The 57,671-nt window shown below is 63.8% G+C and carries 52 protein-coding genes and 2 pseudogenes (1 of these 54 running past the window's edge); 18 read left to right on the top strand and 36 right to left on the bottom strand.

What is annotated here, in order from left to right; all coding sequences use genetic code 11:
* A protein-coding gene (locus IBJ82_RS32690) for a cyclase family protein (protein ID WP_194829840.1) crosses the window boundary here: on the bottom strand, positions 1-406 show its 5' end (the start). Its footprint begins 632 nt before the window's first position; 406 of the gene's 1,038 nt are visible here — the first part of the coding sequence; the start codon lies at positions 404-406; its stop codon lies off the left edge, out of view.
* A gap of 269 nt (positions 407-675) precedes the next feature.
* On the opposite strand from IBJ82_RS32690, the gene IBJ82_RS32685 reads away from it, so the two are divergent.
* Entirely contained in the window at positions 676-1,074 is a 399-nt protein-coding gene (locus IBJ82_RS32685) for a nuclear transport factor 2 family protein (RefSeq protein WP_194829839.1), read from the top strand.
* A 16-nt stretch (positions 1,075-1,090) separates the two neighbouring features.
* Positions 1,091-1,489 (top strand): nuclear transport factor 2 family protein, encoded by a 399-nt coding sequence (locus IBJ82_RS32680; RefSeq protein WP_194829838.1) that lies wholly within the window; start codon positions 1,091-1,093, stop codon positions 1,487-1,489.
* A gap of 124 nt (positions 1,490-1,613) precedes the next feature.
* Here IBJ82_RS32680 and IBJ82_RS32675 read toward each other — a convergent pair whose 3' ends face one another.
* Positions 1,614-3,260, bottom strand: coding sequence for an NAD(P)/FAD-dependent oxidoreductase (locus IBJ82_RS32675; RefSeq protein ID WP_194829837.1), 1,647 nt, complete (start codon positions 3,258-3,260; stop codon positions 1,614-1,616).
* 223 nt (positions 3,261-3,483) lie between these two features.
* Here IBJ82_RS32675 and IBJ82_RS34965 point away from each other — a divergent pair, with 223 nt between their 5' ends.
* Genes IBJ82_RS34965 through pntB form a run of 4 tightly spaced genes read left to right on the top strand, consistent with a single transcriptional unit; the run spans position 3,484 to position 7,631 of the window.
* Positions 3,484-3,861, top strand: a complete 378-nt coding sequence (locus tag IBJ82_RS34965; protein ID WP_228538026.1) for a carboxymuconolactone decarboxylase family protein — start codon at positions 3,484-3,486, stop codon at positions 3,859-3,861.
* A 42-nt stretch (positions 3,862-3,903) separates the two neighbouring features.
* On the top strand, positions 3,904-4,641 hold the full coding sequence (locus tag IBJ82_RS32670; protein WP_228538025.1) for an SDR family NAD(P)-dependent oxidoreductase: 738 nt from the start codon (positions 3,904-3,906) through the stop codon (positions 4,639-4,641).
* Between the two features lie 47 nt (positions 4,642-4,688).
* Entirely contained in the window at positions 4,689-6,224 is a 1,536-nt protein-coding gene (locus IBJ82_RS32665; protein ID WP_194829836.1) for a Re/Si-specific NAD(P)(+) transhydrogenase subunit alpha, read from the top strand.
* Between the two features lie 6 nt (positions 6,225-6,230).
* Entirely contained in the window at positions 6,231-7,631 is a 1,401-nt protein-coding gene (pntB, locus tag IBJ82_RS32660) for a Re/Si-specific NAD(P)(+) transhydrogenase subunit beta (RefSeq protein WP_194829835.1), read from the top strand.
* A 140-nt stretch (positions 7,632-7,771) separates the two neighbouring features.
* Here pntB and IBJ82_RS32655 read toward each other — a convergent pair whose 3' ends face one another.
* The 11 genes from IBJ82_RS32655 to IBJ82_RS32605 all read right to left on the bottom strand — a co-directional run bounded on the left by IBJ82_RS32655 (position 7,772) and on the right by IBJ82_RS32605 (position 19,045).
* Positions 7,772-8,578, bottom strand: a complete 807-nt coding sequence (locus IBJ82_RS32655) for a tyrosine-protein phosphatase (RefSeq protein ID WP_194829834.1) — start codon at positions 8,576-8,578, stop codon at positions 7,772-7,774.
* 105 nt (positions 8,579-8,683) lie between these two features.
* The gene (sucB, locus tag IBJ82_RS32650) at positions 8,684-10,018 is read right to left on the bottom strand and encodes a 2-oxoglutarate dehydrogenase, E2 component, dihydrolipoamide succinyltransferase (protein WP_194829833.1); all 1,335 of its coding nucleotides are present in this window, start codon (positions 10,016-10,018) and stop codon (positions 8,684-8,686) included.
* Positions 10,019-10,093: 75 nt separating this feature from the next.
* On the bottom strand, positions 10,094-11,329 hold the full coding sequence (locus tag IBJ82_RS32645; protein ID WP_194829832.1) for a cytochrome P450: 1,236 nt from the start codon (positions 11,327-11,329) through the stop codon (positions 10,094-10,096).
* Positions 11,330-11,377: 48 nt separating this feature from the next.
* Positions 11,378-11,572: a ferredoxin gene (locus tag IBJ82_RS32640; RefSeq protein ID WP_194829831.1), complete on the bottom strand. Its 195-nt coding sequence runs from the start codon at positions 11,570-11,572 to the stop codon at positions 11,378-11,380.
* 14 nt (positions 11,573-11,586) lie between these two features.
* Entirely contained in the window at positions 11,587-12,774 is a 1,188-nt protein-coding gene (locus IBJ82_RS32635) for an NAD(P)/FAD-dependent oxidoreductase (RefSeq protein ID WP_194829830.1), read from the bottom strand.
* A gap of 197 nt (positions 12,775-12,971) precedes the next feature.
* Entirely contained in the window at positions 12,972-14,135 is a 1,164-nt protein-coding gene (gene hsaA, locus IBJ82_RS32630) for a 3-hydroxy-9,10-secoandrosta-1,3,5(10)-triene-9,17-dione monooxygenase oxygenase subunit (protein ID WP_194829829.1), read from the bottom strand.
* A 49-nt stretch (positions 14,136-14,184) separates the two neighbouring features.
* Positions 14,185-14,775 carry a flavin reductase family protein gene (locus IBJ82_RS32625; RefSeq protein ID WP_194829828.1) on the bottom strand — a complete coding sequence of 197 codons (591 nt, stop codon included), beginning with the start codon at positions 14,773-14,775 and terminating at the stop codon, positions 14,185-14,187.
* Positions 14,776-14,812: 37 nt separating this feature from the next.
* On the bottom strand, positions 14,813-15,994 hold the full coding sequence (locus IBJ82_RS32620) for a hydroxylase (protein WP_194829827.1): 1,182 nt from the start codon (positions 15,992-15,994) through the stop codon (positions 14,813-14,815).
* Between the two features lie 117 nt (positions 15,995-16,111).
* Complete coding sequence (locus tag IBJ82_RS32615; RefSeq protein ID WP_194829826.1) at positions 16,112-16,999, bottom strand: alpha/beta fold hydrolase; 888 nt, start codon at positions 16,997-16,999, stop codon at positions 16,112-16,114.
* A complete protein-coding gene (locus IBJ82_RS32610) occupies positions 16,996-17,997 on the bottom strand; it encodes a VOC family protein (RefSeq protein ID WP_194829825.1) in 1,002 nt (333 codons plus the stop codon). The genes IBJ82_RS32615 and IBJ82_RS32610 overlap by 4 nt, the downstream gene beginning before the upstream one ends.
* A gap of 124 nt (positions 17,998-18,121) precedes the next feature.
* Positions 18,122-19,045 carry an IclR family transcriptional regulator gene (locus IBJ82_RS32605; protein WP_194829824.1) on the bottom strand — a complete coding sequence of 308 codons (924 nt, stop codon included), beginning with the start codon at positions 19,043-19,045 and terminating at the stop codon, positions 18,122-18,124.
* A 311-nt stretch (positions 19,046-19,356) separates the two neighbouring features.
* Between IBJ82_RS32605 and IBJ82_RS32600 the strand changes: the two genes are divergently transcribed.
* Genes IBJ82_RS32600 through IBJ82_RS32590 form a run of 3 tightly spaced genes read left to right on the top strand, consistent with a single transcriptional unit; the run spans position 19,357 to position 21,843 of the window.
* Positions 19,357-19,941 (top strand): cytochrome c oxidase subunit 3, encoded by a 585-nt coding sequence (locus tag IBJ82_RS32600; protein ID WP_194829823.1) that lies wholly within the window; start codon positions 19,357-19,359, stop codon positions 19,939-19,941.
* 3 nt (positions 19,942-19,944) lie between these two features.
* On the top strand, positions 19,945-20,211 hold the full coding sequence (locus IBJ82_RS32595) for a cytochrome C oxidase subunit IV family protein (protein WP_194829822.1): 267 nt from the start codon (positions 19,945-19,947) through the stop codon (positions 20,209-20,211).
* Positions 20,212-20,238: 27 nt separating this feature from the next.
* Positions 20,239-21,843, top strand: coding sequence for an FAD-binding protein (locus IBJ82_RS32590; RefSeq protein ID WP_194829821.1), 1,605 nt, complete (start codon positions 20,239-20,241; stop codon positions 21,841-21,843).
* 115 nt (positions 21,844-21,958) lie between these two features.
* Here IBJ82_RS32590 and IBJ82_RS32585 read toward each other — a convergent pair whose 3' ends face one another.
* From IBJ82_RS32585 to IBJ82_RS32560, 6 genes are all read right to left on the bottom strand, one after another.
* A complete protein-coding gene (locus tag IBJ82_RS32585; protein WP_194829820.1) occupies positions 21,959-22,849 on the bottom strand; it encodes an IclR family transcriptional regulator in 891 nt (296 codons plus the stop codon).
* A gap of 152 nt (positions 22,850-23,001) precedes the next feature.
* Positions 23,002-23,730 (bottom strand): hypothetical protein, encoded by a 729-nt coding sequence (locus IBJ82_RS32580; protein ID WP_194829819.1) that lies wholly within the window; start codon positions 23,728-23,730, stop codon positions 23,002-23,004.
* 252 nt (positions 23,731-23,982) lie between these two features.
* Positions 23,983-25,506 carry a long-chain fatty acid--CoA ligase gene (locus IBJ82_RS32575; protein ID WP_194829818.1) on the bottom strand — a complete coding sequence of 508 codons (1,524 nt, stop codon included), beginning with the start codon at positions 25,504-25,506 and terminating at the stop codon, positions 23,983-23,985.
* A 117-nt stretch (positions 25,507-25,623) separates the two neighbouring features.
* The gene (locus tag IBJ82_RS32570; RefSeq protein WP_194829817.1) at positions 25,624-26,376 is read right to left on the bottom strand and encodes an SDR family NAD(P)-dependent oxidoreductase; all 753 of its coding nucleotides are present in this window, start codon (positions 26,374-26,376) and stop codon (positions 25,624-25,626) included.
* A gap of 151 nt (positions 26,377-26,527) precedes the next feature.
* Entirely contained in the window at positions 26,528-27,187 is a 660-nt protein-coding gene (locus tag IBJ82_RS32565) for a TetR/AcrR family transcriptional regulator (RefSeq protein ID WP_194829816.1), read from the bottom strand.
* A gap of 63 nt (positions 27,188-27,250) precedes the next feature.
* Positions 27,251-29,257 (bottom strand): pyruvate dehydrogenase complex E1 component subunit beta, encoded by a 2,007-nt coding sequence (locus IBJ82_RS32560; RefSeq protein WP_194829815.1) that lies wholly within the window; start codon positions 29,255-29,257, stop codon positions 27,251-27,253.
* 41 nt (positions 29,258-29,298) lie between these two features.
* Between IBJ82_RS32560 and IBJ82_RS32555 the strand changes: the two genes are divergently transcribed.
* Together IBJ82_RS32555 and IBJ82_RS32550 are read left to right on the top strand one after the other, a co-directional pair.
* Complete coding sequence (locus IBJ82_RS32555) at positions 29,299-30,552, top strand: acyl-CoA dehydrogenase family protein (protein WP_370585583.1); 1,254 nt, start codon at positions 29,299-29,301, stop codon at positions 30,550-30,552.
* Positions 30,553-30,693: 141 nt separating this feature from the next.
* Positions 30,694-31,065 (top strand): DoxX family protein, encoded by a 372-nt coding sequence (locus tag IBJ82_RS32550; RefSeq protein WP_194829814.1) that lies wholly within the window; start codon positions 30,694-30,696, stop codon positions 31,063-31,065.
* A gap of 6 nt (positions 31,066-31,071) precedes the next feature.
* Here IBJ82_RS32550 and IBJ82_RS32545 read toward each other — a convergent pair whose 3' ends face one another.
* On the bottom strand, positions 31,072-31,683 hold the full coding sequence (locus IBJ82_RS32545) for a cysteine hydrolase family protein (RefSeq protein WP_228538024.1): 612 nt from the start codon (positions 31,681-31,683) through the stop codon (positions 31,072-31,074).
* Between the two features lie 158 nt (positions 31,684-31,841).
* On the opposite strand from IBJ82_RS32545, the gene IBJ82_RS32540 reads away from it, so the two are divergent.
* Positions 31,842-32,489 (top strand): TetR/AcrR family transcriptional regulator, encoded by a 648-nt coding sequence (locus tag IBJ82_RS32540; protein ID WP_194829813.1) that lies wholly within the window; start codon positions 31,842-31,844, stop codon positions 32,487-32,489.
* A 786-nt stretch (positions 32,490-33,275) separates the two neighbouring features.
* Here the strand turns inward: IBJ82_RS32540 and IBJ82_RS32535 are convergent.
* Both IBJ82_RS32535 and IBJ82_RS32530 read right to left on the bottom strand, forming a co-directional pair.
* Positions 33,276-34,937 (bottom strand): CocE/NonD family hydrolase, encoded by a 1,662-nt coding sequence (locus IBJ82_RS32535; protein WP_194829812.1) that lies wholly within the window; start codon positions 34,935-34,937, stop codon positions 33,276-33,278.
* Positions 34,938-35,013: 76 nt separating this feature from the next.
* Positions 35,014-35,865, bottom strand: a complete 852-nt coding sequence (locus IBJ82_RS32530; RefSeq protein ID WP_194829811.1) for a sugar phosphate isomerase/epimerase — start codon at positions 35,863-35,865, stop codon at positions 35,014-35,016.
* 384 nt (positions 35,866-36,249) lie between these two features.
* On the opposite strand from IBJ82_RS32530, the gene IBJ82_RS34960 reads away from it, so the two are divergent.
* Positions 36,250-37,038, top strand: coding sequence for a Zn-ribbon domain-containing OB-fold protein (locus IBJ82_RS34960; protein ID WP_228538023.1), 789 nt, complete (start codon positions 36,250-36,252; stop codon positions 37,036-37,038).
* A gap of 118 nt (positions 37,039-37,156) precedes the next feature.
* A complete protein-coding gene (locus tag IBJ82_RS32515; RefSeq protein ID WP_194829810.1) occupies positions 37,157-40,429 on the top strand; it encodes a protein kinase in 3,273 nt (1,090 codons plus the stop codon).
* A 118-nt stretch (positions 40,430-40,547) separates the two neighbouring features.
* Here the strand turns inward: IBJ82_RS32515 and IBJ82_RS32510 are convergent, their stop codons facing one another.
* The 12 genes and pseudogenes from IBJ82_RS32510 to IBJ82_RS32460 all read right to left on the bottom strand — a co-directional run bounded on the left by IBJ82_RS32510 (position 40,548) and on the right by IBJ82_RS32460 (position 51,020).
* Positions 40,548-41,078 (bottom strand): nuclear transport factor 2 family protein, encoded by a 531-nt coding sequence (locus IBJ82_RS32510; protein WP_194829809.1) that lies wholly within the window; start codon positions 41,076-41,078, stop codon positions 40,548-40,550.
* A 131-nt stretch (positions 41,079-41,209) separates the two neighbouring features.
* Positions 41,210-42,178, bottom strand: coding sequence for a zinc-binding dehydrogenase (locus tag IBJ82_RS32505; RefSeq protein WP_194829808.1), 969 nt, complete (start codon positions 42,176-42,178; stop codon positions 41,210-41,212).
* Positions 42,172-42,525, bottom strand: a complete 354-nt coding sequence (locus IBJ82_RS32500) for an EthD domain-containing protein (RefSeq protein WP_228538022.1) — start codon at positions 42,523-42,525, stop codon at positions 42,172-42,174. The genes IBJ82_RS32505 and IBJ82_RS32500 overlap by 7 nt, the downstream gene beginning before the upstream one ends.
* A gap of 34 nt (positions 42,526-42,559) precedes the next feature.
* A pseudogene (locus IBJ82_RS34955) lies at positions 42,560-42,658 on the bottom strand (cytochrome P450); the annotation flags it as partial.
* Positions 42,659-42,717: 59 nt separating this feature from the next.
* Positions 42,718-43,185, bottom strand: coding sequence for a nuclear transport factor 2 family protein (locus IBJ82_RS32495; RefSeq protein WP_194829806.1), 468 nt, complete (start codon positions 43,183-43,185; stop codon positions 42,718-42,720).
* Positions 43,186-43,198: 13 nt separating this feature from the next.
* Positions 43,199-43,720 carry a hypothetical protein gene (locus IBJ82_RS32490; RefSeq protein ID WP_194829805.1) on the bottom strand — a complete coding sequence of 174 codons (522 nt, stop codon included), beginning with the start codon at positions 43,718-43,720 and terminating at the stop codon, positions 43,199-43,201.
* A gap of 315 nt (positions 43,721-44,035) precedes the next feature.
* Positions 44,036-45,106 carry an IS630 family transposase gene (locus tag IBJ82_RS32485; RefSeq protein ID WP_194829804.1) on the bottom strand — a complete coding sequence of 357 codons (1,071 nt, stop codon included), beginning with the start codon at positions 45,104-45,106 and terminating at the stop codon, positions 44,036-44,038.
* A gap of 169 nt (positions 45,107-45,275) precedes the next feature.
* Positions 45,276-46,301, bottom strand: coding sequence for an ABC transporter permease (locus IBJ82_RS32480; RefSeq protein ID WP_194829803.1), 1,026 nt, complete (start codon positions 46,299-46,301; stop codon positions 45,276-45,278).
* A gap of 32 nt (positions 46,302-46,333) precedes the next feature.
* Positions 46,334-47,278: an ABC transporter permease gene (locus tag IBJ82_RS32475; RefSeq protein ID WP_194829802.1), complete on the bottom strand. Its 945-nt coding sequence runs from the start codon at positions 47,276-47,278 to the stop codon at positions 46,334-46,336.
* 3 nt (positions 47,279-47,281) lie between these two features.
* Complete coding sequence (locus IBJ82_RS32470) at positions 47,282-48,235, bottom strand: ATP-binding cassette domain-containing protein (RefSeq protein ID WP_194829801.1); 954 nt, start codon at positions 48,233-48,235, stop codon at positions 47,282-47,284.
* Positions 48,232-49,224, bottom strand: a complete 993-nt coding sequence (locus IBJ82_RS32465) for an ABC transporter ATP-binding protein (RefSeq protein WP_370585582.1) — start codon at positions 49,222-49,224, stop codon at positions 48,232-48,234. Before IBJ82_RS32465 ends, IBJ82_RS32470 begins: the two co-directional genes overlap by 4 nt.
* A gap of 227 nt (positions 49,225-49,451) precedes the next feature.
* A complete protein-coding gene (locus tag IBJ82_RS32460; RefSeq protein WP_194829799.1) occupies positions 49,452-51,020 on the bottom strand; it encodes an ABC transporter substrate-binding protein in 1,569 nt (522 codons plus the stop codon).
* Positions 51,021-51,302: 282 nt separating this feature from the next.
* Here IBJ82_RS32460 and IBJ82_RS34950 point away from each other — a divergent pair.
* A pseudogene (locus IBJ82_RS34950) lies at positions 51,303-51,563 on the top strand (thiolase family protein); the annotation flags it as partial.
* 6 nt (positions 51,564-51,569) lie between these two features.
* Here IBJ82_RS34950 and IBJ82_RS32455 read toward each other — a convergent pair.
* Both IBJ82_RS32455 and IBJ82_RS32450 read right to left on the bottom strand, forming a co-directional pair.
* Positions 51,570-52,052, bottom strand: a complete 483-nt coding sequence (locus IBJ82_RS32455) for a MarR family winged helix-turn-helix transcriptional regulator (RefSeq protein WP_194829798.1) — start codon at positions 52,050-52,052, stop codon at positions 51,570-51,572.
* 16 nt (positions 52,053-52,068) lie between these two features.
* On the bottom strand, positions 52,069-53,670 hold the full coding sequence (locus IBJ82_RS32450; protein ID WP_228538021.1) for an MDR family MFS transporter: 1,602 nt from the start codon (positions 53,668-53,670) through the stop codon (positions 52,069-52,071).
* A gap of 776 nt (positions 53,671-54,446) precedes the next feature.
* Here IBJ82_RS32450 and IBJ82_RS32445 point away from each other — a divergent pair.
* The 3 genes from IBJ82_RS32445 to IBJ82_RS32435 form a co-directional block, all read left to right on the top strand.
* Positions 54,447-54,710: a helix-turn-helix domain-containing protein gene (locus IBJ82_RS32445; RefSeq protein WP_194829797.1), complete on the top strand. Its 264-nt coding sequence runs from the start codon at positions 54,447-54,449 to the stop codon at positions 54,708-54,710.
* Between the two features lie 668 nt (positions 54,711-55,378).
* A complete protein-coding gene (gene xerC, locus IBJ82_RS32440) occupies positions 55,379-56,674 on the top strand; it encodes a tyrosine recombinase XerC (RefSeq protein ID WP_194829796.1) in 1,296 nt (431 codons plus the stop codon).
* A gap of 147 nt (positions 56,675-56,821) precedes the next feature.
* On the top strand, positions 56,822-57,671 hold an 850-nt coding region (locus IBJ82_RS32435; protein ID WP_194829795.1), incomplete at its 3' end, for a hypothetical protein.

Below are 57,671 nucleotides of genomic sequence, written 5' to 3'. Positions count from 1 at the left end.
CCGGCTCGGCCTCGCCGTCGCCGTCGGCATCGAACAGCGCGCCCTGGTGCGCCAGAGAGTCCCACTGCGTCGAGTACTGCAGCCACAGCGTCACCGCGTCGTCGCTCCACACATCGATGAACGCGGGCGAGATCTGGTCGCGAGCAACGACGTTGTAGAACACGTCCTGGTTGTGCGCGAGATCCTCGGTCGGCCGCAGAATGGGCGGGTACCGGCGCTGGTTCAGCGCGGAACCGCCGGGATAGTCCAGCGGCAGGCTCAGACTGAAAGCGATGCCGTGCTCGACTTCCCGGACACCCTGCAGGACCTTTTCGGGAGTCAGCAGGTTGACCCGCCCGAGTTCGTCGTCCTCACCGAAATCGCCCCACGTCGAGCCTTCCGGGCGCTGCTTCCACCGCTTCGTCACGGTTCCTCCTGTCATCGGCAGTCTGCGTCGACTGATCAATCCCATGCTATGTAAGTTGTACTGATCGGTCAACGAAATATGGGATTTACGCCACATCTGGTTTCTCGCGAAATTCGAGCGCGAGCACGACACCCGACCACCATCCGGCAACAGGTCGGGAACGTATGTGAAAACGACCACGCATCGCAGCCCATTCATTAGACTGATCGGTCGGACTATCATATGAGAAATGCCCGCCAACAGGCGGTTCACCCGAAACTGGAGACACCATGAACGAATCGACACAGGCCCAGGTCGCCACCGCGGTGCGCGGCGTGCTCGGCGCCATCACCCAAGCTCAGGACGCGGGGCGCACCGACGATGTCGTGGCGCTGTATGCCAAGGACGCCGTGCTCGAGGTCCCCGGGATGGGCAGTTTCGAAGGGCACGATGCTCTGCGCGAGGCCTTCAAGGGCTGGGAGCCGACAGCACCGCAGAAGCACGTCGTCGCCAACACCGTCATCGTGGCGATCAGCGCGACGGAAGCCACCGCGACCAGCGACGTCACCTTCTTCCAGCGTGGCGAGGCCGGCTGGGCACCACAGGTGGTCGGCCGTTACGAGGACACGCTGCGCTTGCAGGACGGTTCCTGGCTCGTCCAGCGCCGCGTCACGACCTACAGCGCCTGATCGCCGAGGAGACACGATGACCAACTCCATCGACGCCGTGGTCGCCGAAGGCGTCGCGGCCACCATCGCGACGTACGCCCACGCACTCGACGACGGGCGCACCGACGACATCGTCGCTCTGTTCTGCGCCGACGGAACCGCCGAGATTCTCGGCGCGGGCGCCTTCGAAGGCCACGATGCCATCCGCGCGCTCTATACGGGCTTGGTTCCCACCCAGCCACAGCGGCACCTGGTCGCCAACACCGTGATCACCACGGTGTCCGCCGACGAAGCGACAGCCATCAGCGACTTCGTCTTCGTCCAGCGCGGGGAGGCCGGCTGGATCGTGCCGGTGACCGGACAGTACGAGGACACCCTGCGCAAGCAGGATGGAAAGTGGCTGTTCCACCACCGCCGGACGACATTCGTCCCCTGAGCACTGATGCGGTGAGAAAGAGGCCCGCCTCTCTCTCACCGCATTACCGGGCACCCTGCGCTCGCCGGAAACACTTGTGGCGCTGCACCTCCCAGAGGTGCAGCGCCACAAGCTCTTTCCACGACTACCCGGACGCCTGATCCTTGTTGGTCATGGTGAACGCTGAGAAATCGTCAGCGGCATTCTCGGCGATGAGCCGCTGCAGGTTCGGTCGACCTGTCGGGTTGAGCAGCTGCTTGACCGCCTTGCCCGGAATGTTCGAGCCGAAGAAGTAGCTGCTCTCCAAGAACAGAGAACCGCTGTTGTTCACGGTCTCGGTCCACTCGGTCTGTGCCGACTCCGTCACCTCGACCACGTCGACATTCTTCTGCCGCGCGTAGGTCAGCACATCCATGACACAGTCGACCTGGTCACCGGCGTAGCGCGGATTGTTGCCGAGCGCGCCGTGCGGGCCACCGGGGAAGAAGAAGTTCGGGAACCCTGCCGCGGCGACGCCCAGGTAGGTGCTCGGACCGTCCGCCCACGCTTCCTTCAACCCCAGTCCGCCACGACCGACGACGCCGAGCTGGTTCAGCGCGCCGGTACCGAAGTCCCAGCCCGTGCCCCAGATGATGATGTCGAATTCCCGCAGACCGTCCGTTGTTTCGATCCCGGTCTCGGTGATGCGCTCGATCGGCGTCTCCTGCAGCGAGACCAGCGAGACCGACGGCTTGTTGTATGCCTCGTAGTACCCGGTGACGAAGGGCGGGCGCCGACCGGCGTAGACGTGGTTGTCCGGGATCAGCTTCGCCGCGGTCGCAGGGTCGGTGACAATACCGCGAATCTTGTCGGCGAGGAACTCACAGAATTCCTTGTTCACCTCGGGACTGGTGGTGAAATCGATGTAGTTCTGCGTCAGCTTCGAGAACCCCGGGCTGCACCACATCTTTTCGTAGAACGCCAGACGCTCTTCCTTGGAGTCGTCGGTGGAGTACTTGCTGGGGAAGGCGTGCAGGAACCCGCTGGGCGAGGTGTTCAGGGTGTCGCGGATCCGCTCGAAATCAGCTTTCAGCTCCGCCTGCTCCTCAGCGCTGATCGGCGCGTTGTTGAGCGGGGTGCACCAGTCCGGGGTGCGCTGGAAAACGGTGAGCGTGGCGGCCTCGTCGGCGATCGCGGGCACGAGCTGCACACCGCTGGACCCGGTGCCGATGACCGCGACTCGCTTGCCGGTGAAGTCGGCCGCAGTTTTGGGCCAACGACCGGTATGGAACTGCTGGCCCTGGAAGTCGGCGCGCCCCTCGACCTCGGGGATGTAGGGAACCGACAGCACACCGGTCGCGGCGACGAGGAAGCGTGCGCGGTATTCACCGGCTCCAGTACGTACGACCCAGATGCCCTCGGCCTCGTCGAAGACCGCGGAGTTCACCCCGGAGCCGAAGTGGATGTGGCGGCGCAGTTCGAACTTGTCGACGACGTGGTTGAAGTAGCGCTCGATCTCCGGCTGTCCGGCGAACAGCTCGGTCCACTCCCACTCATTCCACAGTTCCTTCGAGAACAGGTAGCCGTAGGTGTAGCTCTCGGAGTCGAAACGCGCCTCGGGGTACCGGTTCCAGTACCACGTGCCGCCGACACCGGTGCCTGCCTCGAGCAGCGTCGCGGTGAAGCCTTCCTCGAGTGCACGGTAGAGCTGATAGATCCCGGTGACACCGGCACCGACGATCAGGACGTCGATCACCTCGGTGTTCTGCGCGCTCTGCGACTGCGCAACCGGCGGGTTCGCTGAACCACTCATGTGTTCTCCAATCTCGAATGGGTCGGCCGATCCGCACGACACCTAACATTGTTTTGACCGGTCGGTCTATGATTCCAGTCACAAGACTAGAGGCGGACGGCGTGCAAGGCAACCACGGATTTCACAGCACAACCGAGCTACTTCACGGAACCATTGTATTGTACCGACCGATTGTTCTAAAATATTGACCGGTGACAGCGACCACAACCAGATGGGACCAACCATGACATCCAAAGACCTGCGCGAGGACGGACTGCGGGCGATGCGCGCAGCGCTGCCCGGAGTCTTCCCGGACGGCGACGACATCGACCTGCGCGACGGCAAGCTCGGCGAGGACCTCGTCGAGATCGGCCTGACCAGCGTCTGGGGCGCGTTGTGGGCCCGGGAAGGACTGACTCCCCGCGATCGCAGCCTGGTCACCTTGGGCATCCTGATCGCGCTCGGCGCCGAAACCGAACTCCGGACCCACGTCCGGATCGGCATGACCAACGGCCTCACGCGCGACGAGATCGCCGAGGTCATCTATCACGCGGCCGGCTACACCGGATTCCCCGCCGCGGTCGCGGCACGCACCGCCGCCCGCGAGGCACTGGGCGAGTAGTTACGCAGGGCAACGCAGCCCGCGTAGAGCAGAGGAGAGAACATGTCATTGGCAGGCAAGAATGCCGTCGTCACCGGCGGTGGCCGCGGAATCGGCGAAGGCATCGCACGAGTGCTCGCCGCACAGGGCGCTGCGGTTGCGGTATGGGACCTCAACGCCGACAGCGCCGAGCAGACGGTGGCCGCCATCCGCGCGGATGGCGGTTCGGCTGTCGCGGTTGTCGGCGATGCCGCGGATCCGGCAGCTGTCGCGGCGTCCGCCGCACAAACCCGTGCCGAACTCGGCCCCGTGACGATCCTGGTCAACAATGCCGGCATCACCACCCATGTGCCGTTCACCAGTCTGGACGAGGAAACCTGGGACCGCTTCATGCGGATCAACCTCAAGGGCCCGTTCCTGGTCACCCAGGCATTCATCGAGGACATGCTGGCCGCCGAGTGGGGCCGGATCATCAACATCTCCTCCTCCTCGGCGCAAACGGGAGCACCCGCGATGGCCCATTACGCCGCGTCGAAGGGCGGGGTCATCGGCCTGACGAAGGCACTGGCGGTCGAATACATCGACAAAGGCATCACCGTCAATCACGTGCCGCCGGGCTTCATCGATACGCCGTTGAGCAGGCAGACAGTCGATGTGGACGCCGTCGCCGCGATGATGCCGATGAAGCGCGCCGGGCAGCCGGCAGATATCGGACACGCCGTGGCGTACCTCGCCTCCGAGGAAGCCGGCTACGTCACCGGCCAGACCCTGAGCGTCAACGGGGGGCGCTACCTGTTCTGACAGGTAGCGCCCGCACTATTGGAACGAGCTCGAGGACGACTGACACGATGAGAATTGGCATTGTCGCCGAATCGGCAGCAACAGAGACACGCGTCGCGGCGACTCCCGCGACAGTCGACCGCCTGGTAAAGCTGGGTTACCAGGTGGCCGTCGAAAGCGGCGCCGGTGATGACGCGCAGTACAGTAACGCAGCGTTCGCTGACGCTGGTGCGACGGTGGTCGACGGTGATGAAGCCTGGTCGTGTGACATCGTCCTCAAGGTGACCGCGCCCACCGGCGCGGAGGTCGGCAGACTGCGCGAGGGCAGCGCGCTCGTCGGTCTGCTGAGCCCAGCACTGGATCCCGACCTTCTCGACGCGCTCACCGCCCGCCGGGTGACCGGTCTGTCGATGGACGCGGTCCCGCGGATCTCGCGGGCACAGTCCATGGATGTGCTGAGCTCGATGGCCAACATCGCGGGCTATCGGGCGGTGGTGGAGGCCGTGCACGAGTTCGGACGATTCTTGCCAGGGCAGGTCACCGCCGCAGGCAAGGTTCCCGCGGCGAAGATCCTCGTGGCGGGCGCGGGCGTGGCAGGCCTGGCCGCGATCGGCGCCGCGAGCCGGCTCGGTGCGATCGTCCGTGCCACCGACCCTCGACCCGAGGTCGCCGATCAAGTCGCCTCCGTCGGTGGCCAGTACCTGCCTGTCGAGGTCGATGAGCAGATGCAGTCCACGGACGGCTACGCGAAGGCCACCAGCACGGACTACGACCGTCTGGCGGCCGCGCTCTACTCCGAGCAGGCGCGTGACGTCGACATCATCATCACCACCGCGCTGATCCCGGGCCGTCCGGCTCCCCGGCTGATCACTGCTGCCGATGTCGCGGCCATGCGCGCGGGCAGCGTCATCGTCGACATGGCGGCCGGCCAGGGCGGCAACGTCGAAGGCTCGGTTCCCGGCGGCCGCGTCGTCACCGACAACGGTGTCACCATCCTCGGGTACACCGATCTGGCAGGCCGATTGCCCGCGCAGGCGTCCCAGCTCTACGGCACCAATGTGGTCAATCTGCTGAAGCTGCTCACACCGGAGCATGATGGGCAGCTCGACATCGACCTCGACGATGTGGTGCAGCGCGCGATCACCGTCACCCACCAGGGCGAGTTGCTGTGGCCGCCGCCGCCGACACAGGTATCGGTCGCTCCTGCTGCCGCGATCGCGCCGGTAGCACCCCAGCGGTCCGAAGAGGCACCCATCCGCCGGCGTTGGACAGCTCCTGTCTTGCTCAGTGCCGGTCTGGCAGCGCTGTTCTGGGTCATCGCGGCCGCACCGCCGCCGCTACCTCAGCATTTCACCGTGCTGCTGCTGGCCATCGTCATCGGGTACTACGTGATCGGCAAGGTTCATCACGCCTTGCATACGCCGCTCATGTCGGTGACCAACGCGATCAGCGGCATCATCGTGGTCGGAGCCATGTTGCAGCTCGGGGTCGATCAGCCGGCGGTACGAGTGCTCGCGTTTGTGGCCGTGCTCGCGGCCGGTGTCAATGTCTTCGGCGGATTCGCCGTCACCCGCCGCATGCTCGGCATGTTCTCGAAGGGCTGATTTCCGATGACTCTGTGGAGTGCCGCCAGCGCGGCCTATGTCGTCGCGGTGCTGTTGTTCATCGCGAGCCTGGCCGGCCTGTCCACCCATGAAACCGCTCGGCGCGGACTGCGATTCGGCATCGCGGGCATGGTCGTCGCGCTCGGCGCGACGGTTGTGCTCGTCGCCAGGTCGGCCGATGCGCTCGGTATCGTTCTCCTCATCGCCGCTGTGGCCGTGGCTGCGGTGATCGGCTTGTCCCGCGCGGCGCGAGTCGAGATGACCGGCATGCCCGAGTTGATTGCGCTGCTGCACAGCTGCGTGGGTCTGGGCGCGGTGTGCGTGGGCTGGAACGGCTACCTCGACCACACCGAGGTACCTGCCCGCCTGGCCGATATCCATAGTGCCGAGGTCTTCATCGGTGTTTTCATCGGCGCTGTCACCGTCAGCGGCTCGCTGGTGGCCTATCTCAAGCTCTCCGGGCGCATCAGCTCCGCGCCGCTGACGCTCCCCGGCAAGAATCTGCTCAATCTGGGCGCGCTGGCACTGTTCGTGGTGTTGACCGCATACTTCGTCGCGCGACCTGGGATCTGGCTGCTCGCCGCCGTCACCGTGCTGGCACTCGCGCTCGGCGCGCATCTGGTCGCTTCCATCGGTGGTGGTGACATGCCGGTCGTCGTCTCGATGCTGAACAGCTACTCCGGCTGGGCCGCTGCGGCATCCGGTTTCCTGCTGAACAATGATCTGCTGATCGTCACCGGCGCGCTCGTCGGATCTTCGGGCGCATACCTGTCCTACATCATGTGCAAAGCGATGAACCGGTCTTTCCTTTCGGTGATCGCCGGCGGATTCGGCATCCAGGCCACCACCGGTGGCGACACCGAGACAGGCGAGTACCGCGAGACCTCCGCCGACGAGGTCGCGGAGACCCTCGCCAACGCCTCCTCCGTGATCATCACCCCCGGCTACGGCATGGCCGTCGCCCATGCCCAGTACCCGGTAGCTCAGTTGGTCGCCAAGCTGCTGGAACGTGGCGTCCGGGTCCGCTTCGGCATCCACCCGGTGGCGGGGCGCCTCCCTGGGCACATGAATGTCCTGCTGGCGGAGGCCAAGGTGCCCTACGACATCGTGCTCGAACTCGACGAGATCAACGACGACTTCGCCGAAACCTCGGTGGTGCTGGTGATCGGTGCCAACGACACCGTCAATCCGGCCGCGGAGGACCCCGGCAGCCCGATCGCCGGAATGCCTGTCCTGCGCGTGTGGGACGCCGAGGAGGTCGTCGTGTTCAAGCGGTCGACCTCCACCGGCTATGCCGGTGTGGCGAACCCGCTGTTCTTCCGTGACAACACCCGGATGCTCTTCGGCGACGCCAAGGATCGGGTGACCGACATCGTGACCGTGCTCGAACGAGTTCGGGTGCACTGACCGCGCCGCCATCCGGCGGCATCGAAATGTCCTGCATAAGCAGGCATCCACGGCCCTCGCCAACCGAGCATCGGGCCGTACACAGAACGGCCCTGATCCGCACCACCGTGCCGATCAGGGCCGTTCTGTGTCGGCAGCGCCTATTCGACGAGCTTGCGCCGCAGTCGCATCATCGTCGTTGCGTCCACGCCGAGCCCACTGGTGAGATACTCGGTCACCGACCCGTACACGGACTGGATTTCATCTATACCCGCCTGCAGATAGGCTCGGTCGACGCGCATCAATACGCCGACCACCGAAGCCGCGGTGGTCCCCCGCTCGGCTTCGATCTTCCGCAGCGCCCGCGCGTTCGATTCGGCGGTGTAATCGTTGGTCAGCAGATAGTCCGCCAAAATTGTCGCCGACTCGACACCGGCCAGGCTGAGCAACAGATACGACACCCACCCGGTCCGGTCCTTGCCCGCCGTACAGTGAAAGACCACGGGCCCTTGCGCAGCCGATAGTTCCGCCAGCAGTCTGCCGAACCCCGCGGCTTCCGCCTGCCCGGTGACGAATCGACGGTTCAGCCGACACATGAAGTCCGCGGCCTCGGCAGCGGACCCGAGGTCTTGCGGCGAACCGGTCAAGTCACCGCCCAGGATGGGGATATGCCGGTATTCGGCGTCTGCAGGCAACTGAACCGGACGACGAGCTACTTCTCCCCCGCCCCGCAGGTCGAACACTGTGCGCAGCGCGAGCCTGTTCAGGACTGCCAGGTCGGAGTCATCCGGCGCGAGCACGCTCGACCGATACACGACACCGGTACGCAGTTTGCCTCCGTCCTGCGTCGGATAGCCGACGCCGGGGCCCGCAACATCGCGAAAGTTGTCTACCCGGCCCAGCCGCGGCACACCGGTCTCCCGGGCTGCTACGCCGCCGTGCCCGCCTGTGAAATCGGATTCACTCATTGTCGAATTCCTGTTCTGCGCAACCGCTTCGAAGAACGCACGACCCCGGGCAGCCCATCGGCTACCCGGGGTCGTATTTTGGCCGGCTGTCACCGGCGTGAGATCTCAGCCGAGTTCGGACTCGAACGCGGCGCCTTCCAACCGATGTTTCAGCGCGGTGAGGAACCGCGCCGCATCGGCACCGTCGACGATCCGGTGATCGTAGGTCAGCGCCAGATACACCATCGAACGCACCGCGATAGCGTCTCGTCCCAGCGAATCTGTGATCACCACCGCACGTTTGACGACCGAGCCGGTGCCCAGAATCGCGACCTGCGGCTGGTTGATGATCGGTGTATCGAACAGCGCACCGCGGCTGCCGGTATTGGTGATCGTGAACGTGCCGCCGGACAGTTCGTCCACACCGATCGTGCCCGCTCGGGTCCGCGCGGCGACATCGGCGATGCCCTTGGCCAGTCCGGCAATGGACAGATCCCCCGCGTCGCGTAGGACCGGCACCATCAATCCTCGCTCGTTGTCCACCGCGACGCCCAGGTGCTCGCCCGCATGGTAGGTGACTGTGTCGGCGTCCGGGCTGAGCGATGAATTGAGCTGCGGGTACGTCTTCAGCGATTCGATCGCTGCCTTGGCGAAGAACGGCAGGAACGACAGCTTCACTCCCTCCCGCTCGAAGAAGGCGTCCTTGTGTCGTGACCGCAGCCGCGCGATGCCGGTGACATCGACCTCGACCACGGTGGTCAATTGTGCGGAGACCTGCAACGACTCGACCATACGGGCCGCGATGGTCCGCCGGAGCCGTGACAGTTTCTCGGTGCGGCCGCCGAAACCGAGCAGCTTCTCCACTTTGCCGAGCAGCCCGTCGCCCTTCGGCGCCGCAGCTGCTGCAACCGGTACCGCCGGGACCCGGACCAGCGCGGCCACCGCGTCGAGAACGTGCCGCTTACGCACTGGTGCACCGCCGACAGCGCCGCTGACCACGTGGACATCGACGTCGTGTTCGGCGGCGAGCCGACGCGCTAGTGGCGTTGCCCGCACCCGCTCGTCGACCGGAACCGCATCGGATTCGATCCGCTCGGTCCGAGAGACCGCGGGCACGATGATCGGTACCGGCTCCGGCACGTGCGGTGTGGAGTCCGGCGCTGGGACTGATTGCGCGGCAATATCACCGATCGTCGCAATGACCGCACCGACATCGACGGTGTCGTCGACAGCCGCCAATATCTCGAGCAGCACACCACCCGCCGGGGAGGGCACTTCGGTATCGACCTTGTCTGTCGAGATCTCGAGCAGCGGGTCGTCGATCTCGACGGCATCGCCGACTTCTTTGAGCCAACGCAAGATCACACCCTCGGTGACGCTCTCGCCGAGGGCTGGAAGAGTTACTTCGGTTGCCATGCTGTGCACATCCAATTCTGATGGTGCGCGGTCTTCCCACACCATCGGCTCCGGCTCGGCCGGACGCCGGAGACAGGGTCGTGGCACCGTCGGCTGACAGCGCCACGACCGGGAGAAGGTCTACCAGGTGACCGGCAGTTCGTAGATGCCATAGGCGAGCGAGTCGCCCTTGAAACGCAGGTTCTCGAACTCCGTGGCCAGCCGGAGCGTCGGGATTCGCTTGTACAGCGTGCCGTAAACGACCTCGAGCTCGATGCGCGCGAGTTGCTGCCCGATGCACTGATGCGGGCCCCAGCCGAACGCGTGGTGGTGCCGCGCGTCTCTGGTCAGGTCGAGCTTCTCCGGGTCGGGGAAGGCGGCCGGGTCGAAATTCGCCGCAGGCAGCGACGAGATGATGCCCTCACCGGCGCAGACCGTCTGTCCAGCGATCTCGATGTCCTCCAGCGCGATACGCCGCTGCAGCAGATGCGGAATGGTCAGGTAACGCAGCATCTCCTCCACGGCTCGGGAGATCACCTTGCGATCGTCGGTTTCGCGCAGGATGGCGAGCTGATCGGGGTTCTGCAGCAGCAGTGCGGTACCGAGCGAAATCATGTTCGCGCTGGTCTCGTGACCGGCGATGAGCAGGATCATGCCCATCATCACCGCACCACGCATGTCGATCTCACCAGCCTTGACCTTGCCGGCCAGGTCGGAGAGGACATCCTCTTGCGGGTCGGCCATCTTGGCCTCTAGCAGCTTGCCCACGTACGCGCCGAGTGCGGCGTTGGAGGCGGCATTATCCTCGGGCGACGCCTCTCGCGAGTTGGCGACTTTGGAATGCACCTCGAAGAAATCGTGATCCTCGTAAGGCACACCGAGCAGCTCACAGATCATGAGTGACGGCAGCGGCAGCGCGAGGGCTTCGATGAGATCGGTCGGATTCGGTCCGGCCAGCATCTTGTCGATCAGCTCGTCGGTCGCCTGCTGGATCGCTGGGCGAACCTTCTCCATGCGACCACGAGTGAACGAGTTCGTCAGCAGGCGGCGAAGCCCTGCGTGCTCGGCGCCGTCAGTGTCGAACAGGGTTTTGGGGCGTTCATGGATAGTGTCCGCGATCGACTTGGTCATGTACGGAAATCCGGGCAGATGATCGTTGGCGCTCATCCGCGGGTCTGGCATGACCTGCCGCTGGGCGGCGTGACTGGTGATCAGCCACGGAGTGAGGCCGTCCCAGGTACGCACGCGCGATATTTCGACGCCTTCGGCGTGCAGCTCACGCAGCTCCGGCGAAGGCAAGAAGGGGCATTTGCTGTCTCGCGGGGTGGGATAGTCGGGAACTTCGGGGTCGGTGTTGGTCGCCACCGTTTCGGTCATGGTCGTTCTCCTGTCTGATCTCGCGCGCGGTGGTCACCGGTCGCGAAGTCACTCCTCGATGCGGATGGCAAGGGCGGGACATACCGCTGCCGCTTGCCGGACGTCGTCGGCCAGTTCCGCCGACGGAAATTCGTCGAGCAGCACCACGATGCCGTCCTCGTCACGCTGGTCGAATACCTCGAACGCGGCGGCGACACAGTTTCCGGCAGCGACGCACTTTTCTTCGTCGATGACAACTCGCATGGCAAATCTCCTGGTCAGTGGGTGATTGCGGGCTGCGCGAGCCCGTCGACGATGTCCTGCCTGCGCAGGCGGGTCTGCTTGGGCATGTTCCAGCCCAGAACACCGGTGACGATCCCGTTGTTGCGGAATCGCGCAACGAACCGCCTGGCGGTCAGGTCGCCCTCGATGATGTCGACCTCGGCGTCGGCCCGCAGGATGCCGTGGACCTGGAGCTTGGCGTCGAATTGATCGGTCCAGAAATAGGGCACCGGCACATACGGTGTGTCGTCGCCCAGGATCGCCCCCGCGACCGCCGCGGCCTGTTCGGTCGCGTTGGTGCGGTTCTCCAGCCGCACGAGGGCGCCGAAGTGCTCATGCTGCCAGCGAGCGACGTCGCCGACCGCGAACACACCGTCGGCGGCCCGGCACGTGGAATCACACACGATCCCGTTGTCGAGGGTGAGCCCGCTACCGATCAGCCAGTCTGTCGCAGGAACCGCGCCGATCGCGACAACAACGACGTCGGCGTCCAGCACTTCGCCGGTAGCCAGTCGAACACCGGCGACCTGACCCGATTCGCCGATCAGCGACTCGACCGCGGCACCCATCCGCAGCCGCACGCCCTGCTCGGCGTGCAACTGTGCCAGCACGCCGGAGACCAGCGACCCGACTTGCACAGCCATCGGCCCTGCCTGCGGACCCGTGATGGTGACCTCGATGCCCATCGCACGGGCAGTGGCCGCGATCTCACACCCGAGGACGCCTTCCCCGACGACCACGAGCCGACGACACGACCCGAGCGCCGAGCGCAGGGCGAGCGAGTCCGCGAGAGTGCGCAACACATGAACACCGCCGAGCTCCGGCTGACCGGGCAACGAGCGGGCGCGAACACCGGTGGCGAGCACGACCGCCGCCGCCGTCAGAGTGCGGCCGGACGCCGTCCGCACCGTCCGCGACGCGGCGTCGAAACCAACCGCGGCGTCGCCGAGTACGAATTCCGCATCCAGCTTGTCGAGCAACTCCGGGGGGCGCAGAGTGGCCCGATCGCGTTCCCACGCCCCTGCGAGCACCTGCTTGGACAGCGGCGGCCGGTCGTAGGGAGCCTCGGCTTCGTCGCCCAGCACGGTGATCGGGCCGACGTATCCCTTACGCCGCAAGGATTCGACTGTGGACAATCCGGCTGCGGAGGCTCCGACCACCAGCACGTTCGCGGGGGTGGTCATCGCGCTACTCCAACTTTTCTCATTCACGGGCCTCCCGGTCCAATGCTGTGCGGCATGTCACATGCGTAGATTAGAACAATCGGTCGGTACAACACAAGCCCCAACCGAAAGTACATTGCTTCGCCGAACGTCACTACGCATTGGTGGACTCGGCCCAACGCTCCGCCGTCAGGGCAAAGACCTGGATGTATCTCGGATCAGACCAGCGTGTCGTCGACCGGGAGGCCGAACGCACCACGGCCGTACAATGCCAGCGCCGCCTCGACATCATTGGCGGCATGGACGGTCCCGGTATGCGCGTCTCGCCATGCCCGCTCGATCGGATTGCCGCGCGGCAACGACATTCCGCCTGCGGCAGCGAAGACGAGATCGATGGCGCGGACCGCGCGTTCGGTGCCAAGCGCCTGGTCACGACGGGCACGTAGCCGGAGCGCAATCGGGATTTCCTCCCGACGGCGAGCGAGCGTGTAGATGTCGCCCAGATTGCGATTCAGTTGTAGTGTCGCAGCATCGATTTCGGAGGCTGCCCGGGCCAGGGACACCTGTGCGTGCTGGTCGGCCGGTTGAGCGCTGCCACCGAAGGTCAATCGGTTGTCTTCGCGCATCCGAGCCAGGAACAACTCCAGACAGCCTTCGGCGATCCCGATCACCGGCGCGGTCACGGCATTACTGAACATGGTGCCGAACGGCATCCGGTACAGGGGACCAGAATTCAGGTCTTGCCCCGGACCACGACGCAACGCGACATCGTAATTGCGCAGAATGCGGTAATTCGGCACGAAAACCCGCTCGGCATACAGATCGTCACTGGCCGTACCGCGGAGGCCGACGGCATCCCATACCCGGTCCACCCGCAAGTCCTGACATGGAACGAGCGCGACCACGATGTCCACTGTCTTGCCATCCGCCACGACAGCGCCGCCGAGCAGAGCCCACCCCGCATGCCCCGAACCGGAGGCGAAACGCCATCGGCCACTGAGCTCGAAACCACCACGCACCGGATGCAGTTGCCCCACCGGCGCGTAGGCCGAGCACACCAGGGCGCGAGGATCTTTCGACCACACGTCGCGCTGCGCGCGCTCGTCGAACAGCGCCAAGTGCCATTGGCACACTCCGAGCACAGCGGCGAGCCATCCAGTCGAACCGCACGGCCCGGCGATTTCACGCGCGAGGTCGTAGTACTGCTGAGGCTCGGCCTCGAGTCCGCCGCACCAGGCAGGTTGCAGCAGGCGGAAGAAACCGGTTTCGGTCAGTTCGGTCAGCGTCAGGTCGGATACCGCTCCCGTGGTGTCCACCACGGGAGCGCGCTCCGCCAACGTGGGTAGCAGTGCTCTGACAGCCTCGGCAACATCAATATCCATACGGATATGTTGCGCCCATCGCGGGTGCACCACGTAGGCGGACACACCGCTACCAGCCGGTCAGCCGGTCCAGCAACAGCGCGGCCGAGGCGAGGTAGTCGCCGTAGTTGCCACGAAAGAAGAGCAGCGGCGACTTCGGTGACTCCACTCGCAGCTCACGTACCCGGCCGATGACCAGATCGTGGTCACCGATCTCGATGACCTGCTCGAGTCCACAATCCACCCAGGCGACCACGCCGCTCAAAACTGGGTTGCCCGACGGGGCGGCGGACCAGTCCAGATCGGCGAATCGGTCGACTCCGCGGGTGGCGAAGCGGCGTGACACCGGCTCCTGATCACCGGCCAGCGCATTCGCGCAGAACGTCCCGCTGGACCGGATCGTGGGCAATGTCGACGACGACCGGTCCACCAGGAACGACACCAGCGGTGGTTCCATCGATACCGAGGCGAAGGTGCCGACCACCATTCCTCGCGGTTGTCCTCCCTCGGCAAGCGTGGTGATAGCAACCACGCTTGTGGGAAAGTGCCCGAGCACCGTACGGAACTGGCGGCTATGGATGCCGACCTCGGACGGAGCGGAGGAGGGAACCGGCGTACCGGCCGCCTTACCTCCGGCGCTCAACTGTGCTGCGTTGCTCATCGGTCCCTCCTCCGTCATTTCTTACACCGTCGGTCGGTCAGATCAGGGTCTGCATCGCGGGCGGCAGATCCAGACCCATCGACGCCAGCGCGTTGGCGTGGTAGGCCACACCCGGCACATGGATCATGTGCCCCAGACCGGCGTGCGCATCGCGCCAGTATCGCTGCAACGGATTGTCGCGGCGGGTGGCATTGCCACCGGACCTGGCGAAGATCTCATCCAATGCAGCGACGGCACGCCACGCACAACGAACCTGGTTGCGACGCACGCTGGAGCGATCTTCGAGCGTCACCTCGCCACCGGCGTCGACCTTGTCGTAGAGGCGGCTGATGCCCTCGATCAGCTGCACCCGGGAGGCATTGATCTCCGAGGCCGCCTCACCCGCAGCGAACAGCACGTAGGGATCGTCCTTGACCTGGACGCCGGTCACGGCGACCCGCTCACGCTGCTGGCTCAGATGCAGTGCCAGCGCACCCTCGCAGATGCCGATGACGGCCGAGGTGATACCCAGCGGGAACATCGAGGTGAACGGCAGCTTGTACAACGTTTCGGTACGACCGTTGTGCGCGGCCGCGGTGCCGAGCTGCACGTCGGTCTGATTCACGGTCCGGTAGTCAGGGAGGAACGCTTTGTCGACGACGACATCCTTGCTACCCGTGCCGGACAGACCGACTACGTCCCAGGTGTCCTGCAGGATCGGCGCGTCCGTACGCGGCACCAGCACGTGCATCACCGAGGGCGGCATCGCCATGTTGCCCTTGCCATCACCGGTGAATGCACCCAGGAAGTTCCAGTCGCAGTGATCCGAGCCTGACGAGAACGGCCACCGGCCGCTGAGGGTGAAGCCACCATCGGTCGGGTCGGCGATACCGTTGGGCATGTACGGCGAGGCGATCCAGGTATCCGGGTCGTCGCCCCAGACCTCCTCCGACACGCGACGATCCATCTGGGCCAGCTCCCACGGGTGCACGCCCACCACGCCACATACCCAGCCCGCGGCACCGTCGTATTTCGCCACGGCCATCACGGCTTCGGCGAAGTCACGCGGATGTGCGCCGTAGCCGCCGAAATCGGTCGGCTGCAAGAGCCTGATAACCCCGGCGGTACGCAGCAGCTCGGCGGTCTTGTCGCTGAGTTTTCCGAGTGACTCGTTCTCTTCGGCGAGGCCGGCGAGGTCGGCGCCGAGCTCCTCGATGCGGTTGACTACTTCGTGTGCCACGACGCACACCTCCTACATTCAGATGAGTTGAGACCGCCGCTGTCACGGCGGATTTCATGATTTGTCACAGCTCGGTTCCCGAGATCGGCGCATCGCGGAGTTCCGCTCGGCGAGACATCAGGCCTTCTCCGGCAAGGTTTCCCTGGTCAGGAATTCGGTGGCGATGCGCTCGAATTCGACCTTGCGCTCGACCTGGACCCAGTGCCCGCAGCGCGCGAAGGTGTGCAGTTCGATCTCGGGCACCATGCGGTTGGCGACATGGGCCTGGTCGTACGGAAGCATCCGGTCGTCGCGTCCCCACAACATCAGCGTGGGAGTGATGAACGAGCCAGCTCTGGTCCACAGCGGCGTATACGACTGCTGCAGTGCGGGATTGACCAGAGAACCGAACACGGCCCTGGCACGGTCGAGCGCACCGTCGGCGAGGGTGTTGTGCAGCCGCTCTTCGATCAGCTCCTCGGTCAGCAAGCTCTGGTCGTAGACCATCACCTTCAACCATTCGACCAGGCGTTCCCTGGTCGGATCGCCGAGGAATTCGAACAGCCGCTTGAACCCCTCGCTGGGATCGGCACCGAAGACCGGCACAGACAGTCCACCCGAGCCGAGGGTGATCAGCCGCCGGACACGGCCGGGTTCAAGCGCTGCCAGTTCAGCGGCGACCGCACCGCCCATCGAGTTGCCAACGAATCCCGCCGACTCGATGCCGAGCTGATCCATCAGTCCGGCGATCCGGCGGGCCGCATCGACGAAATACATCTCGGTCAGCTGGGGCAGTGCCGTACCACCGAATCCCGGCAGGTCGGGCATCACCGTGCGGAAGCGCTCCGCGAAGACCGGCAGATTGGCACCGAAGTTCGCCCAGGCACTCACACCGAGGCCTGATCCGTGCAGCAGAATCAACGGTTCCCCGGTACCCGCTTCGTGGTAGGCGAAGGAAAGCCCGTCGACATCGGCGGTGCGCCGGGTCGATTCGAAGTCGATGCCGGCGGGCGCCACCGCGGTCATGCCTTCAGCCCTGCCGACGGCATGGTCTCGAGGAACTTCGCGCCGGGCCCGACGTCGAGCAGGTTGCCGTACCAGGTCTGGCCGTATTCCAGCTCGGGGAGCTTCCACTCGATCTCTTTGAAGTCCGGGTCCATGATGTCGTAACCACCGGAGTACAACTCGACGCGGTGACCGGAGCCCGGGTCGTGAATGTAGAGGTACATCGCCTGGCCGATGCCGTGTTTGCCGGGGCCGGCACCGAACTCGATGTCGATGTCCTTGATCTCGTCGGCGATCCGGAGAATGTCGGCGTAGTTCTCGATGTTGAACGCGACGTGGTGGAATCGGCCGTTGTCGTCGGTCGGACTCACGCCGATCGCGATGTCGTGCGACTGATGGGTCACCGACAGCCACGACGCCATCAGCGTCTCCGGCGCCTGCGGGATCATCGCGAATTCGCGGCGCTTGAAGCCCAGCGCCTCACGCAGCCACTGCTCGGCCTGGTTGACCGTACTCCCGCTGGTCTGCACATTCAGGTGATCCAGGCGGCGCACGCCCCAGCCACGGCGGCGGGAGCTGTTGGTCGGCAGCTTAGAGCGCAGCTCGTCGGGCGCGGTCGGGTGATCGATGTCGTAGTACAGCTCGATCGGGTGTTCGCTGCCGGGAACCAGGAATCGAATGGCGGTGCCACGGCCGGTTTCGTGACCGGAGGGCAGCTCGAGGGTCTCGACCTCGGAGGCGGTCAGCTGCTGATGGAACAGCTCGACGTCCTCGGGCCGCTTGACCCGGAAACTGTAGGTGTTGACCCGGGCTTCGTCCTGCTGAGTGAGCACCAGTGAGTGATGCACGAGCTCTTGGTAGCCACGCAGGTAGGCGACGCCGTCGGATTGTGCAACGACCTCCATACCCAGCAGATCACGGTAGAACCAGAGCGAGCGCTCGAGGTTCGGGGTACCGAGATTGATGCCCGCGGCGTGGGCGATCTGCGGCCCTGGGTTGTAGTCGTGAGAACGGGTCATTCGGGGCTCTCCTTCGAATTGTTCTTGCTACGTCGAACGCTAGATTTGTGTGTGCGGCCACAGGTCAGGCTTCCCACACACCGGGACAGTGATCTGGACACCACCACCGGCCGCCCGTCGCGGATCATGCGCCCATGGGCTGCCGGAGCGACGGTGCGGGCACGGGACCTGCAAGAGCGGCGCGGCGGGGACTACCCGGCGCCTCGTCATCGCCGTGCGCCATATCTCCTTCACCGGCGGCCACCGACGGGACGGTTGGCAGGTCGGCCACAAACATCGCACTCAGATTTCCCATAGCTCCCGGACGCGGAGCGACCGCGGACCTGCGCGAGATCTCCGCTGCCGCCCACATCACCCGGTGCTTCATCTCCTCCGCACGCGGCACCTGTCGATTGCCACTCACCGAGACCGCCGCCACGACACTGCCGAATTCGAAGATGGGCGCGGCGATACAACCGACACCGGGCACTGCTTCGTCCGATTCCATCGCGTACCCGCAATTCCGGATCTCCTGCAGCGCCGTCTCCAGCGCCCGCTCTGTGGCGATGCTGGCCGTGGTGCGGCCGCGGAGCCCATTGGCCAAGTACCTCTCGATGACCGATCGAGGAGAGTAGGCGAGCAACACTTTTCCCACCGCGGTGCAGTGCGCGGGCAGGCGCCCGCCGACCCGAGACGGCAGCGCATTCGCGGACGCGCCACCGAGTTTGTCGAGGTAGACCACATCCCCGCCATCCAGCATCGCCAGATGAACGACATTGCCGGTACGGGAATACAGCTCGTGGATAAAGGGGCGGGCGACATCACCGATACGTGCGCGTTGCGGGACGAGACTCCCCAGCTCGAACATCCGCAAGCCGAGCGTGTACTCGTTGTCGACCCGCTCCAGCCAGCGGACGTTCACCAACTGCTGCAGGATCCGGTGGGCCGACGAGCGCGGCAGCCCGCTGCGCACGCTCACTTGACCGAGCGTGAGCGACCCCGATGCGCGCTCGAAGATTCCCAGGATCACGACCACGCGATCGAACATGCTCGCTGGTGCCTCAGCCATGTGCGTCCTCCTTGTGCACTACTGCCGTATCGGGCGACACCTCTTTGTGCTGCGAAGACGTTCAGCGGCCGTATTAAGTGCACCCTTTCACGAGAGTCTACGGGAGCTACCCAGGCGATATCCGCAGATCCATCCCACTGAGCGGAAGGAGTTCGGATATTAAGGATCCGCAACCGTCAACATGAGGTGGCCACCCGCCGTGACCCAGGTCACTGGGGGGTACAAGCAACAACCGAAGGAGATCGGTGATGTCACATCAGGCAGGCGTCGAGTCGCCGCCGGATCCGTCTGCCGGTGCACCAAGCCACCGAATGTCAAGCGAGAGCTCATCAACCCAGACCTACCGGATTCCGGGTGAGCCCGGAATCTGGGTTTTCCTGCTGGGCGACATGGTGATCTTCACCGTGTGTTTCGGTGCCTTTCTGGTCGCGCGAGCGGAGGACCGGGAGCTGTTCTCGAGTTCACGGCACACGCTGGGCTTGACCATCGGCCTCACGAACACGGTGGTACTGCTGGTCAGTTCGATGCTGGTTGTCCTCGGCCTCGGTGCGATCCGCGTGGATGCTCGCCGAGTGGCCGCTCGGATGTTCGCTGCCGCGGCCGCCTGCGGTTTGCTGTTCGCCGTTCTGAAGATCGTGGAATACAGCCATCTGATCGGTGCCGGACACGGTCCCGAGGCGAACAGCTACTACAACTACTTCTTCATCCTCACGGGGATGCATCTGTTCCACCTACTGGTCGGCGTCGCGGTACTCGCAGCGCTGACCGCGCACGCACGTCGCGAGGTCGAGTTCACCGGTACCCGCAGGGTGGTGTTCGAAGCCGGCGCCTGTTTCTGGCACCTGGTCGACCTGCTGTGGATGATGTTGTTCCCTTTGCTCTACCTGGTGGGCTGATCGATGACCGTACGAGAACTTCTGTTCACCCGCGCCACGGTCACCTGGCTGATCCTGCTGACGCTGACCCTCGCGGCGCCCATTTTCTCGATCGAAAGCGGCGGCACTGCGGCGGCGGCGGTTGTCCTCGGCCTCGCGACGATCAAGATCCGCCTCGTCGCGCTCGATTTCATGGAGCTTCGGCATGCCCCACCGCCCATGCGGGCCGGGGTCGAAGTCTTCTGCGTCGTGCTGTGGGCCGCGCTCACCGGAATCTACATCTGGCTCTGAATATCAATGAAGGACAAGGAGATACGAATGCCAACGTCTGAGGACACTTATGACGTCATCGTGGTGGGATCCGGGGCAGGCGCCTTGGTCGGCGCATATGCGGCCGCATCACGGGGCCTGCGCACGCTGGTCGTAGAGAAGACCCCGCTGTTCGGTGGTACCACCGCCTACTCCGGCGGCGGAGCGTGGTTCCCGGGTTCCGCGCCGCTGCAGCGCGCCGGGATCGGCGACAACACCGAAGACGCGCGTACCTACCTGCGCGACATCGTCGCCGACGATGCCCGGATCCCGCTGCAAGACGCCTACCTCAGTGCAGGCGCACAGCTGATCGAGGAGCTAGAGCGCAACGCGGCCTTCGGCGCGTTCACCTACGGTCCGGTCCCCGACTACTTCCACGGCAGGCCCGGTGCCACGGCCGCGGGAAGCACCGTATTCCCCGCCGAGATCACTGTCGAGGAAATGGGTGAGCTCGCCGCGCTCGTCCGCACCCAGATTCCGTCCGAACGGTTCGGCATCGATCCCGGCCCAGCACTCATCGGCGGCCGGGCGCTCGTGGGTCGCGCGCTGAAGGCATTCATGGCGACCGGCAACGGCTCGTACCTGTTGGAGACTGCGCTGGAGAACCTGATCGTCGAAGACGGCAAGGTCGTCGGAATCGAAGCCATCCGTGATGGCGAACAAATCGCGCTGCGAGCGCGCCGCGGCGTTCTGCTTGCCGCGGGAGGATTCGAGCGCAACGCCGAAATGCGGGCGGAGCACGGCTCGGTTCCGCTGACCGGTGAGTGGTCCAACGGCGCCCCGCTCAACACTGGCGACGCCATCACCGCAGGTGTCGCCGCCGGTGCGGGCACCGACCTCCTCGATGAGGCATGGTTCGTTCCCGGCCTGATGCAGCCGGACGGTAAGCCGATCTTCCAGACCGGCATCCGCGGGGGCATCTGGGTCAACGGCGCCGGCGAACGGTTCCTCAACGAGAGCATGCCCTACGACCGGGCAGGCCACGAGATGGCGCGGCTGTTCAACGCCGATGGTGTCGCCCATGTGCCTGCGTACTGGGTCTTCGATCAGCGTGTCATCGATCGCGACAGCTTCGGCGGCGACCCCGAACTGCCGGTCCCCGAGGCCTGGTACACATCGGGTGCCCTGCGCAAAGCCGACACCATCGAAGAACTGGCCGAACTCATCGGCGTTCCGGCCGACGGTCTGCGGGCCTCCATCGAAGAATTCAACACCTATGGGGAGAAGGGAATCGACGAGAAGTTCCAGCGCGGCGAAACTCCCTGGGACCAGATGTTCCACCACGTCGTGGGATTTCCGGCTGGCCCCGCGCTCAACTTCATCAAGACGATCGAGACCGATTTGCCCAACCCGCTGCTGATCCCGATCGATCAGCCGCCTTATTACTGTGCCACCGTGGTGTTGTCCGACATCGGCACCAAGGGCGGTCTGACCACCGACGCACAGGCGCGGGTACTGCGACCGGATGGTTCACTGATCCAGGGACTGTACGCAGCGGGCAATACGATGGCTGCTATGTCCGGCCGGGTTTACCCCGGTGCAGGCACGCCGATCGGATCCTCGCTGGCATTCTCCTATCTGGCCGCGCTCGATATGGCCGGTGAAGGGGCGTAATCCCCCGAAAATTCAGCGACTCGAAGCCGACCAGGAAAGGCGGTCCGGAATCGATATCCTTCGATTCCGGACCGCTCTTCTTTACACCTCGAACACTATCGCGACGCGGACGATCTCAGAACCATTCGCCGCGATCTCCCATAGCGACCAGCTGACCGAACGCACCGCTGAGCCATGCATCCCGAGCCGATGCCGAAGTATCGTGAACTCGTACGGATTTCGTCGGCTCGTCAGCGGACAAGCGTTGGGAGATCGCCGCTGCAGTGTTCACCACCAGCGGTGCAAGACGATCCATGGCGGTGCGCGTACTTCCTACCACCGAGATCGCCGCATGCAGACCCGGCACCCCGCGAATCGCCGACCCGACACAGGCGATGTTGACGTAGCATTCGGCCTGCTCGAATGCGAGACCGTTGCGCGAGCGTATCCGGCCCAGCTCCTGATGCAACACACGCAGATCAGTGATGCTGCGCGCGGTCCGCCGGGTGAGCGGGCCGCGGAATCGCTGATCGATCTGCTCGGGCGACAACCATGCCAGCATCGCCTTGCCCGCCGCGGTACAGTGCGCGGGCGCGCGACCACCTACTCGCGACGGAACGTCCACTGCGGCTCTGCCGCCGAACTTGTCGAGGTAGTAGGTGTCGGTACCGTCGAGCACAGCGAGATGCACCACCATTTCGGTGCGCAAAGCCAAAGCATGCAGCACGGGAAACGCGGCAACTCGAAGAGAATTGTGCCCCACGTCCCGGCCACCGAGACCGAGCGCGCGAGGCCCGAGGCCGTAGTCACGGCCCATGTGTTCGAGCCAATTCAGCTTGACCAGCTGATCGAGAATGCGATGTGTCGTCGATCTCGGCAATGCGGTGGCGACAGTGACCTGCTCCAGGGTCAATCGCGACTGGGAATCTCCGAACGCATCCATGATCAGCGTCATTCGCTCGACCATCGACGGCGGGATGTCGGTGTGACCGATAGCGACAGCATCTGGACTCAGCACTGAGGTCATGCCAGCGCCTCCTTTTGTGACGTGGACTACACCGGCCAGTGTAGCGACCACGCGAGGCGTCGACAGCAGTTTTATCGAAAAGTCGGTCTAATTTTGACGACCTGAGACCCGTGGCCACTGGCCACGGGTCTGGGTCACAGCGAAACCGCTGCTCAGGAAGCTGCCGGCGACGCAGCCGCAACTTCCTCGGCCTCGGACTCGACCGCCTTCAGTAGCAGCCAGGGAGTGGCGATCTTCCACACGAAGTACACCATCGACGGGATCCAGAAGGCGAACAGGCCGTTCCAGGCCAGCGGACCGGTCTTGAACAGGAACACGAAAGCACCCGGGATCAGCAGGAAGCCGAGCAAGAAATTCAGGTAGGCGAACCAGCGCGGAAACACCGGCTTCGCCCGCTTGTCGATGAGCGCGCCGAATCCGATCGACCACACCTGGAGCACGAAGATACACGCGTTGCCGACCAGCATCAGCCAGAAGACGTCAGTGAGCGCCAGCAGTACATCGGGCGAGTGCGCTTCGGGACGGTAGGCCGCGGCGGCCATGATCGCCAGTGGGAAGAAGAAGCCGATCGGCGCGACGACGCCGGTCAGCAGCTGGATCATCGAAATGATGCCCCAGCCGCCTTCGATACGGCGCAGCTGCAAGCTGGTGACCACAACGAAGGGGTATTCGAAGGGCACGGCAAGAACCATGATGACGACAGCCAGCAAGATAGCGGTCCGATTGTCGACCAGCATCTCCACGACGCCGTCAGCACCCAGATTCGGGTCCCAGGGCGGCATCAGCTTGCCCATCGTGAACGCAACGATGAATGCGGCCAAGAGCAGGAACCCACTCCATGCCGACCACCGTTGCAGTTTCAGTTCGAGTCCTTTGTCCATCACGGATCTCCTTCGACCTCGTCCTCATCACCAACGAACATCTCGTTCACAACGAGAGCTCTCCCAGTGTGATCAACGACATTCCGTGGCATGTAAACCTTTCCACTGATCGGGACACTCTCCTGCCGAGCTGATCGCATACCCGGCACAAAAGAAACTCGACCGTGTGGCGCTGCCACACGGTCGAGAGGTTTCATCTAGCCCGTACCGACTGCCGACACGGCCGAGGCAGTGCAGCATTACTGCGAATATTCAGGAACCAATGTCCCTCAACACTCTTTTGAGAACCTTGCCCGACGGAGTCCGCGGCAGAGCTTCAACACACTGGATTTCCGCGGGAACCTTGTATTTCGCAAGCCGTGCACGACAGAATTCCTGCAGTCCTGCGGCATCGAGGGCGCTGTCCGCCCGGAGGACGACATACGCCTTCGGCACCTCGCCCCAGCGGGGGTGCGGAATACCGACCACCGCGGCTTCCACGACGTCAGGGTTCTCATACAGCACACGTTCGACTTCGGGTGTCGCGATGTTCTCACCGCCCGAGACGATCATGTCCTTCTTACGGTCCTCGATGAAGAGGTAGCCGTCTTCGTCCAGCCGGCCGATATCACCGGTGTGGAACCAGCCGTCGCGCAGCGCGGCACGGGTCGCTTCTTCGTCACGCCAGTATCCGGACATGACCTTGGGCCCCCGAACAACGATCTCGCCGAGCTCGCCGGCAGGCACCGAAAAGCCCTCATCGTCAACGATCGCGATGTTCACGTGTGCGACCGGGCGCCCGACCGATCCGACTTTTGTCCGCATGTGTTCCGCGTCGTTGACGGTATCGCCCGACACCGTCTCGGTTAGCCCGTAGGCATCGGCGAACCACGCCTGCGGGAAGGCCGCGGCAATCCGGTCGAGCAAGGGAATCGGCATCTTCTCGCCGCCACCTGTGATGAACCGGATCGATGAGGTGTCACGCTCGGCCACATCGGGCAACTGGAGCAGAGCATTCATCATCGATGGAGCGAGCCAGACATTGGTCGGCCGCAGCGCCTCGATGGCATCGATGACGGCCTCGGCGCCGAAACGGCGGACCAGACTCAACCGGCCACCGGCATGCAGCGTGGCAATGCCGGGCAGGTCCATGCCTCCGACGTGGTACAGCGGGCCACAGATCAGAGTGTTGTCCTGCGCGGTCAGCCCGAACTCGAGCAGATGGGCCAGGTTCTTCCAGATCAGGTTTCCGTGGGAGATCATCACGCCCTTGGGGCGCGACGTCGTTCCCGACGTATACATCAGTCGTTGCAGCGCGTCAGCCGTCACATCGTGAACCGGGGTCGAAGCACCGGCACGCGAATCCACCAGCGCATCGAATTCCAGCCACGACGCATCGGGGGCAGCGTCCAGCGTGATCTTGCGCTCGAGCCGCGGCAGGCTCGACACGAGGTCGTCGACGCCGCTGGTGAACTCGGACTCGGTCACGATGGCCACGGCCTCGGAATGCTCGAGGATGTACTGCCATTCGGCCGGCGACAGCCGATAGTTCAGCGGCAGGATGGCCGCGCCGATTCGATTGGCCGCCAACATGGTCTCGACGAACTCGACTCGATTGTAGAGCAGCACCGCGATGATCTGCCCTTCGGTGACACCGAGATCACGCAGGACAACCGAGAGTGCGTTCACCCGAGTATGTACCTCGGCGTAGGTCAGCTCACGGTCACCTTCGGACAGCGCGATCCGATCGGCGTAACGGTGCGCGTTGCGGTCTAGCACGGAAGCGAAATTGAACATTCGCGGAGCCTCGCAGTTGCTGAGGAGGAACAAGCCTCGAGAGATTTTCTGTACCGATCAGACTAGTAAACTGTGGGGCAGCTTACAACCACCCAATCGCGGCCGCGCCGCCCACCCTCACGGCAGCGAGTAGCCACCGTCGACCACCAGCGAGTGGCCGGTAACCCAGCGGGATTCATCACTCGCGAGGTAGACGACCGCGCCCGTGAGATCCTCGGGCGCACCGAGCCCCAGCGGATGCTTGTCCTCGATGGCCCGCATTGCCGCCTCCGGCAGCGTTTCATGCAGTGCTGTCGGAAAAGTTCCCGGGCAGACGGTGTTGACCCGGATACCTTCCTTGGCGTACTCGACCGCCGCCACTTTCGTCAGCTGGATCACGCCCGCCTTCGACGCACAGTAGGGAGCCGCGTAAGCCCAGGCAGTCAGACCACTCACCGACGCGATATTCACAATCGAGACACTCCCCCGCTTGCGCATCGCCCGCGCGACCGCACGGATTCCATGGAACGTACCGGTCAGATTGACCGTCATCGTCCGTTCCCAATCCTCGGTGGACAGATGGTGGATCCGCGCGTTCGGCGACACGATCCCGGCGGTGTTGACCAGCACGTCCACCGTGCCGTATCGCGTCACGGCATCTCGCACGAGTTCGTCGAATCGATCGCCGTTGGCGACATCGAGCGGCTCGACGGACACATCGACCCCCGCGCCACGCAGCTGTTCCGCGATCGACTCCACCGCATCGACCCGCAGATCGGCGAGCACGAGGTGTGCCACTCCCTCACCCGCACAGCGCTGCGCCACCGCCGAACCGAGCGCGCCGGCAGCACCGGTCACGACTACCGTTTTTCCTTCGAGCCTCGCGCCCATCAATCCACCTCTGCACTCACTCGGACGAATAAATTAGAACAATCGGTATAAGAAACCATTTACGCCGACCTGTCAAGGCCGACCAAGACGACGGATGCCTCGGTGCGTACGCACCGAGGCATCCGTCGTCGCCCGTTCGATCCGGCCGAGGTCAGCTACTGGTCGTCATCCGGTAGGCCGCGACATCGGTCTCCAGCGCATCCAGATCACACTGCCCCTCAGCGAATCCGTTGAACAACGTGCGACAGTAAGTCCGGGACAGATACTCAGCGTCCCAGCGTGCGTTCGGCTTGACCCACTGGTAGGTGCGGTTGTGCATATTCAGGAACTGAAGCATCGCCAATGTCGGGTCCGACTGCCGGAACGTGCCCTCCGCCATCGCCGCGACCAGCATCGAGCGAACGATTCCCTCGAACTCCTCACGCCGATCAAGCATTCTCGTGAGATTGTCTCCCGTGAGCTGGCGGTAGTCGTGCTCGTAGACCCAAATATGGTCCAGGCGTTCGAAAATGACGTTCAGCAGCTCTTCCGACAGCAGCCGCAGCTTGACCACTGACGGCGCCTCCAAGTCCTGGATCCGCCTTGCCGACTCCAGCAGCGGGCTCAGCACTCGCTCCTGGATCTCGACCAGGAGGTTCTCCTTCGACTTGATGTAGTAATACAGCGCGCCCTTGGCCAAGCCAACGGTGTCACCTATCTCGGTAATCCCCGTCGCCGCGTACCCTTTCGCGGCGAACAGCGCTGCGGCAGTATCGATGATCTCCTGCCGTTTGATCTCGTACGCCGGTCCATGCCCTGGTGGTCGCGCCATCTGACCCCTCGTTCGTCGAAACTCCCTGTCCGAATCATACGCCTTTCGAACGTTCGGTCTAACTTATGCGGAGGGCGGCCCGGAGTCCAGCACCTCGCGGATCGCCGCTTCGATGTCGGCCTCGTCTGGCAACCACGCCTGTTCGAGGACCGGAGCATACGGTGCCGGAGTCGAGGCAGCGGTAACCCGCACGACGGGTGCGTCGAGGTACCAGAACCCTTCCCGAACAGCCCGTGCCGCCAACTCGGCGCCGACGCCGAACTCTCCGACCGCCTGATGCACCACCACCAGACGGTTGGTCTTCTTCATCGATGCGAGGACCGTGTCGAAGTCGAGTGGGCTGATCGTCCGCAGGTCGATGACCTCGACCTCGATTCCCTCGGCGGACAAGCGATCCGCGACCGCCAGGCAGTCGTACATCATTTTCGAGTACGACACCACCGTCACGTCGGCTCCGGGCCGCCGGACGATCGCCTTACCGAGCGGCACCAGGTGATCGGCCGGAGGCTGCGGCCCCTTCTTTCCATAGAGCAGCCGATTCTCGATGAAGACCACCGGATTGGGATCCTGGATCGCCGCGCGCAACAGGCCATAGGTGTCGGCCGGGGTCGACGGCATCACCACGGTGAGCCCGGGAATATGCGCCAGCAGCGCTTCCAGACTCTGTGAGTGCTGCGCACCCGAGGACTTCCCCGCAGCGAACTGTGTGCGCACGACCAGTGGCATCGTGACCGCTCCGCCGGTCATGAATCGCAACTTCGCGGCCTGATTCATCAGCTGATCAAGGCACACTCCGAGGAAGTCGAAGTACATCAGCTCCACGACTGGCCGATAGCCCGCCATCGCCGCGCCGACCGCGGTGCCCATGATGGCGCTCTCCGAGATCGGGGTGTCGCGCACTCTGCCGGGGAATCGTTCGGCCAGCCCACGAGTCAGACCGTAGACGTTGCCGCCTTTGCCGACATCGATACCGGCCAGGAGCACCGTCGGGTCGTCCTCCAGCTCGCGGGTCAACGCGTTGGTGACCGCGTGCATGATCTTCATCGTGCCCTCGGTCGGCGTTTCAGGCTCGGGGATAGCGCGCCGCGGCGTAATCACATAGTCGGCAGCAGTCTCGACCGCGGGCGCGGGCGCCGCTACCGCCGCCGCGATCGCGCGCTCGATCTCCGCTGCGACCGCCTGGGCGACGGTTTCGATTCGCTCGGCATGTCCCCGTTCCCGCAACGTCGCTTCGAGGACGATCAGTGGATCACGCTGCTTCCATTCAGCCAGTTCAGCCGCATCGCGGTAGCTCTCGGGATCGCCTTCATAGTGCCCGTGCCACCGATAGGTTGTCGCCTCGACGATCACCGGACCCGATCCACGACGCAACTGCTCGACCAGTTCGAACTGGAGCGCGGCGACGGCACGAACATCATTGCCGTCGACATGCCGATAAGCGACACCGTAACCCGCCGCTCGATCCTGCAAGCTCGCGCGATGCTGGTCGGACGCGGCGGAGAACTCGGAATAGCCGTTGTTCTCACAGAAGAAGATGACCGGAAGATCCCACACCGCAGCCAGATTGACCGACTCGTGGAACACGCCCTGCGCGATGGCACCGTCACCGTAGAACGCGACGACCACACCGCCTTCGGCACGAAGCTGCGCGGCAGTGCCCGCACCGACCGAGATCGGCAGACCAGCACCGACGATGCCGTTCGCGCCGAAGATGCCCTTGCGTGGGTCCGCGATATGCATCGAACCACCGCGCCCTTTGCAGGTTCCGGTCTCCTTGCCCATCAACTCGGCGAACATTCCGTCCACCTCGAGCCCCTTGGCGATGCAATGCCCATGTCCGCGATGCGTCGAGGTGATGACATCACGGTCATCCAGCGGCCAGCAGGCGCCGACTGCTGAGGCTTCCTGCCCGATGGAGACGTGCAGGAAGCCAGGGATCTGGCTCGCCCGGTAGAGCCTGGCCGCGTTTTCTTCGAAGCGCCGGATGAGCAGCATCCGCCGATACAACTCGACCAAGGTCGGTTCGTTCTCGAGATCCGTTGCCTTCGATGGTGATTGAGTCTGTGTCATAGGTCTTTCGCCGATCGGTTGGTGACTCGAACCCGCGCCCTGTGTTGACGCGGGGCGGCATTACTCAATATTATACCGACTGTTCGAAAAAACAAGCCTTCACACTGAACGGCCTTAGACAGGATGGACCCGACATGGATCTAGAGTTGCCCGGCGAGGCGATCGAGCTACAGAAGCTCTGCCGCGACTTCGCTGCCACCGAGATCGAGCCGCACGCCGAGTCGTGGTCGGAACAGGAGCGGTTTCCCGCCGAGGTCTTCCTGAAGATGGGCGAGCTCGACCTCACCGGTCTGCTGATCCCCGAAGAGTACGGCGGCACCGACGCCGGCTTCGTTGCGTATGTCGCGGCGATGGAGGCCATCGGCGCGGCCGACCAATCCTTCGCCGCGGCCTGGAACGCGCACTCCACTATCGCATCGCTTCCACTGGCCGCGTTCGGAACCGACGAGCAGAAGCAGAAGTGGCTGACCCCGCTGGCCTCGGGTACTCACATCGGCGCGTTCGGCCTCACCGAGCCGACGGCAGGCTCCGATGCGGCCGGAATTCGCACGTCAGCGCGCCGCGACAGCGACGGCTGGCTGATCAACGGCACGAAGATGTTCATCACCAATGCCGGCACCGAGGTGAGCCTCGGTGTGACCATCCTTGCCGCGACCGGTACCAACCCCGATGGATCGAAGCGCTTCGGCACCTTCTTCATCCCCACCGGCACTCCCGGCTACACCGCGGGCAGCAAGCTGAAGAAGATCGGCTGGCATGCCATGGACAGCCGCGAGCTGGTCTTCGACAACTGCTGGATTCCGGCCGAGAACCTGATCGGCGAGGAAGGCAACGGCCTGCGCCAATTCCTGGACGTCCTCGACGGCGGGCGCATCAGCGTTGCCGCGCTGGCCCTCTCGCTCGCCCAGCGCGCACTCGACCTCGCGGCCACCCATGCCGGTCAGCGTGAACAGTTCGGCAGGCCACTCACCGCATTCCAGGCCATCCAGCACAAGCTCGCCGACATGGCCACCGAAGTGGAAGCCGCACGAGCGCTCGTCTATCGCGCGGCCTGGCTGGCCGACAACGGACGCCCGTTCGGTCAAGCCGCCGCGATGGCCAAACTCTATGCCTCGGAAGTGGCAAACCGTGCGGCCAGCGAGAGCGTGCAGATCCACGGCGGCTACGGCTACATGCGAGAGTCGACGATCTCCCGCTTCTACGCCGATGCCAAGATTCTCGAGATCGGGGAAGGCACCAACGAGATCCAGCGCAATGTGATTGCCCGGCATGTCATCCGGGCGGCCGGTGCCTGACACCTCGAACCACCTGCACCGCGACCCGCACCGGCGATGGACCCTCGGGGTAGGACCGGCCGTTCGGGCGACCCTTCCATGGTCACCTACCTTCGTGCATCAACATGCCACCGTTGGTGGCGCAACAATCAGGAGTTACCGATGAACGTTTTCCTCTGGATTCTGCAGGGCCTGGTCGCTGTGGTGGTAGTGGCCGCGGGCGCCGGAAAACTCGCACAACCGCGAGCAAAGCTGACCGAGACGATGGGCTGGGCTGAGAGCTTCTCCGACGCTCAGGTCAAGGCGATCGGCGCCGTGGAAATCATGGGCGGGCTCGGACTCGTCCTACCCGCACTGACCGGAGTCGCCCCGGTACTCACCCCGCTCGCAGCAGCAGGCATCGCCCTGGTCATGCTCGGCGCGGTGATCACCCATGTGCTGCGCGGCGAGAAGACCGAAATCATTCCCGGTGCAGTACTTTTCGTGCTGGTTGCGGTCATCGCCTGGGGCCGGTTCGGACCGTACGCCTTTTAGAAAGAACTATCGAGGCGCCCACTCAGCCACGGTCGTCACCTCGGCCTGCTGCGGGAACACCTTCTCGACGAGGACCCGATGCACTTCCGGGTCCGAGTCGAGGCAACAGTCGGCTAGCACTGTCAGCTCGAAATCCAGATCCGCAGCCTTGCGCAGTGTTGACAGCACGACACCGCTGGTCGCGATACCCGCGAGGACGAGGTGGTCGATCCCACCGGCCCGCAGGACGATATCGAGATCACTACCGGTGAATGCCCCGACCCGCCGCTTGGTGACCACGACGTCACCGGGCTCGGGTGCGATGTCCGGATGAATTTCGGTGGCGCGGTCGGCTCCGGTGATCGTGGGCGCGTTCGCGAGCCGGGCGAACATCTTGTTGCGGACGCTGATTTCCGGATATCCGGGCCGGAACCCGACCACCACGAAAATCACGGGAATGCCTGCGGACCTGGCAATTCCGATCGCATCGCGCAGTCGCGGCAGATATGACGAATCAGGGTAGCGGTCCACGACAGCACGTTGGACATCCATGACAAGAAGAGCGAGCTTGGCCACGGTGGCCCTTTCGTCGGGTGGTGCGCGGCCGAGCACGATCGCGTCGGGCACCAGCAGATACATAAGTCAACAACTGATTACTTAGACGGTATCCACGTTCCGCACTCATGTCAACGGATGATTACTTGTCGAACCGGCATGACACCTGGAGGTCTACGATCCCGCTATGCTGCTCGAGTCGTCGCAGTTGATGGGAGACGACACCCAGGGAGGACCGACCGGTGACAACGCGGAAGACCGACGATTCCAACCGTCGCGCTGCTGCCGCTCCAGCCGACGGCCGACGACGCCGGGATGCGGCCGCTACCCGCCTGGACCTGCTGCAAGTAGCCAGGAACCGATTCATACGGCTCGGCTACGACGCCACGACGTTGCGCGATGTGGCCGCCGAGGTCGGCGTCAACCCAGCCCTCATCACCCGATACTTCGGGTCGAAGGAGGGCCTGTTCAAAGCCACGATCGAGGCGACGCCGCGATTCTTGAACAGCGACAACGGGTTTCCAACCGAGATCGCGGGCATCGCCGACGCACTCAGCCGGCACCTGGCGGCCGATGCGTGGCCGGAGTTCGACGATCATCCGGTCCTCATGCTCTTGCACGCATCCGGCGACTCCGACGTAGACCAACTGCGTCGCAAGTCGTTGCAGGACATCAGCCGCCGCCTTCTCGAAGCCGCTGGACCGCCCGATGACGTGGACCGTGACCAATACTTGCTGCGAGCCGAGTTGGTCGTCGCATTAGGTATCGGAATCGCGGTGGCCCGTTCCGCCGTCGGCCTGGAGCCGCTGTCCACTGCTACGAGCGAGGAACTGATAAACCCGTTGCGAGACGTCATCGAGGCCCTGCTTGCGCCACGATCCCATCACTGACCCAGGCAGTGGATTGCCTCTCTACGCTACAGCGCCCAGAGGCGCGCACATGGTAGTGGCCGCAAACCTTCGGTCAGTTTCGCATCGACGACGACTTCCATGCCGAGCGGTCGCACAGTGCTCGCGAACAGTTCCGCACTCTTACGTGCCGCCCGGAAGTACAGCGGCGGGTGGCCCCGAAACCAGACCCGGATCCGGCATTCACCATCGCGATCGCGATCGCGATCGCCACGCCGAGCGGACCACCTGCGCGGCCCCATCGACTCGGCTGCTGGCGCACCAGGAGTGCCGGGAGTTCTGAACGAGTTTTGTCGAGCCATCGGGTGTCCTCGCTTTGCCGCAAACCAAGCGCCGGCTCCAGCCCGGCACCCCCAAAGCCAGATGAAGCAACATGCGTTCACATCGATACAATGAGTACTCTATATCCAATCCATAGCATTAATAGCTCAGAGTGGGCCGCCATGCCACACAATGCGTTGCATTATTCTCCGAGTAAGGTGCTCTAACTGCATACTTCAGTCGCGGAGGTCGATCGAGGTACGGTTCGGGGCAACCCTAGAATCGGTCCACCGATCAACAAGAAGTGTAAACACAGTGCACTGTTTAGCCTCTGCAGCAGGGTCGGGCCGCTTACTTCAGCACTATCGAAGTCACCGGGAATCCGGCTACGCCCGCCACTGGTTGGCCGACTGCAGGCCGGTAATGATCATCTCGCCGACCGATCCTCAGCCACTAACCATCTTCTTCCACAATTCGATTCGGCCGCCCCGCAGCCACGTGATGACGTTACGACACCTGCCGGACCGGTAGGGCGATGTAGGAGGGGTGCTCGGGCCCGCGATAGATCTCCTGCTCAGCGATGCGCAATGTGGTGGCCATGGCGCGCGGTTCGGCGGTGCCCGTATTGCGGGCGTACCTGGGAAAGGCCCCACTGGACACCTGGACCCTGATGTGATGTCCGCGCTTGAAGCGGTGCGCGGTTGCCCACAGCTCCACGGTGGCGCAGGTGAGTTCGTCAGCGCCGGTGAGGCTGACCAGTCCATCACAGACATTGAACGAGCGGCCGTCCGGATGGACGTCACACAGCCGGACGAACACATCCGCGAAAGCCAGACTGGAGCGGAACCAGATCTCAGCGCTGACCTCGCCGATGATCTCGACGTCTTGTTCGAGGACGGCGGTGCTGTAGGTGAGTACGTCCGGCCTGGCCTCCAGTGCGGTGTTGTCGACGCGACCTCCGCCGCGAAAGCGCATCACCACTCCGCCTGTGGCCGGCGTTGGATCAGCTGGGTCGTAACGGTAGCGGTCGGGCTCCGCGTCACCGGCGGGATCGCTGGGCGGCTGGTCGGACAACCCATTCCCCGAATGCAGGAAATAGCGCTCCGATGCATACCCCGACGGCGGCCAGGTCTCGAAATCGGCCCACGCCTCCGCCCCCATGACATACAACCGCACCGGGGCCCGCTGCGGTGGCTGCTGCCCGCAGGCGTGCGCGAGTCCGAATTCGAGTGACTCCCGGATCGGTAGGGGGTCTGTCGACAGGTGCGTCCACGGCCCGATCGTCAGCCGCGCCGGACGCCCCGCCTGCTGGAGGATCGTGAAATCACGGAGCTGGCCCGGCAAGAAGATGTCGTACCAACCGCCGATCGAACTGACCGGCACACCGGTTTCGGCCACTCGATGGCTATGGTCGATTCCGTCCCAACGCGAAGCGTCCGCGGGGTGAGCGACGATATCCCTGATGTAGTCGACCCGGTGCCCGGTCGCCACCAGATCGGCACGGTCGAGCGGCAGGGTGCGCATCGCGCGGTCATTCTTCCTGCCCTGGGTGAACTGCCGCAGAAGCGCCCGGGGCCGCTCCTGGCCATCGATCATGGCGCCCCACCCGAAGGGTGTCTCCAGCGAGAGTCCGTCCTTGCGCAGGAACTCCATCGTCAGAGCGGATTCGGTGACGTGTGGGACCATCGCTTTGACCTGCGGCGGAAGGCTGTCGGCCACCGCCCACTGCACATAGCCGAGGTAGCTTGTGCCGAACAACACCATGGAGTCACCGAACCATGACTGTTTCAGTACCCAGTCCAGCGTGGCCAAGCCATCCTCGCGCTCTTGCCGCAACGGATCGAACACACCACCGGAACCGAAAGTGCCGCGGGTGCTCTGAATGAGCACCTGAAACCCGCGCTCGGCCATCACTCGGCCCTGACTCAGGCTTTGAAGTCCCCTTCGTCCGTACGGGCTGCGATATAAGGCGAGTGGCAACGATTCACCTCCGACCCGCGGCGCCCACCGGTCCGCCAGCAGGACCACCCCGTCGGGCATCGCGATCTCAAGATCACGCTGGACCACGACATCTCTGGTCAGCGGTGGGTCCAGTGCGAACGCGCGTTGAACCAGCCGACTGGTCAGCCACTTCGTCGGCAGCAGTCTTCGTTCGTCGCCCCGTGCCATAGCTCGCCTCTCAACGGGCGGGCTCGAAAGCCCGCAGAAGTCCAGATATCTCACCAGTCGATTACATAGGGCTGAGTCACATGTGCGTCGAGATCGTCTCGCTACGTTCGAGAACGCGGCGGCTGCCCGCGATGATCCGTCGAACGCGTTCTTTTGCAGAGATTCCCCGCTCCTCGAGCTCTCGCAACGGAACTTCTGCGCTGACAGTGATGTGCTTCGGCAGGAGTGCCAGGATGTGCTCCAGCGGCAGGTCGCCGTCGCCTGGAATGGCGCGGTTGTAGATGGCCTCCGCCATGTAGGCGTCGAGATCCATGGTTCCGAGGGGGCCGTCGCTGACCTGGCAGTAGCCGAACAGCTCCGCATCAACGCCGGCGATGTCGTCAGGGCCTTCCCCGGCGCGCGCCAGATGCAAGGTGTCGACCATGATCTTGAGGTTCGGCTCGTTGATCCGCCGGAGCAACGTGACCGCCGCAGCGAGGCTGGGTACGTGAGAGAGCGGAGTGAATTCGATCAGAACCCCGACCCCGGCGTCGTTGGCAAGCCGCGCGAAGTCGCCCAACTGGTCCTCGATGAGACCGGGGTCGCGTTCCTTACTCCCATCGGGCTCGAAGGCACATGCGTTGGCATACGGTCCACCGAGTTCGAGGAGAAGATCCAACTGCCTCTCGAGACCGTCCAAACCCTGTCCCACGTTCAGGAGAAATCCGTCACCCATCGACACCGCCAGGTTCGCATCGGCCATCTGGGCGAGCAGGGCAGAACGGGCCCGCTGGTCGAGCACGCCCGGATGATTGACACTCAAACACACCGAATCGGCGCCGCCTGCCGCCGCAGCCGAAACGAAATCGGACACGGCGACCTTATACAGGCTCAGATGCTCGAGGCCTACCGGCCGGGAAAGTTGTTCGTGCGCCGACGAGCGGTTCATCATTCGCCCCATTCACTTCAATGCGTCGCGCGGCGACGAATTCACGTCGGCCCCGAGTCGCACGGTATGACGCAACGGACCGAGGAATACCTTCGGTTCCAATCAGTGGAACACTCTGGCCGAAGTGGCCCGATTACCAGGAAGCGAATGGGTGATCGCGGACAACTCGCTGGCGTTGCCGTCACCGTGCTCGAGGACCGGGACTCAGGATCTGCCCGCGACTGACGCGATCGGGGCCCTCTGAAAATCTGGCACTGTCCTCGTCCAGGCACAGGTTCGCTGGGCAGAAATAGGTATGGCCCGGGCAGTTCCACCGTCGCGGTCGAGTGTCACGGAGGCAACGCTTGGTCGGACAGCATTCATAGCTATCACGCCGAGGTTCCCATGTCCGAGCAGACCTTCGAGTCCAGCAGTAACCCTATGCAGACCGAAAGCAGATTGAGGCTTCGGCGTTGTAGGCGTTGTAACAAGCTGTTCGCGCCGATGACCGCCGAGTGTTCGTTGTGTCAGTCCTGGGATCTCGGATGGGTGCCGTCGTCTGGTCTCGGGTTCATCGTATCGTCGCGGCTGGTACACCGTAGTGTGACCCGTCCACACGCGCAGGTGGTGCCGTTGACGATCGCCATTGTGGAACTCGACGAGGGTCCGTGGATGTATACGACGATCGAAGGCAACGTCCCACCGTTCCCAGACTCGCCGGTCCGCGTGCGATTCGAACCACGTCCTCGGATAGATCGATTCCCGGTGTTCGCTATCTGCGCCGAAGTGACCGGTTCCGCCGATGGCATGCGTTCCGCGTCGCGGCCCGTGAGCGCGGCGAACGATATGGGCTCGGCTCGGCGTCCTGATCCCGAGCATCGCTACGACGTGTCGTGGGTCCGGGCAGCGCTTCGCCAGTGTGACCTCATGGAGAGCGCGGAATCGCTCGACTCGGCCGCGAAGTCCCTACTCGGTTTCGCGATCCGGTGGGCGCCGTTCGGCGGCGCCACTGCCGACGAGTTGCTCGTGAGCTTTGGTATGACACATCGGCGGTTCTTACAGATGGTGGACGAGGTGCTGCGCCCACTACGGACCGACTGTATGCAGGTGCGCGGACTGAAACGCCATTTGCAGGACTCGCTGGTACAGGCGTGGCGAACACCGCCTGCCGCGCAATCTGCAGGTGACGTCTGATGTAGGAGTCCGCACATTACAGACGATTCATCGTCTTGACGATACGCTGGGCATTAGCGAAAGGTGAGCGCATGATGCCCGGTGCTCGCGCACATGTCGAGTGGATCGCACACCCCAGATGACGGCCGACGATCCGCTCCAGACCAGCCGCGACGTGATCACGCCCGTCGCGGCGGATTTGAACGCGTCGGGGTTTGAAGACGCCGAAGAGATCGGGCACGGCGGTTTCGGTGAGGTCTATCGCTGCCGGCAAGCGGAGCTGGACCGCACCGTAGCGGTCAAGGTGCTGACCGCCGAGCTCGACGAGGACAACCAGGCGCGATTCCTTCGCGAGCAGCACGCGATGGGTCGGCTGACCGGACATCCGAATATCGTCACCGTCCTCCAAGTCGGCGTAACGGTTGGCGGGCGTCCCTATCTGGTGATGCCGTATTACCCACTGGATTCGTTGGATGTGTGGATCCGCCGGCACGGCCCGTTACCAGCAGAGACCGCGTTGTCGATCGGGCTGAAGATCGCTGGTGCGCTGGAAAACGCGCACCAGCTCGGAATCGTGCATCGCGACGTGAAACCGGGAAACATTCTGCTCACCGACTATGGCGAGCCGGCGTTGACCGATTTCGGTATCGCGCGCATCGCGGACGCATTCCGGACGAGTACCGGCACCGTGGTCGGGTCCCCGGCATTCACCGCGCCCGAGGCACTCAGCGGCGAGGATCCGACACCGGCCACAGATGTATACGGACTCGGTGCGACCTTGTTCTGCGCACTCACCGGACATGCTGCTTTCGAGCGCCGCAGTGGTGAGCAGATGGTGGCACAGTTCGTGCGGATCACTAGCCAGCAGGTGCCGGACTTGCGGGAAGGCGGCATTCCCGACGATGTGTCGGGCGTGGTGGAATCGGCGATGAGCCGCGATCCGCGAGAAAGGCCGTCTGCGGCCGCGCTCGGCGAGGCCATCCGGAAGGTACAGCTGTACCACGGAGACCAGGTCGGTGACATGGCGCTGTACCAGGCGCCAGACGGCTGGCCGCTGAACCACACGTCGGCGCGGCCGAGAAGGGTCGAGACGTCTGGGGTGCGAACCCGCGGCAACACAGACAATCTGCCGCTCGAGCTGACCAGTTTCGTCGACCGCCGCACCGAGACCTCGGAGGTGAAGAATCTGCTGTCCACCTACCGGCTGGTGACGTTGACCGGGATCGGTGGCGTCGGGAAGACCCGGCTGGCATTGCGGGCGGCGGCGAATGCTCAACGCGATTTCGCCGACGGGGTGCGGATTGTCGAGCTAGCCGACGTGCGCGACCCCGCGCAGTTGGTGGAAGTCATCGCTGCGACCCTTCGCCTGCTGGACCAGTCCGACCGGCCGTTGCTCGACGTTCTGACCCAGTTCCTGAGTTCTCGAGAAATGCTGCTGGTTCTCGACAACTGCGAGCAAGTAGTGGCCGCCTCGGCGGACCTGGTCGAGACCTTGTTGGTTGCTTGTCCGAGCCTGCGGATTCTCGTCACCAGCCGTGAGGCGCTCGACATCGCCGGAGAAGCAATGCTGCGGGTGCCACCACTGGCGGTCCCGGATCCCGAACGCGAGCCGACGTTTCGAGGTCTGTCCAGATACGACGCGGTGACTTTGTTCGCCGACCGCGCCGCGGCGGTGGTACCTGGCTTCGAACTCTCCGAGGACAACAAGACCACCGTGGCTCGAATCTGTTCCCAGCTCGACGGCTTGCCGCTGGCGATCGAACTCGCGGCGGCGCGGATGCGCGCCATGTCTCCCGAACAGATCCTGCAACGGCTCGCTGACCGGTACGCGCTGCTCACCCGCAGTAGCCGCACCGCGCCGACGCGGCAACAGACGCTGCGATGCTGCATCGACTGGAGCTACCAGCTGTGCACGCCGACCGAGCAGCGGCTGTGGGCTCGTTTGTCGGTATTCGCCCGCGGCTTCGAACTCGACTCCGTCGAGTACGTATGCGATGTCGACCGGGCGCCCGAGAATCTGCTCGACGTGCTGTCTTCTCTGGTGGACAAGTCGATTGTGATCCGGGAGGGATCGGATGGTCCCGTGCGCTTTCGGATGCTCGAGACCGTGCGCGATTTCGGGCGGGAAAAGCTGCAGGCGGCCGGCGAGTACGAGGATCTGCGCGTACGACACCTCGACTGGTCCCAGCGTTTGGCCACGAATGCGGAGGCGGAATGGATCAGCGAACGACAGGTCTACTGGCTCGCGCGGCTCGCGCGTGAACAACCGAATCTGCGGGATGCGCTCGAGTTCTGCCTTGCCGAAGACAGTGCGGAGGCCGCCGAAGCAGGGCTGCGCATCGTCGCCGCGCTGTTTTTGTTCTGGAGCTTCCGAACCCAGTACAGCGAAGGTCGGCGCTGGCACGACCGCGTCCTGGCCCACCCGGCCGCGCGCTCGATACCCGCCCGTGTCAGGGCACTTCATACGGCCACGATCATGGCGGCTATACGGGGTGAGCTGCACCATGCGGACGCCCTCGTCGAGCAGGCACGCGCACTCGCCGAACAGGACCCCGTTCCCACAACCCAAGCACTGGCCGCATCCGCCGAGGGCGCCCTAGCGCTGTATAGAGGTGAACTCGATCGGGCGGTGTCCGCACTCCGACCTGCCCTTGAGGTGTTCGAATCGAACAGGCAAGACTATTTGTATATCTCTGCGTTGTCCATGCTCGGCTGGGCATATGCGGGTAAGGGCGATACAAGGCGGGCGACCGAGTATCGCGAGCAAATACTTTCGATCAGCGAAGCGTGCGGCGAATCGCTCTTTCGGTCGATAGCGTTGTGGGGGATGAGCATTTCCCTTTGGCAGCATAACGAACGGTCCCACGCCCGCGAGTTGCTACTGAAATCGCTGCGAATCAGCCGACGCGTACACAGCCCGCTCGTCGCAGCGCTCGACCTCGAAGTGCTGGCCTGGACCGTTGCCGATGACAATGGTGAGCACGCAGCCGTGCTGATGGGTGCTGCGGAGAATCTATTGCGGCCCGCCTCTGTCACGAGTCTGTTTGCAGGGTTATCCCGCTATCAAGACGAAGGCGAGCGCATGGTGCGTAGCGGGCTCGGTGAACGAGGATTCGATACGGCATTCCGGCGCGGCCAGAAGATGGGGATGGACGCTGCCGTGGCCTACGCACTAGGAGAGCCGCCGATCGTCGCGCCACCTGCGGACGGAACGATATTGACCAAGCGCGAACGGCAAGTCGCGGATCTCGTTGCCCAAGGACTCACCAACAAGCAGATCGCGGCGAGGTTAGTCCTCTCGCAACGCACCGCACAGGGCCATGTCGAACACATTTTGAGCAAACTCGGATTCACCTCTCGCGCCCAGATCGCAGCCTGGATCGTCGCCGAGGCCCAGCAAGGAAACTCCTGACCGCTTGCGTCGATTCGTCAGCGCCCGATGCCATTTCTCGCCTTTCGGCGGTTGGCTCGAAACCCGCGCAGATTTCCACGACCTGCGCGGGGCTGACCCATCATGGCGCGTCGTACAGTCATGGCAGATGCATGAGGACCGAATAGGAATGATCGGATGAGTCGCGAGTCCCCCAGGGCGCAAGCTCGGAGCCTGTCGGACTGACGGTTTGGTGAGCGGTATATTCCATATCGCTGATGTAAGCACGATGGTCTATGGCCCACAGACCGTTCCGGCAAGACCACTGATCAACATACCGACCGGTGTAGAACTGGTCGGTGACAAGCCCGTCCTGCGGGTCGGTTTGCAACCACACCGCGACATAGGTCTCGCTGGCCGCCGTTGCCGACGGTAGGTCGAGCTGGATGAACTCGTTGCTCACCCTGTGCGAATGAGCGCGGAACCCGGCATGGTAATCCCAGACAAAGTCCAGAAACCCAGCTCCGCTACCCCGGTATCCAGGTCCGTAATCGGCAGTTCCATCTGGATGCCACACACGATCGGCCAACACGCGGTCCATACGATCGAGCCCTCGACAATAGGAATGCAGCACCTCACGGATAGCATCCTTTGCCAGCAAAGCAGCGACCGGATCGATAATATCGGGCATAGTCTCTCCTCAGTATTCGGTCAAGCGCAATCGGTTTGACCGAGTTCACGAACAGCCGCCGCGACTGGCACTGCGGCCAGGTGGCGCTCCGTCTCGTTTGCCACGATGCCCACCACTTCGCGCCGCCGAAACTAGGGCAGGAGCAGGACCTTGCCGAACAGGTCGCCCGCGAGCATTGCCTCGAAGCCCTTGCGGGCTTCGGCGAGGGGCAACTGAGAATGGATCGGCGGGTGGATGTCGTTTTCGGCGCAGAATCGCACGAGCTGCTCGAGGTCGTCGCGGGTACCCATGGTGGTTCCAACGATCCGCAGTTTGGCCATGTAGACGCGCTCGATGTCCAGCGGCGGATTGGAGCCAGAGGTCATCCCGGCGACCACGATCACTCCGCCGGGGCGGACCGCCTTCATGGAGTGGTTCCAGGTCGCGGCACCCACTGTCTCCAGTACGGCATCGACGCGCTCCGGCAGTCGGGCTCCCGGCACGAATGCCTGATCAGCGCCCAGTTCAAGCGCGCGTGCGCGCTTCTCCTCGGTCCGGCTGGTCACCCACACACGCACACCCGCGGCCTTGCCGAGCATTGTCGCCGCGGTCGCGACGCCACCGCCCGCGCCCTGTACGAGAACAGTACTCCCCGGCATCGCGCCGGCGAGAACGAACAGCATCCGGTATGCCGTCACCCAGGCAGTGGGCAGACACGCCGCATGCTCGAACGAGATTGTCATCGGCTTGACTACGAGATTGCGTTTTGGCACGGCAACACGCTCGGCGAAGGTCCCGTCGTAGATATCGGAAAGCATCGTGACCTGGGGATCGAGGATCTCCTCCCCCGCCCAAGCCGGGTCGTTGATCAGTGCGTGGATGATCACTTCACGGCCGTCTTCATCGATCCCTGCGGCATCGCAGCCGAGCACTCGCGGTAACGGCGCGCTCTTCGGCGTACCGACCCCACGCAACGACCACACGTCGTGGTGGTTGAGCGAGGCGGCGCGCACCCGAACGACGGTCCAGTCCTGTTGCGCTACCGGCTCGGGGTGCTCACCGACGCGCAGACCAGCTATTGGATCGGATGCGTCGACACGGGTGATCGTTGCCGCTAGCATGCGCTATGAATCGAGGCCGGGCGCTCATCGGTGATGATGATGACACGTTTGCTGATATCCATGAAATTCTCCTCGTCTTCCCGCAAGATTCTTCCTCCTTCGCCCGCATACCATTTCGCCCAAAGTTCGAGACCGGCTCGGTCTTCGAACGTGAACTCCGTGACGCAGTCGTAGGCAGGCTCGGTCGTGCCGCTACCGAGCCGCACCGCGTGGTTCTGCTGGTAATATTTTATCGCCGCCCCGACGTCGGTCGGGATAATACGCGCAGCGAGATGCGCGTGGCGCTGTTCATAATAGGCGCAGAACTCCTCGACCGCGAGATCCGGACGGCGCTTGATCAATACCATCATTTTTATCATTGCTTATCAGTTCTTACTCCTAGAAGAAGCCGTGGTCTTCGTACGGTACGCCGAGCAACTCACAGATCATGAGTGACGGCAGAGGCAGCGACAATCCCTCGACGAGATCGACCGGTTTCGGACGCTCACAGGCGCACACACAACCACACGAGGCCGTCACCTCGCTGGTTCAACAAATCGTCAAAGGTTGAGCGCTACTCCGGTTCGCACGGTGAAGCTGGGCAGGTCCTGAAGTGAAATAGTCGCCTCATAGGTACGGCCATACCTCGTCGAATCTATTTTCCAGCCGTCGGCAGTACGCCGATATCGGTCGTTGTAAAACGCTGCTCCGATGAGCATCAAGTTTTCTTCGCGCATGATCACGCGATCTTGCAGATACCAGCGACCGGTCGCCTCGTCGCCGCTGATGATAATCTCCGGATGATTGACCCGATGCTCGGTGAGGACCGTCGGCCCGAGGGCTTCCCGCATGAACTCGACCAGGTTGTCACGGCCGACGAAGGTGAGATTACCGCCATGATGGCCGTCTTCACCGTAGTCGCCGATGACATTCTCGGTCAGAGTATCCGCGAGGACTTCCCACGCTTTGGTGTCGATCGCGTACAAATAGCGGTACTTGACCTGCTTGATGGCCTCGATGTCATCCATGTGCCGACCCTTCTCAGTCGCGATCCCAGCGGTTGTAGCCGCTGGAAGCTACGGACTCGCTCAATGCTCGGGAGTCATAGGTGAAGAAATCGACCGGCTCGAACTCGATCACCACGCGCGCCGGCGTATCGAGCAACTGCATCTGCTGACGGAACGCTTCTTCGTCGGATGCCATGCCGACCCGCTCCAAGAACAATGGGAGAAGCCAGCGCACTAGATCGCGATCACCGTCATGAACTGTTGCCAGCGTCTTGGTGGTGACCATGGCCCCCATCATTTCGGTGCCCAGACTCGACACAACAACACAACTCTGTGGTCGCGCACGTAGCGCTCGCACACGCTTTCGATTGGTCGTAGTATGAACCCAGAACTTGCCGCCTGACCATACAAATGAATGCGGCATACCAACCGGCCAACCTTCCTTGTTGGTCCAACAAACGGTGCACTCGTTCTGAAATTCGAACAGACTCTCACGGTCGGCATCGGACAGCTTGAAGGCCGACAAATCCTCGAGGTTGTCCAGCTTCTTTCCCATGCCGAGAACACTACGATGGACGTGAGAATTCCGATCTCGCCTTTCCACTCATCGAGATCCCTTGGACAGAAAGACAAAAGACCGGGAAGGCCTTGACACAGCCACCATGCCACAGTAAATCGCGGACCCAACCATGGTGACGGCTCAAATGGCCCCAATGTTCTCGGCGAGTCCGGGTAGTCCGCTGCGGCATCACCACAAGCTTCGGCACGTATACCGGTACCGCCCCAATGCTCCGGCAACCATCGAGCTCGCATTCCGAAACATGGCGAAGGACGGCACCCACTCGCACCGAAATGGCCACCTAGTGCCTCGTCAAGCAACCTTCGGTAGGTAATCCGGTCGCCGGATCTTGGAGTTGACAGCGAAATCTCGTTTGGGCTGGGCGTGCTGGTTATGCCAGCGGATATAGGCACCGATCGCGGCGTCCTGCTCGCCGTGACTGCGGTGATCGGTGCCGTTCAACGCGAAGTAGCGCAGCGCCGCGAACTCGGACTCGATCCAGTTCAACCATGACGAATACGTCGGCAAGAACACCAGTTCCACGTCATGCTCGGCGGCCCAGTCCCGGACCTCGGCCCGCTTGTGCGGGGAGAAGTTGTCGGCGATGACGTAGAGCCTCTCGCCGGGCCAGCGGGCTCGCAGCGACTCCAACAACCCGAGAAACTCCTGCCACCGCTTACGATCCCGGATCCGGTAATGGATCTTCCCGGTCACCAGATCCAGGGCGCCGAGCAGGTGCCGAACACCCTGAGTACGGTTGTATGTCGCCCGCAACCGTCTCGGCTTGCGCTGGGGAAACCATCCGCGACCAGCGCGGGGTTGCAGGTTCAACGGCCCGAACTCATCGACACAGACCACCCGCCCATCCACGGGCCGATGGTCGTAGAGATCGAGGATGCGGTTCATCTTGGCGGCGAACTCCGGATCGGTGCCGGCTTTCCAGGTCTTGACTGCTTGCCACGACACACCCTCGGCCTTCAAGATCTTGCGCAGAGTCTCACGGCTGATAGCAGCGATCTCGTTGGTAGCCAAAACTTCTCGTAGTTTCGACAGGCTCCAGACCGAGAACGGCCAACCGAGGTCTCGCGGGCAGCACCGGGCGATACAGGCGATGCGTTCACGCGTCGCCCGATCAATCTTCTTCGGTCTGCCCGCGCTCCATTTTGGGTCCAGTGCCTCGAACCCCCGTTCGTTGAAGTCGTGGATCACTTGCCGCACATAGGCTTCGCTGACCTGCATCAACCTCGCGATCGCGGGAACCGGCTGACGTTGAGCCGAGGCCATCACCACGATCGCACGCCGCATCCTGATCGGTTGCCTGCTCGTCTTCGTGATCTTCTGCAACCGGCGGCCCTCGTCCGGGCTCACTTCTCGCACAAACACTTCCGGTTTCCTGGCCACCGGCATCACCTCCACCGGGGAGCATCTCCGGTCGCGGGCGCGCGATCAACTCGACACCCGTTACCGAGGCAACTTTCCTGGACGAGGCACTAGCTGTGGCTAACGATCGACACAGCGAATACTGCCTCTTAATGGCCGGTCAGCGCAACAGCTAACGCTGACCCCGAGAGGTAGCCGCACGCAGAATGCCGCGAATACCCCGCTTCTCACGCGGGGCCGAGACGCCACGGCCCTCCAGTGCATCCCGCAGACCGTCGCCGAACACCGCGAAGGACAGGATCGTCGACACAACCATGAGGGCAGGCGACACAAGGAAGTACGGAGACTCGTAGATGACGTCGAACGCGTCCCGCAACATCGTGCCCCAGCTGGCGTCCGGTGGACGGACACCCAGTCCGAGGAAGCTCAGGCTCGCCTCGGCAATGATGATCACCCCGGCCGAGAATGTCAGCTGGACCAGCAGCGGCGAGCTCACGTTGGGCAGGACATGCCGCCACAGGATGCGCCATGGCGAGCAGCCGATTGCCCGGCAGGCCTCGATATAGGTCTCGCTGGCGACCGACTGGGCTGCACCACGCGACAGACGGAACAGGGGTGGGGCGAGCACGATCCCGATCGCGAGCATGACGTTGGTCAGGCCGGGGCCGAGGATCCCCACAATGGCGAGGGCGAGGATCAATGGCGGCAGACTGAGCAGGGCATCCGAAATACGGCTCATGATCGCGTCGACCGGTCCGCCGAGATAGCCGGCGAGCAGTCCGAGAGGGATACCGGCGACAGCCGCGATAATCAACGCCTGCACGACTGCGACCAGCGTTACTCGCGCGCCGAAGAGCAACCGCGACAAGACATCACGACCGAAGTTGTCGGTGCCGAGCCAGTGCTCGAAGCTCGGCCCCTGAAGCTGGTTGATCAGGTCCTGCGCAGCAGGATCGAACGGCGCGAGCAACGGAGCCGCCAGCGCAGCCAGCGCAGCGAGGACGAGGAAACCGAGAGCCGCCATCGCCGACCGGTTACGGCGGAGCTGACGAATCGCGCGACCATCGCCTCGTGGACGGCGCGCCGTTGGTGGCTGGTTCGGGCGGCCGTCACCGGACTGCCGGTCCGTAAGGCCAGATGCGGGAACGGCCACATCCCCCGCACCATCGGCGGGTTTCTTGGGCGAGTGGGTGGTCATCGCAACTCCTCTGTCACCATCTGCACCAGAGCTCATGAACGGAGCCTCGGGTTGAAATAGCCGTACGAAATATCGACGACGAGGTTGACGATCAGGACACCGACGGCGCTGACCATCACGATCCCGAGGATCACCGGGATGTCCCGCTGGTTGACGGAGGAGACGGCGAGGCTGCCGAAACCCGGTAGCGCAAACACGAACTCGACGGTGACCGCCCCGCCCAGCACCCGGCCGGCCTGCAACCCGAGGACCGTGACGATCGGCACGCCGGCGTTCTTCAGACCATGCTTGCCGATGATCATCGGGCTCCGCAGCCCCTTCGCGCGGGCCGTGCGCACGAAGTCCATCCCGAGAGTGTCGACCATCGCAGCCCGGGTCTGCCGCGCGAGCTCGGCTCCCGAGATCACAGCGAGCGCGATCGCAGGAAGGATGAGATGGTTCAGCCACTCCCCGAATCCACTCTCCCCGAGCGCGCTGTACCCAGTGGCCGGAAAGAGGGTCGTGCTGATCGCGAACACCAACACGAGCACCAGACCGACGACGAACGGTGGCATCGCCATCAGAATCGAAGCGATCCCCGTGACAACGCGATCGAGCGGACGATTCGGCCGCAATGCGGCGACGACACCGAGCGGGATCCCGACCAGAATCGCGATGATCATGGTGACGAGTGCGAGTGACAAAGTTACCGGGACCCGCTCCATGATCAGGCTCGAGACCGACTGGCTGGACAACAGCGACTGGCCGAGGTCCCCTTGGATCGCGTTGCCGAGCCAGAGCGCATAGCGCACCAACAAGGGCTTATCGAGGCCAAGACGCGCACTCGCGGCGGCGACATCCTCCGCCGTCGCGTTCTCACCGGCCGCGGCACGTGCCGCATTGCCCTCCATCAGGTCCAGCAGAACGAAGACGAACAGGCTCAGAGCGAGCAGCAAAGGGATGGCGGACAGCGTCCGCCGTAGCATGATCCGCAGCATCGGTCACCACCTCGCTTCGACGGAGACGGATTCCGGGCTGCCATCAACGGGAATCACGGCCGCCATCGATTGTTGCGTCGTTCGTACCGCGCGACGGGATCTGCGCGGCTTCGCGCTGGGGATGGCGGACACGAGTTGTCGCGTGTACTCGTGCTCCGGATCGGTGAAGAGCTTCTCGGTCGGCCCGATCTCCACGATCTCACCGCGCTGCATCACCGCCGTCCGCTGCGCGAGGAACCGCACCAGTGAGAGATCGTGCGAGATGAAGAGGAACCCGATGCCACGCTCGGCCTGCAAATCCAGCAACAGGTTCAGGACCTGGGCCTGGATGGAGACATCGAGGGCTGCGACCGGCTCGTCGCAGACGATGACTTCAGGATCCGTCGCGAGCGCCCTGGCGATGGCAATACGCTGGAGCTGCCCGCCGGAGAACTCACGGGGATAGCGGTCCAGATGGTCGGACCGCATCCCGACTCGTTCGAGCAGGCCGACCACGAGTTCATCGCGCTCCTTTCCGCGTAGGCCATGGTGGACGGTAAAGGGTTCTCCGACCTGGTCACGGATCAGCATCCGTGGATCCAGCGAGGAGAACGGGTCCTGGAAGATCATCTGCGCGCGCTGCCGAACAGCCCGGAGCTCACGCCCCTGGAGAGACAGCACATCCTGGCCGAACAGACGCACCGAGCCGGTGTCGGGCTCGACGAGCCGAAGCACCATACGACCTACGGTGGACTTCCCTGCACCGGTTTCGCCGACGATCCCGAGGGTCTCCCCCCGCTCGATCGCAAACCCGACGCCGCGCACGGCGTAGTTGTGCTCGACAACCTTGCCGAACACGTTGCGCCTGGAGGGAAACCGCTTGCCGAGGCCTTCGACCTCCACCAGCGGCCCACTATCTGCGGGTTGTGTATCGCCATCCGCACCATCGGCCCGTTCGGGTCCGATGCCCACGCTCATCGGACCGCTCCGGTCAAGTCGAGCTCGCCGAGCCGCACACAGCGGGTCGTGGTGCCGTCAGTATCTTTTCGCATCGGGTTCTGCCCCTCATCACAACGCCCTGCTTCGGCGTATTCACAGCGCAAGTGGAAACGGCACCCCGCAGGCTGCGCCCACGGCGCCGGTACCGCCCCTGGAATGGATCTGAGTCGTCCGCCCGGCGTCGCATGGTCCGGGACGGCCGCGAGGAGCCCTTCGCTGTACGGATGCCGTGGCCGGGCGAAGAGGTCCTCCATCGGACGCGATTCCACCACCTGGCCGGCATACATGACGCTGACCCGATCGCACATCTCCGCGACAACCCCGAGGTCATGAGTGATAAACAGAATCGAGACTCCGAACTCGTCTTGGAGCTCGTTCATGAGGCGCAGCATCTCGGCCTGCACCGTTACGTCGAGGGCAGTCGTGGGTTCGTCCGCGATGAGCAGAGCTGGTCTGCAGGCGAGCGCGATCGCCAACATCACCCGCTGACACATGCCGCCGCTGAACTGGTGTGGATAGTCGGCAACCCGCCGCGCGGCATCGGCGATACCGACGACATCGAGCATCGCCGTCGCCTCAGCCAGCGCGGCCTTACGCGCCATTCCCCGGTGCCGACGCAGGACCTCGGCGATCTGATCACCGACGGTGAATGCCGGATCAAGACTGCGGCGTGGCTCCTGGAAAATCATCGCCACGCGGTCACCGCGCAGATCTGCCAGTCGACGCTCAGGTAGCCCGACCAGCTCCTCACCGCCGAGCCGGATGGAACCCTGGGGGATGCGGTGCTCCCCTCTCGGCAGCAGGCCCATCGTCGCGAGCGAGGTGACGGTCTTGCCCGATCCGGACTCACCGACGAGTCCCAACGTCTCACCGCGCTCGACGTGCAGGTCGACGCCGTCGACGACCCGGACCCAGCCACGTTCGGTCCGGAACTCGACCACGAGGTTCTCGATCTCGAGAACGTTCACAGACTCTGGTGAGCTGTCTGCGACGTCCGGTGCCGACCTGTCGTCCCGCGACTCTGCCTCGGTGGCAGGGAGTGGAGCATTCATCGAGGAAACCATGGTGTGCGACCTCCGCGCGCCGTTGAGCTGTCCGTGCAGCCTTGGTGAAGACCCATCCGCGGCTGTGAGTCATGCGAAACCATCTGACACTCGAATCGAGGATGAGTAACCGATACGTAGAGCGACATCGGCTATTTCGCCGCGATGCCCACATAGCGCAGGTCGAAGATCCCATGCAGATCGGACTGCCCCATGCCATCGATACCGATGACACGGTCGGAGTACGCGAACTGCACCGGGATGCCACAGACGAATACGTCCTGAGCGGCACTGACCAACGACTCCGTTGCCTGACTCAGAATCTGTTTGCGCTCTGGTGCCGGGAGATTCGCGTCGAAAGCCCGCTGCACCGCTTCGGCAACGCCGGATGGGATCGGACCGGGTGTACGGCTACGCAGCAGATAATTGTCGCTGAGTGTGAGCGCCTCGGTTGCGGAGGCGACCCGCGACTGTAGGTAGGAGTCGAAGTTACCGTCGCGCCACAGGCCATTGACCTGCACCGGATCGTAGGTTTCGATGCGCAGCCGGACATCGATCTTCGCCAGCTGAGCCTGCAGAGCAGACGCCATCTTGTCCTGCGGCGAGAGATTCGTACCGATGAGCATCGTCATATCGAAACCGTTCGGCAGGCCGGCTTCCGCGAGCAACTGCCGAGCCCGGTCAAGGTCGTGGGTATAGCGAACCGGCGGGTTGTCGAGGTACCCCTCGGTGAAGACTGGGGTGAGCGGCTGCATCTGTGGCGCGCACTGCCCGTCGAGGATCGCGGCGTTGATCCCCTCACGGTCGATCGCGTAATTCAACGCCTGGCGCACCTTGGTATTATCGATATTGGGCCGACCGGCGTTCAGGTAGACCGCATACGTCGAGGCCGCCGGGTAGGAGTACAGCCCGAACCCTTTCCCGAGCCGCGCCGCCTGATCATGCTGGCCGATCTTCGACAGCATTGCATCCACCTGACCCGACCGCAGCGCCGACAACCGCGCGTTGTCGTCAGTGATCCCGATGATCTCGATCTTGGCCACCTGCTGCGCCCGCGGGTCCCAATAGCCTGGAGCCCGCTCGTAACTCACCCGATCCCCCAACTTCAGGTCCGCCACCCGATACGCGCCGGACCCAGCCGGGTTCCGGTCCAGGTCCGGGCGGTTGATCCCGGCCGGACTGATAATCGACCCCACACCGCTCGACAGAATGTAGGGAAGATCCGATGCCGGGCGGTTCGCGGTGACAACCACCGTGAGCGGATCTACCACGTCCACGCTCTGCACCATCGACAGCTGCCCTTTCACCGTCGACTTCGGCAGCGTCAGCGCACGATCCAGACTCCCCTTGACCGCGGCCGCGTCCACAGGCGAGCCATCGTGGAACTTCACACCCTCCCGCAACGTGAACGTGACCCGCTTGCTGTCCTCGCTGAAGCTCCACTTCGTCGCCAGCATCGGACGCAGGTCCCGACCGACAGCGAGTTCGGTCAGCCGGTCGTACACAGGGAAGATGAACGGGGCCTGCGCCACGCTCGAAACAGCTGTGTGGGGGTCAAGGGGCACTGCAGCAACGGTGAACGCGAATCGCAGCGTCCCGTTCGGATCAACCGTCTTCGGCGCGCCATCGGACGTCGAAGATCCGCCCCCGCAGGCGGCCAGAACCATTGACAGTGCGCAAACAACCAGCGTCGACGGCCATCGTCGTTGCTTCCTCGGCATCGAGGGTCTCCTATTGGTTGGACATCTATATAGGATGTTCTTCTCGGCAAGACTACGGCAGATAGTCGCCGTTGTCCGAGTAATCGATCGACTGTACCGCTATTTAGCATCCTTATTTATCTTGAAGATTTATCTTGAAGCTGTACCCCGGCGCCGCCGACACGGCCCGGTCGTTCTGAGTGGGCGGCGGGCGCTGAGGCACGACATGCACGCCCCCAAGCGGCGTGCTCGAGACCACCCGAGGACGGATCGCTGCTTTCCCGGGTTGAGTGACGCTCGTCGGCAGCCCGCTTCGAGGCGCATAAGCTCCTCGAGGCAGGCGCTACCAACGTTGGCGGCGCATTGCCGGTGAATCCGAGCGGAGGCTTGAAGTCCAAAGGACACCCGCCGGGCGCCACCGGAGTTGCCCAGCGTGTGGAGCTGTTCGAACAGTTACGCGGCACTGTCGAAAACCAGATCGGCACCCACGAATTGGCTTGGCGCACAACGATGGCGGGCCGGCCCACTATCGCAGCGGTTACTATCCCGGCCGCAGGCGCCTGAGCCGCCTCATTCTGCGAATTCGACGTTGAGGCGGCGGAGGAGTTCGGCGAGCGATGCGAGATCTGACTCGGGCCAGCTTGAAAGTCGTTCCCGCAACGCTGTACGGCGGGTGGTGCGAGTCTCGTCCAAACGCCGTTTGCCGAGCTCAGTCAAGGCCAGCAGCTGTGCGCGACCATCCTCGGGGTCGGGTCGCCGGTCGACGAGTCCGAGCTCCTCGAGTGCTGAAAGTTGGCGTCCCGCAGTGGCTTTACCGATGCGGAAATAGGCAGCCAAGTCACTGGGACGGCTGGGACCGACCGCGTCGAGCCTGATCAGGAAACCGACGGCCGCGGGTTGGAGACTAGGGTGTACGCGTTCCGCGGATTCATGGAAGATCCTGCGGCGACTCCGCAACACACCCATGAGCTGTTCGTCGATCTCGTCAATCGTGTCGTTCACCGTCTTACCACCCTCCTCAACATCGCGGGCAGCGTACGGATTGTCTGCCATTCAGTTGTGGCCGACTTTACCGACGACTCGGGACCCGGTCGCTTCTAACTGCCGGATCTGAGGCGACTGTGGTCCGCAGCGGGATTTCCCGGATGAACAGGACAGCGATCATTGCCAGGAGTGCCAGTGGCACGCTGTAGAGGAAGGCATCGGCAACGCCGTGTCCGTAGGCGTCTTCTACCACTGAGCGGACCGGGGCCGGTAGCTCCGAAAGACTGGGCAAGCTACTGCTCGAGCCGGTGACGTTTTCCGGGATGCCAAGCCGGGCCAGACCGCCGTCCGTGTAGTGAGTGATCCTGGTTGCCATGACCGCACCTAATACGGACACACCGACCGCGCCGCCGAGTGTTCGCATGAATGCGACGGTCGCGCTGGCCGAGCCGACCTCCTGGATGCGAACTTGATTCTGTACCGCGATCACCAGGTTCTGCATAGTCATGCCCACCCCCGCGCCAACGCAGAACATGTAGACGGCCAGCAGACCGTAGGGCGTGTCGGCGCGGGCAGTCCCCAACGTGATGAAACCGACCGCCGTCAGCACGCTACCGACCACAAGTACCGGTTTCCAGCGACCGGTCCTGGTGATCAGCCGTCCCACCACGATGGAGACGATGGCCAGGCCGAAGATCATGGGCAGAGTGAGCAAGCCGGCCGCGGTCGGCGACTTGCCCTTGGCCAATTGAAAGTACTGACTGAGGAAGGTGGTGCCGGAGTACATAGCCACACCGGCGACCAGGGAGCCGGCGACGGCCAGCACGATAGTGCGATTACCGAACAAGTGCAGCGGGATGATCGGCTCACTCACCTTCGACTCCACGAGCAGCAACAGCGCGACCAGCACCACTGTGCCACCGATCATTGTTCCGGTCTGCCAGGACAGCCAGGCGAACTTGTTACCGGCAAGCGACACCCAGATCAGCAACAGCGAGGTGGCGGCGCCCACGACAACCGCACCGAGCCAGTCCACCTTTGCCTTTCGCTTGACCATCGGCAGATGCATCGTTTTCTGGAGCACAATCAATGCGACTGCCGCGATCGGGACGCCGACGAAGAAGCACCATCGCCAGCCCAGCCATGAGGTGTCCACGATCGCACCGCCCACCAGCGGTCCCACAACTGTGCCGACAGCGAAGATCCCGCTCATATATCCGCCGTAGCGACCACGTTCACGAGGCGAGACCATCACTGCCAGGATGGTCTGGGTAAGCGCTGTCATCCCTCCGGCACCGACCCCCTGAATCGCCCGCGCCGCGATCAACTGTCCGGCGTTGGCCGCCAGGCCCGCGATGATCGAACCCACCACGAAGATGACCAGGCTGATCTGCACCAGCAGCTTCTTATCGACCAGATCCGACAGCTTGCCCCAGATAGGGGTGCTCACCGCCATCGCCAGCAAGGTCGAGGTGATAACCCAACTGTAGGCCGTCTGGCCGGCGTGCAGGTCGGTGATGATCGTCGGCAACGCGTTCGCCACGATCGTCGAGGACAAGATTGTCACGAACATGCCGGTCAACAGTCCGACGAGCGTTTTCATGATCTGGCGGTGCGACATCGGACCGCCCCCCTCGGAGTGTGAATGCATGTGCAGTGCGACCGACGACGCGTCGACGCTGTGCATGCGATCAGCGTCATGCGAGGGCTGAGACAAGGTCGACCTCACTCTCTGGCGTGCACTCATGCGGGGCACCAGACGGCCCACTGGCCAGGATTGGGCGTCGCCACGAATCCCCGACAGTGGTTGCCCAGGGCAACTATATCAGTTTTATAGCCCAAGGCAACTAGTTTTGCTCCCACATGACGGTAGGTGGCGAGCGTTAAGCCCTGGGCGGCAAAGTCATTGCAGGAAACCCCTCCCGCCACCGCCTGCCGGCCCGGCCCGGCCCGGCCCGGCCCGGCCCGGATGAAACGATCGACCCCCGAGTCCGGCACCCCTCTCGGACTCGCGCACAGCGATCGACCGGTTCATCGCCCCGCCGTGCATCGCATCCGATAGCGCCGCCTGGCCGCCGGGAAGACCCCCTTATCGGCGGTTAGACCGCCGGTCGGCCCGCGGCGTATGGATCGATTTGCCGATCTCTCTTTCCGGCCCCTCCCACCCGTGTAACGCCGAAGGCCCCGAGCTCGCAAGTAATGAGCTCGGGGCCTTCGTGATTGGGTAATCGGCCGCACACAGGCTAGATGCAAGCTAATGGTTGGCGTTTCACAGTGTAGACGTAGCGGGCGGGTATCGGACGGTCACGGGTCAGTTCCCGACGACGATGCTCATCACCCGCGGCCGACCGCACACAACTGCCGCGTCGCCCAGTTCCACAACAACCCGACATACGTCGTTCTCTTCGCCGTCTATACTGAAGTCGGAAGAGCCATTGATCACCGACGAAAGATTGGTGTGTCATGTCTTCTTCCGATTCCTCACCGTCGGCTCGACGCGACGGTTCGAGTGACTCTCGTCCTCACACGGCTCCCGGCGACGAAACATGGCTCAGCACCGCTGAACTCGCCGCCCGCCTAAAAATCCCCATCAAGACCCTCGCGGCATGGGCCGGCTCCGGCCAGGGGCCCCGCTATGCCCGGATGGGGCGCTACCGGCGCTACCGACTCGGTGACGTCCGCGCCTGGGAGGAACAACGTTTCGCCGACGGCGGCGGCAGTCAATAGCCCCGGCCGGTTACGGCAACTTCCGTGCATCCCTCGGTTGCACAACCACATCATCACCAGGCCCGCGGACCTGTCACGCACGCAGCACGTCCACCGAGACGGCGCTTCGCGTGCGGTTCGCGCTGCCCCGATCACTGTGTCCGAGTTCAAGGAAGGTAATCATGGCCGGGCGAGTCCCTCATCCGGTCGGCACCTTCGGCCGACCCACGCCGCCACGCAAACAACGTAACAGCACCTGGCGCACCACCGCCCGCTACTACGGCGCTTGGGGCATCCAGTACATCGAACGCACCGGCCCCACCGCAGGCGAGGCACGAAACCGCCTCGCTGAAGCGGTACGCGACTTGCGGCCTCCGCCGGAACCGGACCGCGCTTCGCCCGCATGGGCCGCTACCGCCGATACCGACTCGGCGACGTGCGTGACTGGGAAGCTCGGCAACTGTTCACGCGCCGCGATAGTCGCTGACCGAAACACCCGCACGCGGCGGACTTTTCCGTGCAAACACATCACACATGCTCGCCGACGATGCCCTGCGCATCCGAGGCAGTCCTGCGCGTCCACCAGCCTGCCCTGCAGCGCCCCTTCCCCCAACTTTGCGAGCTGTCGCGCGCCGAGTAATCGGGCTGCCGGGCTGCCGGGCTGCCGCCGACACACGAATGAGGAGACCATGACAGGCCGCCGCCCACGTCCCGTGGGCACGTTCGCGACTCCGTCCAAACCCAAGAAGCAGCGCAACGGCTCGTGGAAAGCAACGGTTCGCTTCTACGGGGTCTGGGGCACTCCCCAGATCACACGATTCGGCGCGACCTCCGGAGAGGCAAGCGACCGACTGGCCGAGGCCATGCGCGATTTCCGCGAGGTTCCGCGCAACAGCCAGATCACACGAAGCACCACCCTCACCATGCTCGCCCAGGAACTCTTGGCCGAGATGCGGGCCGATACCGCCTGCTCCGCGGGTCTGGTCGAGGACTACCGACGCGAGATCGAAGTCTCCACACACCGCCTCGCGAATCCGAAGACGATCAAGATCGACAACTCCATCGGTCGCCTCCAGATCTGGCAAGCCACTGCCGGCGAACTCGACCGCCACATCAAACAACTGACCACACTCGGATTCCGACGAAAAGCCAAGCAACACAAAATCATCCTGCGAGCGATGATGCAAATAGCCGTCCGGCACGGCGCCCTCGACGCCAACCCTATCGATGGCGTGGCAGCGTTCAGGAGAGTTGCCAAACCCGCCCGCGGCAAGATGGCCGACATGGAATCCTTGCCGGCATTCCGTGACCAGGTCCGCGCCTGGGCTCGGGGCGAGGAAGTTCCCGGAACACCGGCATACATCAGCGGGCCGAAACGGGACTGGACCATGGTCTGGGTTGTCGATGTCATCACCGGAACCGGCATCCGCCCCTACGAAGTATTCGCACTGTTGCTCGACGAGATCAATCTCGACACGCCTGTCCCCTATTTCGACGTCACCGGCACCCTCGTGGAAGTCAAAGGCGCCGACAACGGCGGATGGGTACGCAAGCCCACACCGAAGACCGAGAACGGATGGCGCCGAATCCTGTTACCCCAGCACACCATTGAAGCCATCGGTGAAGCAATCATCGATCTCGAGATCACCCGATGCCCGAACCCGATGGGCCTGCTGTTTCCTGCCCGCAACGGATCACTCCGCAATCCCAACAACTTCGGCCGCATATGGCGAGCAGCCCGGGGCGAGAATTTCGCCTGGGTCACCCCACGCACGTTCCGACGCGGCGTCGCCACCGCGGTCGACCACGCTTCCGAAAGCCCCGAGCGCGCCGCCCGTCAACTCGGCAACACCACCGCTGTCGCCAAAGCCCACTACATCGACCGCCCCGACACCGCACCTGACAATCGCGAGATCCTCGAGCGGTGGGCCAAAGGCGGTCCGCAGGAACCGCGCCAGTCACCACTCGAGACCCCGGAAACCTAGACCGTGGTAGCCCGATCGGCGCCCAAGAAGCACAGAACGCCGGAAACGCACGCCAGTGTTCCGAGCCGCAGATTGGACACGGTCCACTACTCGGTTCCGTCGTTACAGTCGATATTGACAAACCACTCACCCGATGAGAGATATTCCGTGACAACCGATTTCATCGAACCACAGCCCTCCGACGACAACCAAGAGCACCCGCTCGGCGCTGATCGCATCGCGGCGATGGTCACCGACCTTCCTCCTTTGACCGGCACGTTCCCCAACGCCGAGATTCCACTCGAAGCCCAGGCCGCCGACATGGTGCAGGAAATGCTGTATGCCGTCGAGAAGCAACTTGTTATTGTCGACAGCCAGATTTCCGAGCACACCGACGGAAGCGGTCGTCTTGTCTGTTGGACCGTGCAGCGAGTCGAGACGTGGAGTATCGCGAGAACCACCCAACAACACGTCCCGACGTGGGCCACGGTCCGTGCGGACCGCCGTCCGCTGTACGCAATGATGTCGAATGCCATGATCCTGCGTGGATTGATCTGCGCCGAAAACCCGAGTCCGCCCGTGTGGGCGTACGTAGCCAACGAGCGCAACAAGCCCCCGGCCTCAAATTTGCAGGACCTCGTCTGCGACTCTTCCTGCGGCAACGGCCTGCCCGTGTGCCCGGGCCATCACGTACCGCCCGGACATACCGCGCTATTGATGAGTGTCGATCCCACACAGGTTGTGGCCAGCAACTATTCCCGCTGGGATCTCGCGCTCAGCGGTGCGTATATTCCGGCGGATTACCTCGATGCAACTCGCTTCCATCGCCTCCTCTCCACCGTTTACCCAGGGGGTGCTGCCGAGCCGATATCAGCCCGGGACTGGACCCCTGTGTCAACGGCCATTCGTAAGTCCCCGCTGGTGGCCAACGGGAAGTCCCCACCCCCAGGCGGGGGTGGGGTGCTCAGATCAGGGGCGCTCACCTGCTTTCGTGCGGTGTTTCATCCGGTAGGAATCG

This window comes from Nocardia sp. XZ_19_231, assembly GCF_015355705.1.
Taxonomy (GTDB): Bacteria; Actinomycetota; Actinomycetes; order Mycobacteriales; family Mycobacteriaceae; genus Nocardia; species Nocardia salmonicida.
Note: the sequence above shows the minus strand (reverse complement) of the source record. Positions and strands in the feature narration are given on the sequence as shown.

Bases quoted from the DNA above. Each gene is read 5' to 3' on its own strand.
- IBJ82_RS32455 (WP_194829798.1), bottom strand. From the start codon at position 52,052: ATGGCAGACAATCCGTACGCTGCCCGCGATGTTGAGGAGGGTGGTAAG.
- sucB (WP_194829833.1), bottom strand. From the start codon at position 10,018: ATGGTGTGGGAAGACCGCGCACCATCAGAATTGGATGTGCACAGCATG.
- pntB (WP_194829835.1), top strand. From the start codon at position 6,231: ATGACTCTGTGGAGTGCCGCCAGCGCGGCCTATGTCGTCGCGGTGCTG.
- IBJ82_RS32635 (WP_194829830.1), bottom strand. From the start codon at position 12,774: ATGACCACCCCCGCGAACGTGCTGGTGGTCGGAGCCTCCGCAGCCGGA.
- IBJ82_RS32655 (WP_194829834.1), bottom strand. From the start codon at position 8,578: ATGAGTGAATCCGATTTCACAGGCGGGCACGGCGGCGTAGCAGCCCGG.
- IBJ82_RS32500 (WP_228538022.1), bottom strand. From the start codon at position 42,525: ATGGTATTGATCAAGCGCCGTCCGGATCTCGCGGTCGAGGAGTTCTGC.
- IBJ82_RS32550 (WP_194829814.1), top strand. From the start codon at position 30,694: ATGAACGTTTTCCTCTGGATTCTGCAGGGCCTGGTCGCTGTGGTGGTA.
- IBJ82_RS32530 (WP_194829811.1), bottom strand. From the start codon at position 35,865: ATGAACCGCTCGTCGGCGCACGAACAACTTTCCCGGCCGGTAGGCCTC.
- IBJ82_RS32475 (WP_194829802.1), bottom strand. From the start codon at position 47,278: ATGCTGCGGATCATGCTACGGCGGACGCTGTCCGCCATCCCTTTGCTG.
- IBJ82_RS32505 (WP_194829808.1), bottom strand. From the start codon at position 42,178: ATGCTAGCGGCAACGATCACCCGTGTCGACGCATCCGATCCAATAGCT.
- IBJ82_RS32580 (WP_194829819.1), bottom strand. From the start codon at position 23,730: ATGGACAAAGGACTCGAACTGAAACTGCAACGGTGGTCGGCATGGAGT.
- IBJ82_RS32575 (WP_194829818.1), bottom strand. From the start codon at position 25,506: ATGTTCAATTTCGCTTCCGTGCTAGACCGCAACGCGCACCGTTACGCC.
- IBJ82_RS32670 (WP_228538025.1), top strand. From the start codon at position 3,904: ATGTCATTGGCAGGCAAGAATGCCGTCGTCACCGGCGGTGGCCGCGGA.
- IBJ82_RS32510 (WP_194829809.1), bottom strand. From the start codon at position 41,078: ATGCCCGATATTATCGATCCGGTCGCTGCTTTGCTGGCAAAGGATGCT.
- IBJ82_RS32445 (WP_194829797.1), top strand. From the start codon at position 54,447: ATGTCTTCTTCCGATTCCTCACCGTCGGCTCGACGCGACGGTTCGAGT.
- IBJ82_RS32560 (WP_194829815.1), bottom strand. From the start codon at position 29,257: ATGACACAGACTCAATCACCATCGAAGGCAACGGATCTCGAGAACGAA.
- xerC (WP_194829796.1), top strand. From the start codon at position 55,379: ATGACAGGCCGCCGCCCACGTCCCGTGGGCACGTTCGCGACTCCGTCC.
- IBJ82_RS32640 (WP_194829831.1), bottom strand. From the start codon at position 11,572: ATGCGAGTTGTCATCGACGAAGAAAAGTGCGTCGCTGCCGGAAACTGT.
- IBJ82_RS32590 (WP_194829821.1), top strand. From the start codon at position 20,239: ATGCCAACGTCTGAGGACACTTATGACGTCATCGTGGTGGGATCCGGG.
- IBJ82_RS32675 (WP_194829837.1), bottom strand. From the start codon at position 3,260: ATGAGTGGTTCAGCGAACCCGCCGGTTGCGCAGTCGCAGAGCGCGCAG.
- IBJ82_RS32615 (WP_194829826.1), bottom strand. From the start codon at position 16,999: ATGACCGCGGTGGCGCCCGCCGGCATCGACTTCGAATCGACCCGGCGC.
- IBJ82_RS32680 (WP_194829838.1), top strand. From the start codon at position 1,091: ATGACCAACTCCATCGACGCCGTGGTCGCCGAAGGCGTCGCGGCCACC.
- IBJ82_RS32450 (WP_228538021.1), bottom strand. From the start codon at position 53,670: ATGCACAGCGTCGACGCGTCGTCGGTCGCACTGCACATGCATTCACAC.
- IBJ82_RS32570 (WP_194829817.1), bottom strand. From the start codon at position 26,376: ATGGGCGCGAGGCTCGAAGGAAAAACGGTAGTCGTGACCGGTGCTGCC.
- IBJ82_RS34960 (WP_228538023.1), top strand. From the start codon at position 36,250: ATGTCCGAGCAGACCTTCGAGTCCAGCAGTAACCCTATGCAGACCGAA.
- IBJ82_RS32470 (WP_194829801.1), bottom strand. From the start codon at position 48,235: ATGAGCGTGGGCATCGGACCCGAACGGGCCGATGGTGCGGATGGCGAT.
- hsaA (WP_194829829.1), bottom strand. From the start codon at position 14,135: ATGGATATTGATGTTGCCGAGGCTGTCAGAGCACTGCTACCCACGTTG.
- IBJ82_RS32460 (WP_194829799.1), bottom strand. From the start codon at position 51,020: ATGCCGAGGAAGCAACGACGATGGCCGTCGACGCTGGTTGTTTGCGCA.
- IBJ82_RS32565 (WP_194829816.1), bottom strand. From the start codon at position 27,187: ATGGCGCGACCACCAGGGCATGGACCGGCGTACGAGATCAAACGGCAG.
- IBJ82_RS32515 (WP_194829810.1), top strand. From the start codon at position 37,157: ATGACGGCCGACGATCCGCTCCAGACCAGCCGCGACGTGATCACGCCC.
- IBJ82_RS32685 (WP_194829839.1), top strand. From the start codon at position 676: ATGAACGAATCGACACAGGCCCAGGTCGCCACCGCGGTGCGCGGCGTG.
- IBJ82_RS32600 (WP_194829823.1), top strand. From the start codon at position 19,357: ATGTCAAGCGAGAGCTCATCAACCCAGACCTACCGGATTCCGGGTGAG.
- IBJ82_RS32665 (WP_194829836.1), top strand. From the start codon at position 4,689: ATGAGAATTGGCATTGTCGCCGAATCGGCAGCAACAGAGACACGCGTC.
- IBJ82_RS32605 (WP_194829824.1), bottom strand. From the start codon at position 19,045: ATGGCTGAGGCACCAGCGAGCATGTTCGATCGCGTGGTCGTGATCCTG.
- IBJ82_RS32610 (WP_194829825.1), bottom strand. From the start codon at position 17,997: ATGACCCGTTCTCACGACTACAACCCAGGGCCGCAGATCGCCCACGCC.
- IBJ82_RS34965 (WP_228538026.1), top strand. From the start codon at position 3,484: ATGACATCCAAAGACCTGCGCGAGGACGGACTGCGGGCGATGCGCGCA.
- IBJ82_RS32595 (WP_194829822.1), top strand. From the start codon at position 19,945: ATGACCGTACGAGAACTTCTGTTCACCCGCGCCACGGTCACCTGGCTG.
- IBJ82_RS32645 (WP_194829832.1), bottom strand. From the start codon at position 11,329: ATGACCGAAACGGTGGCGACCAACACCGACCCCGAAGTTCCCGACTAT.
- IBJ82_RS32495 (WP_194829806.1), bottom strand. From the start codon at position 43,185: ATGGATGACATCGAGGCCATCAAGCAGGTCAAGTACCGCTATTTGTAC.
- IBJ82_RS32535 (WP_194829812.1), bottom strand. From the start codon at position 34,937: ATGGCACGGGGCGACGAACGAAGACTGCTGCCGACGAAGTGGCTGACC.
- IBJ82_RS32585 (WP_194829820.1), bottom strand. From the start codon at position 22,849: ATGACCTCAGTGCTGAGTCCAGATGCTGTCGCTATCGGTCACACCGAC.
- IBJ82_RS32490 (WP_194829805.1), bottom strand. From the start codon at position 43,720: ATGGGAAAGAAGCTGGACAACCTCGAGGATTTGTCGGCCTTCAAGCTG.
- IBJ82_RS32480 (WP_194829803.1), bottom strand. From the start codon at position 46,301: ATGACCACCCACTCGCCCAAGAAACCCGCCGATGGTGCGGGGGATGTG.
- IBJ82_RS32545 (WP_228538024.1), bottom strand. From the start codon at position 31,683: ATGTATCTGCTGGTGCCCGACGCGATCGTGCTCGGCCGCGCACCACCC.
- IBJ82_RS32625 (WP_194829828.1), bottom strand. From the start codon at position 14,775: ATGAGCAACGCAGCACAGTTGAGCGCCGGAGGTAAGGCGGCCGGTACG.